Raw genomic sequence first — 56,526 nt, forward strand, 5'->3', positions numbered from 1 at the left:
CAATGCCGTCGTCTTCGGGCTGGGCGGCATCGGCCTCAACGTCATCCAGGGCCTGCGCATGGTCGGGGCCAACATGATCGTCGGCGTCGACCTGAACGACGACAAGGAAGAGTGGGGCCGGCGCTTCGGCATGACCCATTTCGTCAACCCGAAGAAGGTCTCGGGCGATATCGTCGCCCATCTGGTCGAGCTGACCAGGGGCGGGGCCGACTATTCCTTCGACTGCACGGGCAATACCACGGTGATGCGCCAGGCTTTGGAATGCGCGCACAAGGGCTGGGGCGAGAGCATCGTGATCGGCGTCGCCGCGGCGGGCCAGGAAATCTCCACCCGTCCCTTTCAGCTGGTGACCGGGCGGGTGTGGCGCGGTACGGCCTTCGGCGGCGCGCGTGGCCGCACCGATGTGCNCCGAACGGCGTCGCACCGGAGCCTGCCCATGACCATCGAAACCGTCGAGCTGCACAAGGCGTACCAGGGACTGCAGGGCGTCTATCGCCATCAGTCCTGGGCGACGGGCGGCACCATGACCTTTGCCGTCTACCTGCCGCCGCAGGCGAAGTCGGCGAAGGTGCCGGTGCTGACCTATCTTTCGGGCCTGACCTGCACGCACGCCAATGTGATGGACAAGGGCGAGTACCGCCGGGCCGCGGCGGAATATGGCATCGCCATCGTCTGCCCGGACACCAGCCCGCGCGGCACCGGCGTCGCCGACGACGACGCCTATGACCTCGGTCAGGGCGCCGGTTTCTATGTCGACGCGACAGAGGCGCCCTGGGCACCGCATTTCAGCATGTGGACCTATGTGACCGAGGAATTGCTGGCGGTGATCGCCGAGCATTTCCCGATCGACCTCGACCGTCAGGGCATCACCGGCCATTCCATGGGCGGCCACGGTGCCCTGACCGTCGCCCTGCGCAATCCGGGCCGTTTCCGCTCGGTCTCGGCCTTCGCGCCCATCGTCGCGCCGACGCAGGTGCCCTGGGGCCAGAAGGCCCTGCCCGCCTATCTCGGCCCCGACCGGGCGCTGTGGCGCCGGCATGACGCCGTCGCCCTGATCGAGGATGGCGCCCGTCTGCCCGAGCTTCTGGTCGATCAGGGCACGGCGGACAATTTCCTCGACAGCCAGCTGAAGCCCGAGTTGCTGCGCAGTGCCTGCGACCGCGCCGGCATCGACCTGACCCTGCGCCTGCAGGGCGGTTACGACCATTCCTACCATTTCATCTCGACCTTCATGGCCAGCCACGTCGGCTGGCACGCCATGCGGCTGCGCGGCTGACCCCTGCAGACATGGCGTTGGACAGGGCGCCGGGTTGACGGGCAAGGTCGCCCCTTCCCGTCCCCTGTCGCGGCCGTGCCCTGAATGAAGAAAGTCCTGACCGATCCCTTCCTGCTGTCGCTGTTCGGCATGGTCGTGCTCGCGGTGATCCTGCCGGGGCCGGGCCGCACCGGCGGCTTGCTGCACATGGAATGGGTCTCGTCCTACGGCATCGCCGTGGTCTTCTTTCTCTATGGCCTGACCCTCGCGCCCGAGAAGATGCGGGCGGGCCTGATGCACTGGCGGCTGCATCTGGTCGTCGTGCTCGGCACCTTCGTGCTGTTCCCGCTGGTCACGATCGGCGCCGAAAAGGCGGCGAGCCCGCTGTTTCCGCCGGAAATCTGGGCCGGCTTCTTCTATGTCGCCGCCCTGCCCTCGACCGTGTCGTCCTCGGTCGCCATGACCTCGCTCGCCCGGGGCAATGTGCCGGGCGCCCTGTTCAACGCCAGCCTGTCGAGCCTGATCGGCGTCTTCGCGACACCGGCCCTGATGGCCTGGTATCTGAGCCAGAGCGGCGCGCCCGCCCTGCCGCTCGGCACGGTCATCTTCAAGATCGTGCTGCTCGTCCTGCTGCCGACGGTGATCGGCCAGTTGCTGCACCGGCCGCTGATCGGCTGGGCGACGCGCCATGCCGCCCGCATCAAGCTGCTGGACCGGGCGGTCATTCTGGCGATCGTCTATAATTCCTTCTGCGATTCCGTCGAAAGCGGCCTGTGGCAGCAGCACGACCCCGCGCTGCTGGTCGAAATCGCCGTCGCCTCCGTCGTCCTGTTCTTCATCGTTTACGGCGTGCTGACGGTCCCGTGCAAACTGCTCGGCTTCAACCGCGAGGACCGGATCGCCGCCCTGTTCTGCGGCTCGAAGAAATCGCTGGCGACCGGCGTGCCGCTGGCCGGCATCATCTTCGGCGCCAATCCGGCCCTTGGCCTGATCATCGCGCCGATCATGATCTATCACTTCCTGCAGCTGGTGATCGTCTCGGTCATCGCCAACCATTACGGCACGCAGGCCGCCAAAGCGGGCTGAAGCCGCCGACACAGGCTTGAGGCGAAACGAAAGCCCAGCCACAATGCCAGGGTATTCAGGCGGAGCCCCGGTGAACCAGACGACGATTTCCCGCAGCGACCTGATCGACCGGTTGCGCCTGATCCGCACGGAAACCGTGGGGCCGGTCGCCTTCGAGCATCTGCTGTCGCTCTATGGCACCGCCGCGGCGGCGCTGGACGCCCTGCCCGGCCTTGCCCGCAAGGGCGGCGGGCGGGTGCTGCGCGTGCCCGCGAAGGCCGAGGCGGAGCGGGAAATCGCCGCGACCGAAAAGGCCGGTGCCCGCTTCCTCGCCCGGGGTGAAGCCGATTATCCCCGCCTGCTCGCCGCGATCGAGGCGGCGCCGCCCCTGATCACGGTGAAGGGCCATGTCCATCTGGCGCGGCCGCCGGCCGTGGCCATGGTCGGCGCCCGCAACGCCTCGGCCGCCGGACAGCGCCTGGCGCGCGAAATGGCGGGCGATATCGGCCGGGCCGGCATGATCGTCGTCTCGGGCCTGGCCCGGGGGATCGACGGCGTTGCCCATGTCGCCGCGCTCGATACCGGGACCATCGCCGTCGTCGCCGGCGGCATCGACATCGTCTATCCGCCGGAACATGCCGAACTTCAGGCGCGGATCGGCGAGGCCGGCCTGATCGTCGCCGAAATGCCGGTCGGGACCCAGCCGCAGGCGCGCCATTTTCCGCGCCGCAATCGCCTGATCTCGGGTCTTGCGCTTGGCGTCGTCGTCGTCGAGGCGGCGCTGAAGTCGGGCAGCCTGATCACCGCGCGCTTCGCCCTCGAGGCGGGGCGGGAGGTGATGGCCGTGCCGGGCAGCCCGCTCGACCCAAGGGCGCGGGGCGCCAACGACCTGATCCGCCAGGGGGCCCGCCTCGTCGAATCGGGGGCGGAAGTCGTCGATGTCCTGCGCCCCATGGCCGAGGCGCCGCTGGCCGAGCCCGCGCGCGACGGTTTCGCCGCCGGCCCGCCGAAGCCCCCGGACGAACCCGAAATCGCCCGGCACCGGAACAGGATAATCGAATTATTGTCGCCCGTGCCGATTGCCGTCGACGAGCTGTTGCGGCAAGCCGAATTGACACCCCCTGTAGTTTTCACCATTTTGCTCGAACTGGAACTGGCTGGCCGCCTGATGCGCCATGCCGGCGGGCGGGTCTCGCTGATCTGACCGTTTTTTGCTTCTGCGCTGTAGAACCGAGACCCAATGAACGTCGTCATCGTCGAGTCGCCGGCGAAGGCCAAGACCATCAACAAATATCTCGGGCACGATTACACCGTGCTGGCGAGCTTTGGTCATGTCCGCGATCTGCCCGCCAAGGACGGCTCCGTCCGTCCCACCGAAGATTTCGCCATGGACTGGGAAGTCGACGCGGACGCCAAGAAGCGGATCGCCGACATCGCCAAGGCCTGCAAGGGCGCCCACCGGCTCTATCTCGCCACCGACCCGGATCGCGAGGGCGAGGCGATTTCCTGGCACGTCCTGCAGATCCTGAACGAGAAGAAAGCCCTGAAGGGCGTCGAGGTCGGCCGCATCACCTTCAACGAGATCACCAAATCGGCGGTCACCAGCGCGATCAAGGCGCCCCGGATGCTCGATCAGGAACTGATCGACGCCTATCTCGCCCGCCGCGCCCTCGATTATCTGGTCGGCTTCACGCTTTCGCCCGTGCTGTGGCGCAAGCTGCCGGGTGCCCGCTCGGCCGGCCGCGTGCAATCGGTCGCGCTGCGCCTGATCTGCGACCGCGAGCTGGAGATCGAGCGGTTCAAGACCCAGGAATACTGGTCAGTGCTCGGCCATTTCGCGGCCGGCGACGGCAGCGGCTTCGATGCCCGCCTGACCCATCTCGACGGCAAGAAGCTCGACAAGTTCGACATCAATTCGGCCGACAAGGCGGAAAGCGCCAAGGCCGCGATCGAGCGCCGGGACTTCCACGTCGAGGCGGTCGAATCGAAGCCCGGCTTCCGCAACCCGGCGCCGCCCTTCACCACCTCGACCCTGCAGCAGGAAGCGGCGCGCAAGCTGGGCTTTTCCGCCCAGCGCACGATGCAGCTCGCCCAGCGGCTCTATGAAGGTATCGACGTCGACGGCGAGACCGTCGGCCTCATCACCTATATGCGGACCGACGGCGTCTCCATGGCCAATGAGGCGATCCACGCCGCGCGCGGCCTGATCGACAGCCGCTATGGCAAGGCCTATGTGCCGGACGCGCCCCGCATGTACAAGACCAAGGCGAAGAACGCGCAGGAAGCCCATGAGGCGATCCGCCCGACCGATTTCGCCCGCCATCCCGACAAGCTGCGCCGCCTGGACCCCGACCAGCAGCGGCTTTACGAACTGATCTGGAAACGCGCCCTCGCCTCCCAGATGGCGAGCGCAAGGGTCGAGCGGACGACGGTCGACGTCACCTCGCGCGATGCCCAGGTCGTGCTGCGCGCGACCGGCTCCGTCGTGCTGTTCGACGGCTTCCTGACCCTCTATCAGGAGGGCGAGGACGACCGCGCGCGCGACGACGAGGACGGCGGCCGCCTGCCGAAACTGACCAAGGGCGAGGGCCTGCGCCGCGGCCCGGTCACCATTGCCCAGCATTTCACCGAGCCGCCGCCGCGCTATTCCGAAGCCAGCCTGGTCAAGAAGCTGGAAGAGCTGGGCATCGGCCGGCCCTCGACCTATGCCTCGATCCTGACGACGCTGCGCGACCGCGCCTATGTCACGATGGAGAAAAACCGCTTCATCCCCGAGGACAAGGGAAGGCTGGTCACCGCCTTCCTTGAAAGCTTCTTCACGAAATACGTCGAATATGGCTTCACCGCCAATCTCGAGGAACAGCTCGACGACGTCTCGGCCGGCAAGCTCGGCTGGAAAGATGTCTTGCGCGCCTTCTGGACCGATTTCATCGCGGCCATCGACGGCACCAAGGAGCTGAAGATTTCCGATGTGATCGAGGCGCTGGACCAGCTCCTCGGCCCGCATCTCTTCCCCGAGGGCGAGGATGGCAAGGACCCGCGCGTCTGCCCGTCCTGCGGCAACGGCCGCCTGTCGCTGAAGCTCGGCAAATTCGGCGCCTTCATCGGCTGCTCCAACTATCCCGAATGCCGTTTCACGCGGCAGTTCGGCGTCGGCGGCGACGACGCGCAGAAAAACGCCATCGGCGAGGACGGCATCAAGATCCTGGGCGAGGATCCCGCCAGCGGCGAGAAGATCACCCTGCGCTCCGGCCGGTTCGGGCCTTACGTCCAGCAGGGCGAAGGTGAAAAGCCCAAGCGCGCCAGCCTGCCCAAGGACATGACGCCGGACGCCGTCGACCTCGACAAGGCGATTGCCCTCCTGTCGCTGCCGCGCGACATCGGCGCCCATCCCGAGAGCGGCAAGGTGATCCAGGCCGGCATTGGCCGCTATGGCCCCTATATCCTGTGCGACGGTCGCTATGTGAATCTGCCGACCTCGGAGGAAGCCTTCACCATCGGCCTCAACCGCGCCGTCTCCCTGCTGGCGGAGCCGCCCAAGCGCGGCAAGCGCGCGGCGGCGGAACCCCTGAAGGCCTTCGGCGACCATCCCGAGGACGGCAAGCCGGTCAACATCATGGACGGCCGCTTCGGGCCTTACGTCTCGTGGAACGGCATCTATGCCACCCTGCCCAAGGGCAATGATCCGCAGGCGGTGACGCTCGAGGAAGCCCTCGCCCTGCTCGCGGCCAAGGCGGCCAAGGGCGGCGGCAAGAAGAAGGCCGCACCGAAGAAAGCCGCACCGAAGAAAGCTGCCGCGGCCGAGGGCGAGACCGCCCCGGCCAAGAAAGCCCCGGCCAGGAAGCCGGCGGCGAAAAAGCCGGCGGCCAAGAAGCCCGCCGCCAAAGCGAAGAAGGCGGGCTGATCGGCGTGGCGAAGCGTCCGCCCCGGGCCATGACACCGCTTCCGACCAAGGAAGAGATCGCCAAATTCCTGGCCGATCACCCCGGCAAGGTCGGCAAGCGGGAAATCGCCCGCGCCTTCGGCATCACCGGCGACGCCCGGATTGAGCTGAAACGCCTGCTGGCCGAAATGGCCGACCAGGGCATCCTCGGGCGGGAGCGGCGCCGTGGCCTGGTCGCCGCTGGTGCCCTGCCCTCGATCACCGTCATCGAGGTGATCGAGGCGCCGGAGGACGGCGAATTGCTGGCCCGCCCGGTGCAATGGCCCGAAGGGCTGGACGTGCCGGAAATCGACGTCCTGCCCGGCAAGCATCCCGGCCCGGCGCCCACCGTGGGCGACCGCGTGCTGGCCCGGATCGAGCGGGGCGAGGACCATCTGGGCCACGCGCGCTATCGCGCCACCATCATGCGCGCCCTCTCCCGCGAGGCGGAACGGGTGATGGGGGTCATCCGCATCGAGAAATCGGGCGAGGCTCGCCTCGTTTCAGTCGACCGGCGCGCGAAGACCGATTACCGGGTCGACAGCGCCGACCTGAAGGGCGCCCTCGACGGCGAACTGGTCTCGGCCGAAACCATGCCCGGCCGGCCCATGGGCCTGCCCAAGGTCCGCGTGCGCGAGCGCCTCGGCGACATGGGCGAGGCGAAGTCGATCAGCCTGATCGCCATCCACAGCCACGGCATCCCCGTCGCCTTCCCGCCCGAGGCGATCCGGGAGGCGAAGAAGGCCGTTCCGGTTCCCCTCGGCAAGCGCGAGGACTTGCGGCCCCTGCCCCTCATCACCATCGACCCCGTGGATGCCCGCGATCACGACGACGCGGTCTTCGCCGAGCCGGACGATGATCCGAAGAACCCGGGCGGGCATCATGTCGTGGTCGCCATCGCCGATGTCGCCCATTACGTCCGGCCCAATTCCGCCCTCGACCGGGCGGCGAAGGAGCGCGGCAATTCCGCCTATTTCCCCGACCGCGTGGTGCCCATGCTGCCGGAGGAACTGTCGACCGATCTCTGTTCCCTGATCGAGGGGGAGGACCGGGCGGCGCTCGCCCTGCACCTCTGGCTCGATTCCGAGGGCAACAAGATCCGCCACCGCTTCAGCCGCGCCCTCATCCGCATCGCCGCCGGCGTCCATTACGCCCAGGCGCAGGAGGCCATCGACGGCAAGACCGACGAGATGACCGGCCCCCTGCTGGAGCCCGTCCTGAAGCCGCTGTGGGCCGCCTGGAAGGCGGTGATGATCGCCCGCGAGAAGCGGGAGCCTTTGGAGATCGACGCGCCGGAGCGGGTGATCCGCCTCGGCGCCAGCGGCCATGTCCTCTCGATCGAGCCGCGCGCCCGTCTCGATGCGCACCGGGTGATCGAGGAATTCATGATCCTCGCCAATGTCGCGGCGGCGGAAGAACTGGAGACGAAGCGCCAGCCCTGCATGTACCGGGTGCACGACCAGCCGACCGCGACCAAGCTCGACGCCCTGCGCGAATTCCTGCGCACCATCGACATCAAGCTGGCCAAGGGGCAGGTGCTGAAACCCCGGCAGTTCAACGGCATCCTGGCCCGGACCGCCGAGGGGCCGCACGCCCGCGCGGTCGCCGAAATCGTGCTGCGCAGCCAGGCCCAGGCGGTCTACACGCCCGAGAACATCGGCCATTTCGGCCTCGCCCTGCGGCGCTACGCCCATTTCACCTCGCCGATCCGGCGCTATGCCGACATTCTCGTCCACCGGGCGCTGATCCGGGGCTGCAAGCTGGGCGACGGCGGCCTGTCGGACGACGAAGTGCCTTTGTTCGAGGAAACCGCCGAACACATCTCGACCACCGAGCGCCGGGCCATGGCGGCGGAGCGCGAGTCCACGGATCGCTACCTCGCCGCCTATATGGCCGACCGGGTGGGCGCGACCTTCACCGCCCGGGTCTCGGGCGTGACCCGTTTCGGCCTGTTCGTCACCCTGGACGAAACCGGGGCCAATGGCCTCGTGCCCATTTCGTCCCTCGGCAATGATTTCTTCCGCCATGACGAGGCGGCCCATGCCCTGGTCGGGCGCGATCCGTCGAACCGCTTCAGCCTCGGCGATCAGGTGAAGGTGACCTTGCGCGAGGCGACGCCGATCACCGGCGGCCTGGTGTTTTCCATCGCCCGCCCGGGTAAGGACGGCATGGATGGCGACGAACCTGCCCGTCCCGGACCCCGCTTCCGCCGGGGCGCGGGCGCGTCACGGGGTCGCGCACCCTTGAAGAAGTCCAGAAAGCGCACTTAAGTACACGTCGAGATCGGAGAAAACCCATGCCCATCGACGTGAAGACCGGCGCCTCGCACAAGGCGGCCGAGCCGGCCCCCCGGGACTGGAAGCCCGCGGTGCTGAACGGCGCCAGGCTGCGCTGCCCCAACTGCGGCGAGGGGCGCATGTTCCACGCCTATCTGAAGGTGAATCACGCCTGCCCGGCCTGCGGCGAAGTGCTGGACCTGCACAAGGCGGACGATGCACCGCCCTATTTCACCATCACCATCGTCGCCCATATCGTGGTGCCGGCCCTGCTCATCGTCGAACAGAACTGGGCACCGCCCGAATGGCTGCACGCCGTGATCTGGCTACCGCTGTGCCTGATCCTGTCGGTGGTGCTGCTGCCCTCGGTCAAGGGCGCCCTCATCGGCCTGCAATGGGCCTTCCGGATGCACGGCTTCGGCATCGAAGACGACGAACCGGTGCCCGAGCCGAAACCCGACGCGGCTTGAGCGTCGGCCCATCCTCAACGCAACAAAGCCCTCTCCTCCTCGGAGGAGAGGGAGAAGACAGGAAGCCCCCTCTCCGCCCCTTGGGGGGGAGAGGGCCGGGGAGAGGTGGGAAACCCCTCAGATCTTCGGCGGGGTGACGCCTGCCGCGACCAGCGCCTGCGTCAGCGAGGCCTTCAGGCGGCCGAGGGCGGCTTCGTCGCTGCCTTCGGCGCGGGCGACCAGCACCGCCTGGGTGTTGGAGGCGCGCAGCAGCCACCAGCCGTCATTGGTCTTCACGCGGACACCATCGGTCGCGTCGACCGAGGCACCGGCGGCGGCGAGGGCCGCTTTCACCTTGTCGACGATGGCGAATTTCTCTTCCTCGGCGACGGCGAAGCGAAGTTCGGGCGTGTTCACCGTGTCGGGCAGGCGATCGCGAAGGTCCGCCAGCGAGACGCCGGCATGGACGACGGCGGTGATCAGGCGGAGGCCAGCATAGATCGCGTCGTCGAAACCGTAGAAACGGTCGGCGAAGAAGATATGGCCCGACATTTCGCCGGCGAGCGGCGAGCCGGTCTCGGCCATCTTGGTCTTGATCAGCGAATGGCCGGTCTTCCACATCAGCGGCTTGCCGCCCAGCTTGGCGATCTCGTCGAACAGGACCTGGCTCGCCTTCACGTCGGCGATGATGGTCGAGCCCGGACGATCCTTCAAAAGGTCGGCGGCGAGGATGGCGAGCAGCTGGTCGCCCCAGATGATGCGGCCCTTGGCGTCGATCGCACCGATACGGTCGGCGTCGCCATCGAAGGCGATGCCGAGGTCGAGCTTGTTCTCGGCCACGAGATGCTGCAGCTGTTCGAGGTTCTCGGGCTCGGTCGGATCGGGGTGATGGTTCGGGAAGGTGCCGTCCACCGCCTCGTTGATGATGATGTGGCGACCCGACAGGCCGGCGACGATGCGGCCGAGCACGGCACCGGCGGCGCCATTGCCCGGATCCCAGCCAATGGCCAGATTGTTCGGCACCGCTTCCTCGAGCAGGCGGGCGATGTAGCGGTCCTTGATGTCTTCGTGACGGTCGCTGCCCGCGCCCACGTTCAGGTCGCCGGCGGCAGAGATGCGGCCGATCTCCTGGATGCTTTCACCGAAGAAGGACTTCTTGCCCAGCATCATCTTGAAGCCGTTGTGATGCGGCGGGTTATGGCTGCCGGTGACCTGGATGCCGCCGTCGGTGCCCATGGTGGTGGCGGCGAAATAGAGCATCGGCGTCGGGCCGGTGCCGATACGGATCACCTCGGCGCCCGCGGCCTTCAGGCCCTCGACCAGGGCGGCTTCCATGCCGGGGGACGAGACGCGGCCGTCGCGACCGACAACGATCTGCGGCGCCGCCTTGCCCGTCGCGCGGGACACGGCGGTGGCAAAAGCGCGGCCGAGGGCGGTCGCGTCGCTTTCGTGCAGGGTCTCGCCGACGATGCCGCGGATATCGTATTCGCGCAGGATCGACTTGTGGAACTGATAGGCGTTGCTCACGTCGGATATCCTCTGGTCAATGGGCCTGGACCGGCGCGCGGCCGATCGAATGATAGGAGAAGCCGGCCTCGGCCATTTCGTCGGGACGGTAGATGTTGCGCAGGTCGACGACGACCGGCACCTTCATCAGCCGCTTCATGCGCGACAGGTCGAGGGCACGGAACTGGTTCCATTCGGTGATGATGACGAGCACGTCGGCGTCGGCCATGGTGTCATAGGCGCCGGTGACCCAGGTCACGCCCGGGATCAGAGCCGCCGCGGCCTTCATGCCCTCGGGGTCATAGGCGCGGACCGTCGCGCCGGCCGCGATCAGACGCGGCAGGATGTCGAGCGAGGGCGCGTCGCGCATGTCGTCCGTGTTCGGCTTGAAGGTAACGCCCAGCACCCCCACCGTCTTGCCGGCGAGATCGCCCCCGGCGGCGGCGATCACCCGATCCGCCATGGCGATCTTGCGGGCATCGTTCACGGCGACGACGGATTCGACGATGCGGCTGGGCGAGCCGGCATCCCGCGCCGTCCGCACCAGGGCGAGCGTGTCCTTGGGAAAGCAGGAGCCGCCGAAACCCGGCCCGGCGTGCAGGAATTTCTTGCCGATGCGGCCGTCGAGGCCGATGCCGCGGGCAACATCCTGCACGTCGCCGCCCACCTTCTCGCACAGATCGGCCATCTCGTTGATGAAGGTGATCTTGGTCGCGAGGAAGGCGTTGGCCGCGTATTTGATCAACTCCGACGTCTCGCGCGAGGTAAAGACGAAAGGCGTCTCAAGGAGGAACAGCGGGCGGTAGAGCTGGCGCATGACGGCGCGCGCCTTGTCGCTCTCGGTGCCGACGACGACCCGGTCGGGCCGGCGAAAATCCTCGATCGCCGAGCCTTCGCGCAGGAATTCCGGGTTGGAGGCGACGTCGAAGGCCAGGTCGGGCCGCAGGGCGCGGATGCGCCGCTCGACCTCGGCGCCGGTACCGACCGGCACGGTCGACTTGGTGACGACAACGGCATAATTGTCGAGCGCGAGGGCGATTTCCTCGGCCGCGGCATAGACGTAAGTGAGGTCGGCGTGACCGTCGCCGCGCCGGCTGGGCGTGCCGACGGCGATGAAGACCGCATCCGCGCCGCGCACCGAGTCCGCCAGTTCGGTCGAGAACGACAGGCGACCGGCGGCGACATTCTCGGCGACGAGCTTGTCGAGGCCGGGCTCGAAGATCGGAATCTCGCCCCGGCGCAGGGCCTCGATCTTGCTCGCATCCTTGTCGACGCAGATGACGCTGTGACCGAATTCGGAAAAACAGGCACCGGAGACGAGACCGACGTATCCGGTGCCGACCATGGTTACGCGCATGGCAACTCCTCAGGCGGTCAGAGGCCGGCCGCCGTCTTCGCGATATAGGGCGCGAGCTTCGGGCCGATGTCGGGCCGGGCCAGCGCGAAAGCGATATTGGCTTCGAGGAAGCCGACCTTGTCGCCGCAGTCGAACCGGGTGCCTTCGAACGAGAAGCCGTTGAAGGGCACTTCGCCGATCATCTTGGCCAGGCTGTCGGTCAGCTGGATTTCGCCGCCGGCGCCGCGCTCCTGGCTCTCCAGCTTGGCGAAGACCTTGGGCGAGAGGATATAGCGGCCGATCACCGACAGGGTGGAGGGCGCGACCTCCGGCTTCGGCTTCTCGACGAGACCCTTCACCTCGGTCAGGCGGCCGTCGACCTTGCCGGGGGAGAGAATGCCGTAACGCTGGGTGTGTTCGCGCGGCACGTCCATGACCGCGAACATGTTGCCGCCGACGCCGGCATAGGCTTCCGCCATCTGGGCGAGGCAGGGCTTCTGCGCCAGCACGAGATCGTCGGGCAGGATCACGGCGAAGGGCTCGTCACCCACCAGTTCCTTGGCGCAGAGCACGGCATGGCCAAGGCCGAGGGCTTCGGGCTGGCGGACATAGGAAACCTGGCCAAGGCCCGGCTGCCAGGCGCGCAGGGCTTCCAGCTCGGCGGTCTTGCCGCGGCGGGACAGGGTCTCTTCCAGCTCGAAATGGCGGTCGAAATGGTCTTCGAGGGCGGTCTTGCCGCGGCTGGTCACGAAGATGAAATGCTCGCAGCCCGCGGCCTTGGCCTCTTCCATCGCGTAATGGATCAGGGGCTTGTCGACGACGGGCAGCATTTCCTTGGGCATGGCCTTGGTCGCCGGCAGGAAGCGCGTCCCCAGGCCACCGACAGGGAACACGGCTTTGCGGATCTTGATCGTCATTTCACGGAGACTCTGATCTTCGAGACGGGAAATCGCTCGCGACGTTCATGCCACGAGGCAGGCGCCTATAGCAACGCGCCTTTCACCGCAGAGTTCCTTGGGGGGATGCCTATTCCGCCGCGCTGACGAGGGGCGCCGCGTCCCGCGATACCGGCGGCAGGTCGAGGGAGGCGACCAGCGTCCTCACTTCCTGCCGGGCGGCGACTTCCGACATGGTCAGGGTCTGGCCGGTGCGGCCGAGATCGAGCATGGTCAGGCCCTGCAGGAACAGCTCGCGGTAGGTCACGCGCTCCGACAGGCCGGCGACGACGCGAAAGCCGATCCGCTTGGCGAGACGGGCGAGGACTTCCGAGACCCGGCGCTTGTTGCGGGCATCGAGATGGCCGACGCGGTTGCGCATCACCAGCCAGTCGATGGTGCCGCCGGTGCGGGCCCGGCGCTTGCGCATTTCCCACACGAGTTCGGAATAGAGCGAGGGCCCGAGGATCGAATGATCGTTGGGATCGACCCGGGCGATCAGGTCGAGGTCGATGAAACTGTCGTTCATCGGCGTCAGCAGCGTGTCGGCGCAGCCATGGGCGAGGCGCGACATGAAACTGTCGGAGCCGGGACAGTCGATGATCACGACATCGTGATTGTCGACATAGCTTTCGAGCACGCCGAGGAAGCGGCCGCGCTCGTCGGCCTGCGCTTCGTGGAAATCGGGGATCTCGCTGCGGGTGACCACGGCGAAGCTGGGCATCAGCATGTTCGCGCCCTCGGCCACCGCCTTGGCGCGGTTTTCGAGGTAGCGGGTCAGGGTGCGCTGACGACCGTCGAGGTCGATGGTGGCGACCCGCCGGCCCTGTTCCAGCAGGGCGACGACGAGATGCATCGCGCTGGTCGACTTGCCCGAGCCGCCCTTCTCGTTGCCGAGAACGACGATATGTGCGCGCCTGCCGTCGCTCATGGAACACCGCCTGCAGAAAATTCAGCCGCGAGTCGGCCTCTGCTCAATGGTCGGGGGGCCAAGGGGGTTCCGTCAATGATTCTGACTCGGGAATCCCGCGTCGGCACACAGACGAGACACAATATCGGCCAGGGGCGCCGCCCGCGCACCGCTATATCCAGTACCGCACCAGAGGGCGAGCATGTCGGCGTCGCCGGTCTTGCGGCCATGGCCGCGCAGGGCCTGCGTCATCGCGTTCTGCAGCGGAAAGGGCGGGATGGCGATGCCGGCGGCGTCGATCCCCCGGGTAAAGCCATTGGCGAGGCCGCGCGCCGCCCGGCCCGACCAGTGCCGGATCAGCCGGGTCGTCGCCCCGGCCGCGGCGCCCGCCGCCAGCGCATCCTTGTGCGCCTGCGGAATGCCGCATTCATCGGCGCGCAGCAGCGCCGTGCCGATCTGAGCGAGAGCCGCGCCGGCCTCGAGGGCGGCGCGGATGTCGCCCCCGGACATCAGGCCGCCCGCCGCGATCACCGGAATGTCGAGGGCGGACACCATCTGCGGCAGCAATTCGCGTAAAGGCACCAGCCCGTCCTCGAAGCTGCCGATGAAGGTGGCACGATGCGCCCCCGCCTCGCCCCCTTGCGCCACGACGGCGTCGACCCCGCTGGCGGCGACCCGGCGCGCCTCCTCGAGATGGGTGGCCGCGCCGATGACGAGAATGCCCTCGGCCTTCAGCGCGGCGACCATGCCGGCATCGGGGCAGCCGAAGACGAAACTGGCAATCCGGGGTCGCAGTCGGCGCAGCATGGCGAGCTGGGCGGTGAAATCCTGCTCGGGCGGATCGGGCAGATGGGGCGGCGGCAGGCCCGCCGCCTCGTGAAGCGGGGCGAGATGGACCAGCATCCCCTCGACCACGCCCTCGGCCGGCGGCTGGCCGCAAGGCAGGAACAGGTTGATGTTGAGGGGTGCCGCGGTCGCGGCCGCGATCTCCTCCACCTGGGCCTTCATCGCCTCGGGCGAAAGATAGGCGGCGCCGAGGGAGCCGAGCAGGCCGTGCCTCATGCAGGCCACGATGAAAGCGGGCGGCGTCGCCCCGCCGGCCATGGGCGCCTGCACGATAGGTGTCGGCAGCCCCAGCCGGGCCTGAAAATCGGTCATTCTCGCCTCCCTCCCGTTTCGATCAGGAAATCCAAGCGGACGCGGGCGCGCAAGACGCCTCGGGCGCATGGCATGATGCAGGCCCTGCATTGGGGGGAGACGATGACGACGGGCATGATGACGGTGACGATCCATTCCGAGGTGGCCGCGCCGCCGCGACGGGTGTGGGACCATGTCTCGACCTTCGCCGGGGTGAACGACGAACTGGCGCCCCTGCTGCGCATGACGCATCCGCCCGGCCGGGACATACTCGATGACAGCCTGCCGCTGAACCGCCCCCTGTTCCGCAGCTGGCTGCTGCTCTTCGGCGTGGTGCCGGTCGATTACGATCTGATCGGCTTTGCCGCCCTCGTGCCGGAAAAGGGGTTTTCCGAGCGATCGAGCATGGCGAGCCTCAAGCTGTGGCATCACGACCGTGCGCTGACGCCAGTCACCGGTGGCTGCGCGGTGACCGACACGCTGGCCTTCGTGCCCCGGATGCCGGGAACGGGCCGGCTCGCCGCCGCCCTCGTCGCCTTCCTGTTCCGCCACCGCCATCGCCGGCTGGCCCGGCGTTTCGGCGCGCTTGGTCCGATCACGGTCAAATTGGCGCCGGCCTGACACGAAAGCCCGGCTGTCCCGGGCAGGGAAACATTGACTTCGGGTTGGGACTGGCATACTCGCGGGGCGAAATCCGCCGAAAGCGGGTCCCGCGTACCGAGGAAACGCAGACGAATGTCCCAGCCCGCCGCCCTGCCGCTGCCCGTCGCCCGATCCGTCGCCAGCCTGCGCCAGACCGTCGCCGACTGGCGCAAGGCCGGCCTTCGCATCGGCTTCGTGCCGACCATGGGCGCCCTGCACGCCGGTCACCTGTCCCTGGTCGAGCGGGCGAAAGAGCGGGCGGACCGGGTCGTCGTCTCGATCTTCGTCAATCCGACCCAGTTCGGCCCGAGCGAGGATTTCAGCAAATATCCCCGGCAGGAAGCCTCGGACGCCGCGCGGCTGGCCGCCTTCGGCGTCGATCTGCTCTATTCCCCCTCGGTCGCAGAAATGTATCCCGCAGGCGCCGCGACCACGGTTTCCGTCGGCATCGTCACCGAGCGGCTGGAAGGCGTGTTCCGTCCGACCCATTTCGATGGTGTCGCCACCGTCGTCGCCAAGCTGCTGAACCAGGTGCAGCCCCATGTCGCCGTCTTCGGCGAAAAGGATTACCAGCAGCTTCTCGTCGTGAAGCGCCTCGTTTCCGATCTCGACATCGACAGCGAGATCGTGCCCGGCCCGACGGTGCGGGAGGCCGACGGCCTCGCCATGTCGTCGCGCAACGCCTATCTCTCGGACGAGGACCGGGCCATCGCCGCCAGCCTGCCGGCGACGCTGAATTTCGTCGCGACCCAGCTGCGCTCGGGCGTCGACGCCGCGCCGATCCTCGAGGCCGGCCGCATCCGCCTCATGAAGGCGGGTTTTCGCGAGGTGCAATATCTTGACCTCGCCGATGCCTCGACCCTCGCCCCGCTGGAGCGGGCCGACCGCCCGGCCCGGCTGCTGGTCGCCGCCCTCGTCGGCGCCACCCGCCTCATCGACAATATGGCGGTATAAACGCTGCCGCTGGCGAAGCGCCCTCGCTTCGTGATGGTATGACGCCCCACACAGCGATGGACGGTTTCATGTCGACCGACGATTCGGCCCAGGCTTCCCAGGCTCCTCCTTTCGAGATCAGCACCTCGCGCCAGTTTTCGGCCTGGCTGGCGGAGATGGGCGCCTCACTCGCCTTCACCACCTATCAGGCGGGCAAGCTGTTCTTCATCGGCCTGAAGCCGGACGGTCACCTGTGGGTGCACGAGCGCAGCTTCGAGCGCTGCATGGGCCTCGCCGCCGAAGGGAATGGCCTGCTGATGGCCAATCTCTGGCAGATCTGGCGCTTCGAGAACACATTGCCACCCGGCCAGAAATCGGCCAATGGCGCCGACCGGCTCTATGTCCCCAAGGTCGCCTGGGTGACAGGCGACGTCGATGCCCATGACGTCGCCTTCGATGCCGACGGCAGGCCGGTCTTCGTCAACACCCTGTTTTCCTGCATCGCCACGGTCAGCGAGACGTCGAGTTTCGTGCCCCTGTGGCGCCCGCCTTTCGTCAGCCGCTATGCCGCCGAGGACCGCTGCCATCTGAACGGCCTCGCCATGAAGGACGGGCGCCCGGCCTATGCGACGGCGGTCGGCGAGACGGATGCCCCCGATGCCTGGCGCGAGCACCGCGCGGGCGGCGGCGTCGCCATCGACATCGCGGCCAATGAGGTTGTCGCGCGCGGCCTGTCCATGCCGCATTCGCCGCGGGTCCATGACGGCCGGCTGTGGCTGATCAATTCGGCGGCCGGCGAATTCGGTCATGTCGACCTTGCCAGCGGGCGGTTCGAGCCGGTGTCCTTCCTGCCCGGTTACGGTCGGGGGCTGGCCATCCACCAGCGTTTCGCCGTGGTCGGCCTGTCCAAGGCGCGCAAGAACCGGACCTTCTCGGGCCTGCCACTGGACGATGCGCTGGCGAAGCGGAAAGCTGAGGCGCGCTGCGGCCTCTTCGTCATCGACCTGGTGACCGGCGATGTCGTGCACTGGCTGCGCATAGAGGGCATCGTCGACGAGCTTTACGACGTCGCCATCCTGCCGGGCACGCGGATGCCGGCCGCCATCGGCATCAAGTCCGACGAGATTCGCCGGGTCATCTCGGTCGGCTGAGGGGCGCGGCGGCCGCGCCCCCTGCCCTGTTTCACGCCTGCCAGGCGGGACGGCGCTTCTCGAGGAAGGCGGACAGGCCTTCCTTGGCCTCGTCCGTGGCGCGGCGCTTGGCGATGGAAACGGCGGTCAATTCGCCAAGATCGTCGTCGATTTCCAGGAACTCGATTTCCGCGACCAGGCTCTTCGCCCGGGCGACGGCGCCGGGGGCGTTGAGGAAAATGGTCTCGATCAGCTTGTCCGCCCGGTGTTCCAGCGCCGGGGCGTCCGGCAGCAGTTCGGAGACGAGGCCGATGCGCAGGGCTTCGGCGCCGTCGAAACGCTCGCCGGTCTGGAAATAGCGGCGGCAGTTGCGGGCACCGATGGCGCGCAACACATAGGGCGCGATGGTGGCCGGCATCAGGCCGATCTTCACTTCCGACAGGGCGAAGGCCGCGTTCGGCGTCGCCAGCGCGATATCGCAGCAGGCGACGAGGCCGACGCCGCCGCCATAGGCCGGACCATCGACGAGGGCGATGGTCGGCATCGGCAGGCGGTCGAGGCGGGCGAACATCTCGGCGAGGCCGCGCGCGTCTTCCAGATTCTCGTCATAGATCTGGCCGGCCTGGCGCCGCATCCAGTTCAGGTCGCCGCCGGCCGAGAAGCTCTTGCCTTCCGCCCGGATGATGACGGCGCGGACGCTGTCCTGATTGCCGAGGTCGGCGAAGATGGTCGACAGGCGCTCGATCGTCGCCTCGTCGAAGCAATTGTGCTTCTCCGGCTTGGCCAGGGTGACGATGGCGAGGCCCGCCGGGGTCATCTGCAGGCGGACGCCGGCTTCGAGGTCCGGCTGGGCGAGGCCGGGGGCGATATCCGAAGGTTCGGTCGTGGTCATGAAATATCCTCGGCTTGCGGCTGGGTTCAGCCGCCGTGGTGGCTGGCCGGCCATTGCGGCAGGCCGTCCGCGATCTGATAGGAGTCGCCCTTGTCGGCGACGAAGATATGGACCGCCTGGGCAAGGCCGGTCGGCCCGTCGAAAGCGCCAAGGGCAATGGCGGTGTAAGTCTTGTCCGGCATGTCCCAGAACAGGGAGGCGCCGCATTCCCGGCAGAAACCGCGCCGCGCCCGCTCGCTGGAGCGATACCAGGCGAGGCCGCGCTGGTTGTGGAAATTCAGGCGGTCGCGCCGCACCGAGGTATAGGGACCGGGCGCGCCGTGCCAGCGCCGGCACTGCGAGCAGTGGCAGACGCTGACCTCGCCGAATCGGCCGTGCGCCGTGAAGCGCACCGCGCCGCACAAACACCCGCCTTCGAGGCTCCTGTTCCGGTCGTCCATCCTCGACTCTCCCTCGCGCGGCATTGTTCCCGGCGCGCGCCGGAATGCAAATTGAATCTCATTCGATATGGCAGGCGCAAGCCTCGTCCTGACCGCCCCGCGCGAGGTCGTCGAGGATCGGACAGTCCGGCCGGTCGTCGCCATGGCAGGCATCGGCGAGGTGATGCAGGGTGCGGGCCATGGCCTGAAGCTCGGCGATCTTGGCTTCCAGCGTCTCGACATGAGCCAATGCCATCTGCTTCACCTCGGCCGAGGCGCGGCGCCGGTCGCGCCAGAGGTCGAGGAGCCCCGAGATCGCGTCGAGCGAGAAACCGAGATCGCGCGAGCGCCGGATGAAGCGCAGGGTCTCCACATCCCGCCCGGCATAATGGCGATAGCCGGCGGCGGAGCGGGGCGCCGCGGTCAGCAGGCCGATGCTTTCATAGTGCCGGATCATCTTGGCCGAAACGCCCGAGGCGGCGGCGGCTTCGCCGATGTTCATGTTCGGTCTCCTTACCGGCCTGGGCGCCAGCGGCGCAGGAGCAGGGCATTGCCGAGGACGCTGACGCTGCTGGCCGCCATGGCGATGCCGGCGACCACCGGCGACAGCAGGCCCGCCGCCGCCAGCGGAATGCCGACGACATTATAGGCGAAGGCCCAGAACAGGTTCGAGCGGATCTTGGCCGAAACCGCCGCCGCGAGATCGAGGGCGGCGGGCACCAGCCGGGGATCGGGCCGCATCAGGGTGATGCCGGCGGTCGCCAGTGCGACATCGACGCCGCCCGCCATGGCGATGCCGAGATCGGCCGCGGCCAGCGCCGGGGCATCGTTCAGCCCGTCGCCCACCATGGCGACCACGCGGCCCTGCCCCCGGTAATCGGCGATGGCGGCCGCCTTGTCGCCGGGCAGCACTTCGGCGCGCACGTCGCCGATCTTCAGGCGCCGGGCGATGACCTCGGCCGCCGCGCGCCGGTCGCCCGACAGCATGGCGGTGGCGACGCCCCGTGCCGTCAGCTGCGCCACGGCCTCGGCGCTGCCCGGCCGGTCGCCATCCTCGAAGGCGAAGCGGGCGATGGCCCGGTTACCGGCGAGAAGAATGCTCTCGGTCGCGCCTTCGGCGATGGTATCGGTCGGCAGCTCGGCGCCCGCCTCGGCGGCGGCGCGGGGGCTGCCCAGAAGGTAGTCGGTGCCTGAAACCGTGCCCGCGACACCCCGCCCGGCCAGGCTGCGCCCGCCCTCGACCGTCGGCAGGGCGAGATTGCGTGCCTCCGCCGCCCGTCGGAGGGCAAGGCCCAGCGGGTGGTCGCTGCTCGCCTGCAGGGCGGCGGCGATGGCGAGGACCTCCTCCTCCGTCAGATCGGCCAGCGCCTGCAGGCCGACCAGCCGGGGCTTGCCCTCGGTCAGGGTGCCGGTCTTGTCGAAGACGACGAGGTCGATGGTACGGGCGGCTTCCAGCGCTGCGGGGTCGCGGATCAGGATGCCGTTCTTCGCGGCAAGCCCGGTGCCGACCATGATCGCCGCCGGCGTCGCGAGACCAAGGGCGCAAGGACATGCGATCACGAGGACGGCGACGCCATGGATGATCGCCGCCTCCGCCCCCGCCCCGGCGATCAGCCAGCCGAGGATGGTCAGCGTGGCGATACCGACAACGACCGGCACGAAGATCGCCGAGATCCGGTCGACCAGGCGCTGAATGGGCGGTTTCGCGCCTTGCGCGTCGGCGACCATGCGCATGATCGTGCCGAGGAACGCCTTGCCGCCGGTCGCCGTCACCCGGACATGCAGCCGCCCCTCGCCATTGACCGAGCCGCCGACGACCGCATCGCCCGGCCCCTTGGCGACCGGCAGGCTCTCCCCGGTCAGCAGGGCTTCGTCGAGGGCGGATTCGCCCTCGACGATCACACCATCGGCCGGCAGCCGCGCGCCCGAGCGGACGGAGACGACATCGCCCGCCTTCAGACTGTCGGCCGGGACTTCCCGCTCCGCCCCATCGGGGCCGATCAGGATCGCCTTGTCGGGCCGCAGGGCCGCGAGGGCGCGCAGGGCCGCGCCCGTCTCGCGCTTCGCCCGCGCCTCCAGATATTTGCCGAGGAGGACGAGGGTGATCACCGCGGCCGATGCCTCGAAATAGAGGTGATGGCCGCCGTGGACGAACAGCAGATAGAGGCTGAGGCCAAAGGCCGCCGTGGTGCCGAGGGCGACCAGCACATCCATGTTGCCGCTGCCGGCGCGCAAGGCTTTCCAGCCATGCAGATAGAAGCGCCAGCCCAGTTGCCCCTGAACGATCCCCGCCAGCGCCAGCTGCACGATGCCCGGCAGCATCAGCGACGGCACCGCCATGGGCAGCACCAGCGGCAGGGTCAGGCCGACGCCCAGCAGCACTTCCCACAAGCGGGGCGCGCCCTGCCCGACCGGCGCGGCGAATTCGTCGGCGGCGACGGCGGCTTCGTAGCCCGCATCTTCCACCGCCTCAATCAGGGCGGCGGCGGGGGCCGTGCCCTGCACCCGGGCGATTTCGGTCGCGAGGTTGACATTGGCCGCGCTGACGCCGGGCACCGCGTTCAACGCCTTTTCCAGCCGCGTCACGCAGGCGGCGCAGGTCATGCCGTCGATCTTCAGGCTGAGGCTGCTCATGATGCTTCCCATCGCTAATATGGGGACAGCGGACACCTTCCCAACATGGGAAGGTCAAGGATAAAAATCGAGCCTTGACCTTACCATGATGGGAAGCCCCATCTTTCAGGCATCGCGTATTCAGGAGATACGATCATGCAGACATTGACGGTGACCGGAATGACCTGCGGCGGCTGCGCCAAATCGGTCGAAAAGGCGGTGACCAAGGCCGCGCCGGACGCCAGCCCCAGCGTCGACCTTGCCTCGGCGACTCTCACCTTCGCCGACACGGCCGACCGCAAGACCGTCATTCAGGCGGTGGAAAAGGCCGGCTTCGGCGTCGCCGCCGCCTGATCGCGCCTTGCGGGTTGACGGCGCCCCCCGCTTTGGCGCAAAGCCTTTGGTCATGGACGCCGCCCACCCCGATCAGGACACAGACGACCGCGACACGGCGCAGCGCCATGCCGCGCTCGTCGAGCGGGCTTGCCTGCGCCGCGACGGTGATGCCGTTGCCGCCGTCGGCGACATTCTGGCCAACGAGGTGGCCATCGCCCTCGTCTACAACGGTGTCTCCCACGCCGTGATGATGGCGAGCCCCCTCGACCTCGAGGATTTCGCCATCGGCTTTTCGCTGGCGGAAGGCATCGTCGCCACGGCATCGGAACTCCGCGACATCGCCCGCGCCGACCATGACCGGGGCATCAGCCTCGACATCGAGATCCCCGCCGCCCGTTTCGCCCGCCTGAAGGAGCGGCGCCGCGCCCTGACCGGGCGGACCGGCTGCGGCCTGTGCGGGATCGACAGTCTCGACGAGGCGCTGCGCCCGCCGCCCAGGGTGGTGGGTGGACCGAAGATCGCCGCCGGGGCCATCGCCCGCGCCATGGCGGGGCTGGCCGCCGGGCAGGTGCTGAACCGCGAGTCTCACGCCGTCCATGCCGCCGGCTGGGCCGGGCGGGAGGGCGATATCCTGCTGCTGCGGGAAGATGTCGGGCGTCACAATGCGGTCGACAAGCTGACCGGTGCCCTTGCTAGGCAGGGCATCGACCCGGCGGACGGCTTCCTCGCCGTCACCAGCCGCTGCTCGTTCGAGATCGTGCACAAGGCGGCGACGGCGGGCATCGCCGTGATCGCCTCCGTCTCGGCCCCGACCGATTACGCCGTGCGGCTGGCGGAAGAGGCCGGCATCACCCTGATCGCCTTCGCCCGGGGGCAGCGCCATTCGATCTACAGCCGGCCGGAGCGCCTGATCCCATGACCAAACTGATCGGCTTCGCCGGCTGGAGTGGCAGCGGCAAGACCACGCTGGTCACCCGCCTGATCCCCGCGCTGATCGCGACCGGGCGCACGGTTTCGACCATCAAGCACGCGCATCACGATTTCGATGTCGACCAGCCGGGCAAGGACAGCCACAACCACCGTGTCGCCGGGGCGGCGGAAGTCATCGTCGCTTCCAGCCGGCGTTTCGCCCTGATGCACGAGCATCGCGGCGCGTCCGAATGGACGCTGGACCAGCTGCTGGCCAAACTCTCGCCGGTCGATGTCGTCATCGTCGAGGGGTTCAAGCGCGACCCGATCCCCAAGATCGAGGTTTATCGCGCCGATGTCGGCAAGCCGCTGCTGCAGCCGGACGATCCCCATATCGTCGCCGTCGCCGCGCCCCATGCCCCGGCCGGCATCCCTGTGCCCTGGCTGAACCTCGACGATCTCGGCGCCATCGTCGATTTCCTGATCGCGGGGCATTACGTTTGAGCCGGCAGCCCCTGCTGACCGTCGACGCGGCGCTGGCCCTGATCGGCGCACGGATCGCGGTGCCGGCGGGTTGCGAGACCGTGCCCGTCGCAGGCGCCGCCGGCCGCGTGCTGGCCCGGCCGGTGCTGGCGAGCGAGGCCCTGCCCGCCGCCGATAATTCCGCCGTCGACGGCTATGCCCTGCATGGGACGGGCGATAACGCCTGCCGTCTCGTCCCGGGCCGCGCGGCGGCCGGCCATCCCTTCCCCCATGCCCTCGCTGCGGGGGAGGCGGTGCGCATCCTGACCGGCGCCGTGGTGCCGGACGGGACAAGCGCGGTCCTGATGCAGGAACAGGCGCTGATCGAGGGGGACATTTTACGCTGGCAGGGCGATTTGCGCCCCGGTGCCAACATCCGCCGCAAGGGCGAGGTGCTGCGCCCCGGTGAAGCCGCCCTGCCCGCCGAGCTGCGCCTGACCCCGGTGCACCTCGGCCTGCTGGCCGATCTCGGCGTGACCGAGGTCGGGGTTCGGCCGCGCCTCCGGGTCGCGCTGCTGTCGAGCGGCGACGAGTTGCGCCCGGCCGGCGCGCCGAAGGCCGCGCATCAGGTGACCGACAGTAACCGGCCGATGCTGCGCGGCTTCCTCGCCGATCTCGGCTGCGAGGTGAAGGACGGGCCGATCCTGCCGGACGACCGCGCCGCCATCGCCCAGGCCCTGCGCGAGGCCGCGGCCAGCGCCGACCTCGTCATCACTACCGCCGGCATGTCGGTCGGCGAGGAGGATCACATTCCGGCGATCCTTCATGGCGAGGGGGAGATGATTTTCCACCGCCTCGCCCTGAAGCCGGGCCGGCCCATGGGCCTTGGCCTGCTGGGGGGTACGCCGGTGCTGGGCCTGCCGGGCAATCCGGGCGCGGTCGCCGTCACCTTCGCCCTGATCGGCCAGATGCTGGTGCGGCACCTCGCCGGGGAGGCGCCACGCCCCCTGCCCCGTTACACGGTGCCCGCCGGCTTTGCCTACGAGAAACCGGCGGGCGACCGCGCCCTGCTGCCGGCACGGCTGAACGGCGGCAAGCTGGAGCGGGTGGCGCGCAACGCCGCCGGAAACCTCGCCTGGGGCGGCGATGCCGAAGGTTTCGCCGACATCGCCGAGGCGACCACCAGCATCGCCCCCGGCGATCCCGTGGGTTTCATCCCCTTCGCGGGCGCCCTGCGGTGAAGCCGGCCGGCCTCATTCTGTGCGGCGGCCTGTCCCGCCGCTTCGGCCGGGGCCCCAAGATGCTGGCGCCGCTGGCCGGGCGGCCACTGGTCGAGCATGTGATCGAGCGGGTGGCGCCGCAGGTCGGCCGCCTCGCCCTCAATGTGAACGGCGATCCGGCGCCCTATCTCGGCTATGGCCTCGACATCGTGGCCGACACGCTGCCGGGCTATCCCGGGCCGCTGGCGGGCGTGCTTGCCGGGCTTGCCTGGGCGAAGGGGCCGCTGCTGACCGTGACCGGGGACGAGCCTTTCGTGCCCCGCGACCTCGCGGCGCGCCTTGCCGCCGCCGATGCGCCCGTCGCCTTCGCGGCATCCCATGGACGGGACCACTGGCTGAGCGCGCTGTGGTCGCCTGCGCTGGCCGACGACCTGCACCACGCCCTGACGATCGAGAAGCTGGACCGGGTGGGCGGTTTCGTCCGCCGCCATGCCTCGGCGCGGGTCGATTACGGCGACGGGACGCCCGATCCCTTCTTCAACATCAACACGCCCGAAGACCTGGCCACGGCGGAGTCGATGCTGGCGTCATGATCACGCGGCTCGAATTTCTGCTGGCCCTCGCGCGGGAGCAACATTTCGGCCGGGCGGCCGACGCCTGCGGCGTGACCCAGCCCACCCTGTCGGCCGGCCTGAAGCAGCTGGAAGCGGAACTCGGTGTCTTGCTGGTCCAGCGCGGCTCGCGCTTCCAGCGCCTGACCCCCGAGGGGGAAAAGGTGCTGGGCTGGGCCCGGCGCATCGTCGGCGACACGCGGGCGATGCGGCAGGATGTGGAGGCGATGCGCAAGGGCCTGTCGGGTCACCTGACCATCGCCGCGATTCCGACCGCCCTGCCCATGGTGCCGGAGTTGACGACGCCGTTCCGCGCCCGCCATCCCAATGTCAGCTTCACCATCCTGTCGCGCACTTCGGCCGAGGCGCTCGCCCTCGTCGACAATCTCGATGCCGATGCCGCGCTGACCTATCTCGACAACGAGCCGCTGGGCAAGGTGGCCACCGTACCCCTGTACCGCGAGCGTTACCGCCTGCTGACCAACCCGGATGCGCCGCTTGGCGACCGCGAGAGCGTGACCTGGGCCGAGGTCGGCGACGTGCCCCTGTGCCTGCTGACCCCGGACATGCAGAACCGGCGCATCATCAACGCCCTGCTGAAAGCCGCCGGCTGCGTCGCGACGCCGACCCTCGAATCCAATTCGATGATCGTGCTCTTCGCCCATGTCCGCACCGGCCGCTGGTCGAGCGTGATGCCGGCCAAGCTGGCGGCCACCCTTGGCCTGCCGGAAAACATCCGCTCGATCCCGATCCGCGAGCCGGAAGCGGCCCATACCATCGGCCTCGTCGTCGCCGAGCGGGACACCACGACCCCGCTCTGCGCCGCCCTCGTCGCCGAAGCCCGCACCCTCGCCGCCCGCCTCGACGACGAGGATTGAGGCCAACAGGTCAGAGCAGGCTCTTGGTCGCGGGCGGCAGGGCCTCGTAGTCGGGCGCGCGCTTCTGCATCCGCGCCGCCAGGGCTTCCGGCATGTCGTTGCCCATGAGCATCCCGGCGTTCCAGGTCGCGATATAGTTCAGCCCGTCGGCCACCGAATGGTCGCGGGTGAAATTCAGCATTTCCTTGGTGCCGGCGACGGCGAGCGGGCTGTGCCCGGCGATTTCTGCCGCGACCTTGAAGACGCCGGCCAGCAGTGCCGCGTGATCTTCGAACACCTCGTTGACGAGGCCAAGGGCCAGCGCCCGTTCCGCCCCGAGGCGGCGCCCGGTATAGGCCAGTTCGCGCACGACGCCCTCGGGAATGAGGCGCGGCAGGCGCTGCAGGGTGCCGACGTCGGCGGTCATGCCGATGTTGATCTCGGCGATCTGGATGAAGCCATCCCGCGTCATGTAACGGGCGTCGCAGGCGGTGACGAGATCGACGCCGCCGCCGATGCAGCCGCCCTGGATCGCGACGAGGACGGGAAAACGCATCCGCTCGATGATCGAGAAACAGTCCTGCAGCTTCAGGATCTTGCGGCGCAGCTCCTCGCGCTTGCGGGCCTCGTCGGCGATCGTGGGCGCGAGGCTGGCGAAGACCGACAGGTCCATGCCGGCGGTGAAATGCTTGCCCGTCGACGAGAGCACGGCGACGCGGACCTCCGGGTCCTGTTCCAGCGTCTCGAAGATCGCCTTGATCTCGCTCCAGAACGCCGGGGTCATCGTGTTCAGCTCGGCGGGACGCTTCAGCTGCAGGTGGGCGATATGGTCTTTCACCGACAGGTCGAAGGTCTGATAGGCCATGATATTCCTCTCCTCGTTTTGCCTTTGGCCTAGCACGGCTCCGCGCCGATCAGAAGCCCCCCGCGAAGGGGCCTGCCGGACGCGACGTCGCCGCCACCCGGCTTGACAGCGATCAGCGAGCGTTGCACGAAAGCGGACCGGCAGAAGGAGCAAGGCGTCGTGAAGCAGCAGCGGCAGACAGAAACCATCGCGCTTCTCTCGTCGAGCCCGGGCACCTTCCGCACCCTGACCGTGCACCGCTGGGGCACCGCCGGGCGCGGCCCCAAGGCCTATATCCAGACCGGGCTGCATGCCGACGAACTGCCCGGCCTCCTCGTCGTCCAGCACCTGCTGCCGCTGATCGACGCGGCGGGGGAAGCGGGCGCCATCCTCGGCGAAATTCAGCTGGTGCCGACGGCCAATCCCATCGGCCTGTCGCAATATCTGTTCGGCAAGCACGCCGGCCGCTTCGAATTCGACAGCCTGGGCAATTTCAACCGCCATTACCCGGACCTCGCGGAAAGCGTCGGCGATGCCGTCGCCGAGCGCCTGTCGGACGATGCCGCCGGCAATATCGACCTGATCCGCGCCGAATGCCGCCGCCAGCTGGACGCGCGGGTACCGACGACCGAGGTCGATCAGCTGCGCCTCGAATTGATGAAGCGCGCGGTCGACGCGGATATCGCCCTCGACCTGCACTGCGACGATGTCGCGGTGATGCATGTCTATCTCGGCACGCCGCTGTGGCCATCGGCCGCCGATCTCGCCTACGAGCTGGGCGCCAGGGCCGCCCTGACCGCCGAGGTTTCGGGGGGCGATCCCTTCGACGAGGCGGTGGGTGGCATCTGGTGGCAGCTCGCCCATCGCTTCCCCGATTGTCCGATCCCGCCCGCCTGCCTGTCGGCGACGGTCGAGCTGCGTGGCGACCGGGATGTTTCCGACACGCTGGCCGCGCGGGATGCCGCCGCCCTGTTCCGCCTGTTGCAGCGCCGGGGCGTGATCGCGGGCGATCCCGGCCCCCTGCCCGCGGCCAGTTGCGACGGCACGCCCCTGTCGGGCACCGATATCCTGTTGTGCCCGGTGGGCGGCGTCCTTGCCTTCCACCGCGAGGCGGGCGATGTCGTCGCGGCCGGCGAGCTGATCGCCGAGATCGTCGATCCCCTGACCGGCGCGCGCACGCCGCTGATCACGCGGGCCTCGGGCGTTCTCTTCGCCCGCACCGGCCATCCGCTGGCGCGGCCCGGCCTGCCGGCGGCCAAGATCGCGGGGCCGGTGCCCCTCGCCCATCGCACCGGCGCCCTGCTGACCCAATAAGACAAAGCACCAAAAAACGAGGAGAGAGACTGTGGCGATCGACTACGACAAGATCATGAAGCTGACCTCCGGCCCCTGGACCGTCAGCTATACCGACCGGGAAACCATGCTCTATGCCCTTGGCCTTGGCATGGGGATCGACCCGCTGAACGCGAACGAACTGCCCTTCGTCTATGAGAACGGCCTGAAGGTCCTGCCGACGCAGGCGACCGTGGTCGCCTGGGACAACACGCTGCTGGGCGATGCCGGGATCAATTTCATCATGGTCGTCCACGGCGAGGAACGCCTGAAGGTCCATGCCCCGCTGCCGCCCGAAGGCACCATCGAATGCAGCGGCAAGGTCGTCGGCTGCTATGACAAGGGTCCGGGCAAGGGCGCCATCATCCTGGCCGACACGGAAATCCGCGACAAGGCGACGGGCCAGCCGCTGATCACCATCGGCATGACCATTTTCGCGCGCGGCGACGGCGGTTTCGGCGGCCCGGCCGGCGGCGGGCCGGAGCCCCACAAGCTGCCCGAGCGCGCCTTCGACAAGGCCATCGCCTACAGGACGCTGGAATCCCAGGCCCTGATCTACCGCCTGTCGGGTGACCGCAACCCGCTGCACGCCGACCCGAATTTCGCGGCCATGGCCGGTTTCCCGCGCCCGATCCTGCATGGCCTGTGCTCTTACGGCAACGCCTGCCGTGCCGTGGTCGAAGCCTATTGCGACTTCGACCCGACCCGGATCGTCGAGTTCAACGCCCGCTTCTCCGCCCCCGTGTTCCCGGGCGAGACGCTGGAAACCCAGATGTGGCAGGACGGCGACGTGATCTCCTTCCGCACGCGGATCGTCGAGCGCGACGTGATCGCCATCAACAACGGCAAAGCCGTCATCAAGGCCTGAACACCATGACCGATGCCCGCCTGCTTCCCGCCGCCACGGTCCTTCTGCTGCGCGACGGCGCGGGCGGGCTCGAAGTCTTCATGGTCCAGCGCCACCACCAGATCGACTTCGCCGGGGGCGCCCTGGTGTTCCCCGGCGGCAAGCTGGACGCGCGGGACCGTGCGCCCGAGCTGCTGCCCCGGCTTTCCCCCAATCCGCTGATCGGTGGCGACCTGACGCCCTTCGCCATCGCTGCCATCCGCGAATCCTTCGAGGAATGCGGCGTGTTGCTGGCAAGGGCCGCCGGCAGCGACGCGCTGATCGACGCCCCCCGCCTCGCGGCGCTGGAAGCCCGCTGGCGGGCGCCCATGGCCAAGGGCGAGATCGGCATCATGGAGATGGTCGAGGCCGAGGACCTGTCCCTCGCCCTCGACCGGCTGACCCGCTTTTCCCATTGGGTCACGCCGGACTTCATGCCGAAACGCTTCGATACCCATTTCTTCCTGGCGGTGGCGCCGGCCGACCAGCTCGCCCTGCACGATGGCGGCGAGACGGTAGACAGCATCTGGATCAACCCGCAGGCGGCCATCGACGATGCGGTGGCCGGCAAGCGGTCAGTGATCTTCCCGACGCGGATGAACCTGTCCGTCCTTGCCCGCGACATGACGACAGCGGGCGCCCTCGCGAGGGCCGCCGCGAGTTCCATCGTCACGGTAAAGCCCTGGCTGGAAGAGAGGCCGTCGGGTCAGGTCCTCGTCGTGCCCGCCGAAGCCGGCTACGACCGGACCGAGGCACCGATTTCCGAATTGCGCTGAGAGAACAACAACAAAGATAACGAGGGGAGTTGCTTATGTCCGAGGAATTGACGCCCGTGCTGATCGGCGTCGGCCAGATCACGCAGAAAGACGTCGAGCCGCTGGAGGCCAAGGGCCCCATCGAGATGATGGCCGCCGCCGCCCGCCTCGCCGCCGCCGATGCCGGCCTGACCGAGGCGCAACTGGCGAAGATCGACCGGCTCGCAGTCGTCCGCTTCATGTCGGGCAATTACGCCGATCCGGTGAGCAATCTCGCCGATCTGCTGGGCGCCCATCCCGCCGACCGCCAGCATACCGCCGTGGGCGGCAATTCGCCCCAGATGCTGGTGAACGAGACCGCCGAGAAGATCGCCAGGGGCAGCTGCAAGCTCGCGCTGCTCACCGGCGTCGAGGTGCTGTCGACCATCACCAGGGCGCAGAAACTGGGCATCGACCTGCCCTTCGGCCAGATCACCCTGACCGAGGAAGACCGCAACGGCTCCCTCCCGACCGAGCTGGCCCATGGCATGTTCCCGCCGGTCAATGTCTATCCGATGTTCGAGAATGCGCTGCGGGCGAAACGCGGCCGCAGCCTGAAGGCCCATCTCCTGAAGATCGGTGAATTGTTCGCACCCTTCACCAAGGTCGCGGCGCAGAACCCGCTCGCCTGGTTCCCCATCGAGCGCAGCGCCGAGGAACTGGCGACGCCGACCGCGAAGAACCGTTTCGTCGGCTATCCCTACACCAAGCTGGTCAATGCGATCATGGAAGTCGACCAGTCGGCCGCCGTCATCATGACCTCGGTCGCGGAGGCGAAGCGCCTGGGCGTGCCCAGGGAGAAATGGGTCTATCTGCACGGCTGCGCCGATGCCAAGGACCATTGGTTCGTGCTCGAGCGGGTGAATTATCACTCCAGCCCGGCGATTTCCCGCGTCGGCCGCGAAGCCTTCGCCATGGCCGGCAAGAGTGTCGCCGACATGCGCCACTTCGATATCTATTCCTGCTTCCCCTCGGCGGTGCAGATCGCCAAGCAGGAACTGGCCCTGCCGGAAGTCGACGAAATCCCCCTGACGGTGACCGGCGGCCTGCCCTATTTCGGCGGGCCGGGGAATAATTACGTCATGCATTCCATCGCCGAAATGGCGGCGCGCCTGCGCGCCCACCCGGGCGACTACGGCCTCGTCACCGCCAACGGCTGGTATGTGACCAAACATTCCGCCGGCATCTATTCGACCGAGGCGCCCTCGCAACCCTTCACCCGCAAGGACCCCGCGCTCTATCAGGCCGAGATCGACGCGGAAGCAAAGCCCACCATCGCGGTCGAGGCGGAGGGGGACGCGAAGATCGAGACCTATACCGTCGTCCACGGCCGCGACGGCGCGCCCTATATGGCCATCGTCATCGGCCGGCTGGGCGATGGCAGCCGCTTCGTCGCCAACACGCCGTCGGACGCCGACGTCTTCGACCTGCTGCTGGACGGCGAAGCCATCGGCCGCAAGGGCAAGGTCACCACGTCGGGCGGCCAGAACAGCTTCGATCCGCGCTGACGGGAGACTTGCGCAGCCGGCCCCCGATCGGGCACTAAGGGATCGGGGGACAGCGCATGGCGGCAGCGATCTTCATCAGCCACGCTTCGGCGGACGGTGCCGCCGCGACCGAACTGGTCGCGGCGCTGGAAGCGGCGGGCCATCGCTGCTGGATCGCACCGCGCGACATCCGCGCCGGCCTGTCCTATCCGTCGGAAATCCTGCGCGGCATCCAGGGCTGCGCGGCCATGGTCGTGCTGGTCTCGGCCCCGGCCAATGCCTCGCCCCATGTCGCCAAGGAAGTCGAACTCGCCCATCGCGAGGGCAAGCGCCTGCTGCCCCTGCGCATCGAGATCGTGGAGCCCGAGGGGGACTTGCGCTACTGGCTGAGCGCCGCGCAATGGATCGAGGGCTACCGGCTGCCGCCGCCGGATCGGGCGCGGGCGGTGGTGGCGGCCCTCGACGGCGGGGCGCCGGTCGCGGGGACGAGACCGCGCCGCGGCAGGGACTGGAAGAAGCCCGCCTTCATGCTTGCCGGCGGGGCGGCGCTGGGTCTTGGCCTCTACCTCGCCCTCGTCGCCGGCGGTGTCTTCGGGGTCCGGATCGCCGAGGAAGGGACGAGGCGCGCGCAGGTCGCCGCCTCGCCCGAGGCGGCGGAGCGCTGCCACCAGCTCCGACGTCGGCTGGTCGACGATTATTCCAGCACACCGGTACGCTTCGCCGTGCTGGGCCGGCCCGCCATCGACGTGCTGGCCGATTGCGAGCAGGCCGCCGCGACGGCGCCGGACGATGCCGCGCTCGCCGCCGAATACGGCTGGGCGCTGGCCGCCATGGGGCGGTTCGACGAAGCCCTGCCCGCGTTCCGACGCGCGGAAAGCGCGGGCGACGGGCTGGGCGCCTATGGTCTCGCCGTCTTCACCCTGTTCGGCCTTGCCGGGGTCGAGAAAGACGAGACGCAGGCCCGGCTGCTGATGGAGCGGGCGCGGCTGGGCGTTCCCCTCGCCTCCGCCCGGCTGGCCTGGTTCTATGCGCAGGGGCTCGGCGGGGTCGAGAAATCGGATATCGAGGCCCGGCGCCTGTTCCAGGCCGCCGCCGATCAGGGCAATGTGAACGGGCAGGTCAACCTCGGCCTCATGTATCAGAACGGGCTGGCCGGCCTGCCGCGCTCGCCCGCCCGGGCGGCCCGGCTGTTCCGCGCCGCCGCCGAGCAGGATTACGATTTCGCTATCCGTCTGCTGACCGCGCTCTGCACCGGCGCCGAGGCCGCGGCGGCCGGCGACGAGAATTGCGCCGGCTACCGCTGATCCCGATTATTGCAGATTGAGGCCCGGCAAGCCGCCCATGCCCTGCATCATCATCTGCATCGGCATGACCTGGGTGCCCGGCGGCACGCGGAACTGGGACGGGTCCTGCGGGCCGAGGGCGACATGGGTCGCGGTCAGGATATAGGTCTGGCCCTGATCGACCGCCTCGGAATAGAGCAGGACATTGTCCGAGGTCAGGCAGACCTTGGATTCCGCCCGGTCCTTGCCCAGCGTTCCGACCGCGTCGTAATAGGTGCAGCTGTGGCCCGCGATGGTCTTGGTGCCGATCGGGGTCAGGGTGACATCGCCTTCGGTCATCATCTGCTGCGGGCTGATCCCGGCGGCGGGACCGGCCATGCCGGGCATGGGATCGTTCATGTTCATTTCGAACGCCATCTTCATCGGCGCCGACATGAGGACGGTCATCTTGTTGGTGTGCAGGTTCATCAGGCCGGTCATGGCCTGGCCCTGTTCGGTCATGTCGACCCGCATGATGCCGGCATGATGGGCCATGTTCATGACCTGGCCGCCCGGCTGCATATTGTAGGTGATGGCGTAGTCGACCCGGGGCAGCGGCAGCGGATCGGCCAGGGCGGGCACGGCGCCAAAGGCAGCGACGAGGGCGGTGGCGAGAGCAGTGCGACGCATGACATGTCCTCCATCGGGGCCCCACTCGCGGACGCCCTCGTCCTGATCAAGGCCGAAAGGCCCGCGGGGTTCCCGATCACTGGCCGGGCATTGCCCCCATGCCCCCCATCATCCGCGACATGTCCATGACCTGCGCGCCCGGCGGCGCGGCGAACAGCGCGGGGTCCTGCGGCCCGATCTCGACCGCGGTCGCGGTCAGGGTGACCGTCCGGCCCTGATCCTTGGAAACCGATTCCAGCATGACATTGTCGGGCGTCAAGCACACCAGCGAATGCACCGGCTCGCCGGTGCCGGCGCCGCAGATCGCGTCATAGACGGTACAGGTCAGGCCGGCGATCACCTTGGTGCCAAGGGGCTGCGGCTTCACGCTGATATCGGTGGCGAGGCTGGCGCCGCTGTCCTTGAAGGACATGCCGGGCATCCGCTCGCGCATGTCCATCTGCAGGACCATGCCCTGCATCAGCATCAGCATCCTTTGCGCTGCGGGGTCGATGATGATGGTCGCCGCCTCGCCGTCGCTCGACGTGTCGATGCGCATTTTCGAGGCGTGATGGGCCATGCGCATGGTCTCGCCATCGGGCTGCAGGACATAGGTCGCGGCATAGTCGACCCGAGGCGCGAGAAGTTCGCGCGCCTCTGCCCCGGCGACAGGCGAAAACACGGCAACGGCGGCAAGAAGGGCGGAGGGGAAACGACGCATGAATCACCTGGTGCGAATCGACCACGCCACCCTGTCACATCACCTCCTGTCCCGTCGGTGACCGCCGTCACGCCCAAGGCCGCGACGTCATTGCCTTGTCCTTGCGCAGGTCCGCCGTGCGAGGCAGGCTTGGCGACAAAATGACAAATCGTCGGCTCGCCCGGCGAGCGGAGGAGAGAGACGTGACCGACCAGCCCCTGTTCGACACCCTGCTGCGCGAAATCCCCAGCCCCTATTACCGGCCGGAACACCGCGGCTTCCGCGAGACCCTGCGCAAATGGGTCGAGGCGGAAATCGTGCCCCATGTCGACGAATGGGACGAGGCCGGCGGCTTCCCGCGCGAGCTTTATGCCAAGGCCGCCGATATCGGCCTGCTTCGCCTCGGTTTTCCCGAGGCCTACGGCGGGATCGAGGACACCGATCTGTTCCACATGATCATCGCGACCGAGGAGCTGGCGCGGGCGGGCAGCGGCGGCCTGATCGCCAGCCTGATGAGCCACGGCATCGGCGCCCCGCCCATCGTCGCCCTCGGAAGCGACGAGATGAAGGCGCGGGTGCTGCCCGCCATCCTGAACGGCGAGAAAATCTCGGCCCTCGCCATCACCGAACCCTCAGGCGGCTCGGACGTCGCCAACCTGAAGACCACGGCGAGGCGCGAAGGCGACGATTACATCGTCAATGGCGAGAAGGTCTTCATTACCTCGGGCATCCGCGCCGATTACATCACGACGGCGGTCAGGACCGGCGGCAAGGGCTTCGGCGGCATCTCGCTGCTGCTGATCGACACCAGCCTGCCCGGCATCACCCGCACGCCGCTGAAGAAGATGGGCTGGTGGATGTCCGATACCGCCGCCATCCATTTCGACGAGGTGCGCGTGCCCGCCGCCAACCTGATCGGGCCGGAGAATGCCGGCTTCCTCGGCATCGTGCGCAATTTCAACGGCGAGCGCATCGCGCTGGCCGCCGGGGCCAATGCCTTCGCCCGTGTCGCCCTCGAGGAGGCGCTCGGCTGGGCGCGCCAGCGCATGACCTTCGGCAAGCGCCTGGCCGATCATCAGGTCATCCGCCACAAGATCGTCGACATGGCCCAGCGCGTCCATGCCACGCAATCCATGCTGGAAAACCTCGCCTGGCGCATCGAACAGGGCGATGCCCCCATCGCCGAAATCTGCATGTTGAAGAACCAGGCGACCACGACCATGGAATTCTGCGCCCGCGAGGCGATGCAGATCCTGGGCGGCGCCGGTTACATGCGCGGCGTGAAGACCGAGCGCATCTATCGTGAAGTCCGTGTGAACGCCATCGGCGGCGGCTCGGAAGAAATCATGCGCGACCTCGCCGCGCGCCAGCTCGGCCTGTAGACTGGTCCGACACTCGTCGTCCCGGCGCAGGCCGGGACCTCGATACGAGGGGGCGCCCTGGCTTGCGCGAGATCCCGGCCTGCGCCGGGATGACGCCTCGAAGGGTTCATGGTGTCAGGGGAATGTGGTCTTGCGTCCTTCACTGGTGATTTTCGACTGCGACGGCGTCCTCGTCGATTCCGAGGGCATCGCCAACCGGGTGCTGGCCGAGGCGGTCACCCGGCTCGGCCATGACATGGACGAGGCCGGCAGCCGGCATGAATTCGTCGGCCTGTCGATGAAATCGGTCATGGCCAGGATCGAGGCGATGACGGGCAGCGCCCTGCCCCCCGACTGGCTGCCCGAATTGCAGGCGATCACCTATGCCCGTTTCCGCGTTTCGCTTGCCGCCGTGCCCCATGTCGGACCGGCGGTCGAAGCCGTGCAGGCGGCGGGCATCGCGACCTGCGTCGCCTCGTCGGGCACGCCGGACAAGATGGCCCTGACCCTCGGCCTGACCGGCCTTGCCCCCCTCTTCACCGGCCGGCTGTTTTCCGCGGTGGAGGTCGCGCGGGGCAAGCCGGCGCCCGACCTGTTCCTGCACGCCGCCGCCCGCATGGGCCATGACCCGGGTGCTTGCGTCGTCGTCGAGGACAGCGTGCCGGGCGTGACCGGCGCGGTCGCCGCCGGGATGCGCGCCCTCGGCTTCGCGCGGGAGACCGATGCCGCCCTGCTGCGCGCCGCCGGGGCGGAGATTTTCGACGACATGCGGCAGTTGCCCGCCCTGATCGGACTGACATCATGACGAAGAACGAGAATATCAAGGTCACCTGGCGTGGCGGCACCGACGCCTGGGAATGCGACCAGATGGGTCATATGAACGTACAGTTCTATGGCGCCAAATTCGATGACGCGGAGGCCGTGCTGCTCGCCCGCCTCGGCCTTGCCGCCGGCCTCGCGCCCGGCCGGCGCACCGACCACATCATCTTCCGCAAGGAAAGCCGTGTGGGCGCCGCCCTGTGGATCGAAAGCGCGGTGATCGGCGTCGATCACGCGGGCGATGGCCTTCGCTTGCGTCACATCATGTATCATTCGCCCACCGGCGACATCGCCGCCACCGTCGATGCCGAGGTCAGTCATCTGCCCGCCGCCGTCATCGCGGCCGGGGAAGCGGTGTTGGTCACGCCGGCCGAGATGGGCGCCGCCGACCTGCCGGAGCCGGCCGGCAGCCACGACGGCGTCAGCCTCGAGCAGGCCGCCACGCTGAACCTGACCGAGACCCTGGTCGGCATCGTCAAGGCGGCGGAGCTGCGCCCCGGCGGCAGCCTGCCGCGCCGGAGCTTCATCGGCCATCTCTCGGAAGCGGTCAGCCACCTGATCGCCTCGGAAGAGACCGCCGCGGAAGCCCTGCGCGCCCGCCACATCGGCTCCGCCGCGCTCGACTACAAGATCCGCTGGGGCGCCCCGGTCGAGCCGGGGGATGTGATCGTGCTGCGCTCCGGCGCCTCGGGCACCGTCGGGCGGACCTTGCGCTTCTTCCACTGGATGCTGAACGAGCGAACGGGCGAGCCCGTCGCAACGGTCGAGATCGTCGCCGTCTATTTCGACATGCAGGCGCGAAAGGCGATCCCGGTCCCGGACATCATCCTGAAACTGTTCGAGGGCCGCACCGTCGCCTGGCCGGGCTGAGGCCGCGTCACTCCCGCCGCCGCCGGGGGTCGAGCACCCCGGCGAAAGTGCTCAGCGCCGATGTCGCCGCCGTGGTCAGCGGATTGTCGGCGGCCGTCTGCGCGAGAGTGTGGAGTTGCGCCTCGGTCGCCGCCATCGCCTTGTTGGCGGCGGTGAGCACGGGCGCCGGCTTTCGTTCTCGCAGGGCGAGCGCGACGGCAGGCGCGAGGAACAGCGCACCGACGAGCGCCCCGGCGGCGACAGCGCCAAGCAGCGGGCGCAGCGCCTCGAACAGGGCGAAGCCGATGAAGCCGGCGCCGGTGACGCTTGCCCCGGCCAGCAGTATCGCCCGCGCGTAAGTCCTCTCCATGGCTTTATCCCCCTTGCCCCGCTGCCCCATTTCGCCCGAAAGCGGGCGCGGCGCCAAGGGGCTTCAGGGGGGCGCCACCGCTTCCCGGCGACGGCGCAGCGCCACCCGGCCTTTCCGCTTGTAACCCCAGAGGATGATGCCGGTCACCGACAGGGTCGCCACGACAAGGCCCATGACCGCGATGACGATGCGGCCGGGAAGGCCGACGATCTGACCCGAATGCAGCGGGAACTGCAGCTGCAGGAAGATATCGCCCGCCGTGCCCCGACCGGGCAATTCGCTCAGCAGCACGTCCCCCGTCGCGTCGTCGAGATAGATGCGCGCCGCGCCAAGGCCCGGGCCATGCTCCTCCTCGCCGACGACGATCAGCCAGGCGCGGAACTGGCCGAAGTGATAGGCGCCGAGGGCCTGCCCCACCTCACCCTGCGCCTTCGCCGCTTCCACCCCCCGGGCCATGGCTTCGTCGAAGCCGAGCGCGGGGGGCGAGACCTTTTCGGTGAACCGCGGCATCCCGACATCGAACGGCGACGGCGACAGCGGCGCGACCAGCGACAGGAGCGGCCGGAACACTTCGTATTGCAGGTTCATGGCGACGCCACTGAGCGCCAGCATCGCGAGCAGCAGCCAGGGCCAGAGGCCGCCCACCCGGTGCAGGTCGAGATTGCGGCGATAGGCACCGGCGCCCCGCTTGATGCCGAAGGCGGGCCGCCAGTTGGCGAAGAAGGGCCGGCCCTTGGGAAAGGTCAGGATCGCGCCGACGAAACAGTCGAAGAACCAGAAGATCGCGATCAGCCCCATCAGCCACAGGCCCCAGCGCTCCGGCAGCGACAGGGAATAGTGAAAGACATAGAGGAAGGGGATGACATTCTCGGCCGAGAAGCAGCAGGCGCCGAAATTGCGCGCGCCGAGGATATCGCCGCTCGCGGGGTCGACGAAGATCTGGTTGATGGTCTCGTCCCGACCCTCGCGCGGCTCGGCCCAGAGCGAGACGGGTGCCCCCGCCCGATCGGGCAGGCTGGCGCCGTCGATATAGATATCGGGATAGGCCGCCTCGACCCGGGCGACCAGGTCGCGGACAGGCAAGGCCGGCCCTTCGTCGCTGGCCGCGTAGAATTCGGGGTTCAGCCAGCCGTCGATTTCGTGATTGAAGGCGATGACGCTGCCGGTCAGGCCCGACAGCGCCAGGAAGGCGGCGATGCCGAGGCCGACATAGCGGTGCCAGAGAAGCAGAACCTTCCGCATCGCCGTCAGAAGCTGTAGCCGACGGTCAGCCGCGCCTCGGTCGGCGCGCCGGGCAGGACATAGAAGTCGCTGTAGGAGCCGACGTAATACTCCTCGTCGAACAGATTCATCACGTTGAGGCGGACGTTGAGCGGCCCTTCCGTGAAGGAGACGGCGGCATCGACCAGCGTATAGGCCGGCAGCTTGAAGCTGTTGGGCAACGTGCCTTCCTGTTCGCTGTAATGCCGGACGCCCAGGCCGAAGCCGAGGCCTTCGAGCGGCCCGTCCTGAAGCCGGTAATGCGCCCAGCCGCTAAGCATGTGGGGCGGCACGTTGCGCACCGCGTCGCCGACCTTGGTCGCATCCTCGTCGTCGGTCACTTCCGCGTCGGTGTAGGAATAGGAACCGATCAGGTCCAGCCCCGCGACCGGCGACCAGCGCAGATCGAGTTCGACACCCCGGCTGCGCTGCTCGCCGGTGACGGCGTAGAAGCCGAGGCCGGTGTCGGAGGCGACATTCTGCCGGGTGAGGTGGTAGAGCGAGAGCGTACCGCCCAGCGTTCCATCCGCGCTGTCGGCCTTCAGTCCGACCTCGTAGTTGGTGCCGGTCTCCGGTTCGGCATTGGGCCCGCCGACCGACCCGATGGGCTTGCTCGGCTGCGGCCGGAAGGACTCGGCGTAATTGGCATAGACGGCGAAGCCCGGGGTGAATTCCCAGGTCGCGCCGATCCTCGGGCTGAACTTGTCGTCGTCGGATTTCGCGCCGCTCTCGTTCGCCTTCGCCCGGTCGAGGCGCCCGCCGAGGGTGAACGTGACGGCGTTCCAGCTGATCTGGTCCTGCAGATAGACACCGAGGGCATCGAGTTCGGAACTCGACGGCGACGTCAGCGGCTGCGCCGGCAGGGTGCCGTTGTAGACCGGATCGTAAGCGTCGATGAAAGACATCGCCGAGAAGCTGGAGCCGATCGCGTCTTCCTCGTAGCGCGTATAGTCGATGCCGAGGGCGACGAAATGCCTGAGGGGCCCGGTGGCGAAACGCGCCTCGGCGGCCGTATCGGTGTTGAAGATCGTCCATTCGCTGTCGCGGGCATAGACGAAGCGCAGGATGGTCCGATCGTTCGGATAATACATCCAGGGATAGAGAATATTGCGCCACTCGGACTCGAACCAGTTCATGCGCAGGGACTGACGGATGGCGAAAGTGTCGTCGAATTCGTGACGGAACTCATAGCCGATGCGCTTCGTCTCCGTGACCACGGATTCAGGCACGTCAGGCTCGCCGAGGTTACGGTCGAGGGGAATCTGGCCATAGGGGCTGGGCAGCACGGTGCCCACGGCGGGCAGGGTCGGCGCCCCCTCGTCCCACGACTTGCTGTAGGTCCCGAGCAGGGTAAGCGAGGTGCGATCGTTCGGCTTCCAGGTCAGCGACGGCGCGATCAGCACCCGCTCCGACGGATCGACATCCTCGATGAAGCTGGACTCCGAGCCGCCGAGGAACAGGAAGCGGCCATAGAGCGTGCCGTCATCGCTGAGCAGCGCGCCCGCGTCGATGCTGGCCTGATGATCGCCCTGGCTGCCCACCGTCGTCTCGATGGTGGCGAAATTGTCAGGCACCGGCCGCTTGCTGGTGAGGTTCACCATGCCGCCGAGCGAGCTTGCGCCGTAAAGCGTGGATGCCGGGCCGCGCACCACCTCGACCCGGTCGAACAGGAAGAGGTCCAGGGCGCCGCCTACGCCATAGCCGTTGGTCAGGCCGTCGATATAGATCGAATCGTCGGCATCGAAGCCGCGGATGCGGACATATTCCCAGCCGTAGTAATAGCCGCCGGGCATGACACCAGCCGCGTTGCGCAGCACGTCGGTCAGGCTGCGGCTGCCCTGATCGTCCATGAGCTGGCGGGTCAACACCAGGGTCGACTGCGGTGTCTGCAGCGTGCCCGCGGCACTTTTCGTCGCCGTCGCCGCCACCGGCGCGCGATAGCCCTGACCGCCGTCCGTCGCCGCGGGCGTCACGGCCCCGCCGTCCACCGTCACCGTGGGCAGGGCCACGGTTTCGCCCTGCCCTTCGACCGCCGTCTGGCCAAAGGCGGCGCCTGCCGCCGTCAATGCCGAAAACGCCACCATCGGGCCGAACAGGCCCCTTCCCCCAAGCAAAGACATGCAACCCCCAACGGATAAAGTGATCCCGCGCCCAGACGGGTTCTTGCCGGGGAAGCTAGATTATTACGAATGATTCTCATTATCGAAATTTGCGATTGTGGCGGCCGGACCGCCGCCCCCTCGGGCCGCCCCCCTTTTCAGCGCAGTCGTCAGCGCCAATATCTGGGGAAACATCCGCCACCGGCCGCCTTTCGCGGCCGCCGCCGAAAGCCTGAAGAATGCCCGCCCCTGCTTCCGACCTGCTGACCGTTTGCCCTCATTGCGCCGCCGTCAACCGTCTGCCCAGGGACCGGCCCGCGACCGAGGGTCGTTGCGGCCAATGCCACAAGGCCCTGTTCGACGGCCATCCGGCCGAAGTCGATGCCGCCGGCTTCGAGCGTCAGGTCGGGCGCAGCAGTCAGCCCGTGCTGGTCGATGTCTGGGCGCCGTGGTGCGGCCCCTGCCGCATGATGGGGCCGGCCTTCGCCGCCGCCGCCGGCCGGCTGGAGCCCGGGTTCCGCCTGCTGAAGCTGAACAGCGATGCCGAACCCGAGCTGTCCGGCCGCCTCGGCATCCGCTCCATCCCCACGCTCCTGCTGTTCGCGGGTGGGCGGCGCATCGCGCAGGTCTCGGGCGCCATGACGACCGAACAGATCGTCGCCTGGGCCCGCCAGCAACTGGCACAGGCGGCGTGATATCCCCGGGCTCCCTCCGTCACTTGGCGGAGGCCAGCCCCCGCAGGATCCAGCCGCGTGTCTCCGCCGGGTCGATGACCGCGTCGATCTCGCCGAAGGACGCCATGTTGATCGCCTTGCCGTTGGCGTATTGCTGGGCCACCAGTTTGTCGAACAGCGCCTTCTGCGCCGCGGCATCGCCCGCCGCCTCCAGCTCGCGCCGATAGCCGAGGCGGACCGCGCCCTCGAGGCCCATGCCGCCGAATTCGCCCGACGGCCAGGAAATGGTGAACACCGGCCGGTGGAACGAGCCGCAGGCCATGGCCTGGGCGCCGAGGCCATAGCCCTTGCGCAGCACGACGGCGAACACAGGCACGGTCAGGGCGGCACCGGCGATGAAGAGATCGGCGGCCTTGCGCACCATGCCTTCCGCCTCGCAAGGCGGCCCGACCATGAAGCCGGGCGTGTCGATCAGGCTGATCACCGGCAGGCGCCTCGCCTCGCAGAGCTTCATGAAGCGCGCGCCCTTTTCCGCCGCATCGGCATCGACCGCGCCGCCGAGGTGGCCGGGATCGTTGGCGATGAGGCCGAAGGGTTTGCCTTCGATACGCACGAGCGCGGTGATCATGCCCCGGCCGAAGCCGCCGCGCAGTTCGATGACGCTGCCGCTGTCGCACAGGAGCGCGATCGCCTTGCGGATGTCATAGACCCGCAGGCGGTTCTCGGGCACGACATGGCGGAGTTCCCGCTGATCCGCCGCCTGCCAGACCGGGGCGACGCCCTGAAACTGGCCGAGCAGGCGTTTGGTCGCCGCGACCGCCGCCGCCTCGTCGGCGACGCGCAGGTCGATATTGCCGTTGGCCCATTGCATGGCGACCGGCCCCACCTCCTCCGGCCGGAAGCTGCCAAGGCCGCCGCCCTCGATCATCGCGGGGCCGGCCATGCCGAAGGAGGCATTCTCGGTCGCGACGATCAGATCGCAGCAGCCAAGCAGCGCGGCGTTACCGGCAAAGCAGTAACCCGACACGACACCGACCGTCGGCACGATACCCGACAGGCGGGCAAAGGCGGCGAAGGTCGACACGTCGAGGCCGGCGACGCCGACCCAGTCGGTATCGCCCGGCCGACCGCCGCCGCCCTCGGCGAAGAGGACGAGCGGCAGGCGCCATTCCTCGGCCACATGCAGCACCCGGTCGGTCTTCTTGTGGTTCATCATGCCCTGGGTGCCGGCCATCACCGTGTAATCATAGGCGATCACCATGGTGCGGGCGGCCTCCGCGCCCATGTCGGCGGCATTGACCGTGCCGGTGCCGGCGATCAGCCCGTCCGCCGGGCCGTTCTCGATCAGATCGTCGAGGCCGCGGCGCTTGCGCTGGGCGGGCAGCAGCAGGGCGCCATATTCGTTGAAACTGCCGGGATCGCACAGATCCTCGACATTGGCGCGGGCGGTGCGCTGGTTGGTCCTGGCGCGCCGGGCGACCGCCGCCGGGCGGTTAACGTCGAGGCCGGGAGCATGGCGGGCGATCACCTCGGCGAGGTCGGGGCGGATATGATCGGGATCGACCGCCACCACCTCGCCCGCGATGGCGCCTTCGACGGCGGCGGGTTCGATGAAGGCAAGGGCCGCGCCCTCGGCGATGGTCTCGCCCGCCGCGCCGCCGAGGCGGCGGACGATGCCGGCGAAGGGCGCCTTGACCACATGCTCCATCTTCATGGCTTCAAGAATGGCGAGGCTCTGGCCGGCGGCGATACCCGCCCCTTCCGCCGCCTCGAAGGCGACGATACGGCCGGACAGCGGGGCCGCCACCGCCTCCGTCCCCGGCGGGGCGATGATGGCGGCAACGGCGGCGGGTGCGGCAGATTTCGGGAAGAAGCCGGCCTCGCGCACCGCGCCGGCCAGCCGGCTGCCCAGCCGCTCCACCAGCCGGTTGTCGAGACGCCCCATCGCCACCGTCTCCTCGGCCAGCAGGGCTTCGAGGAAGGCGATGTTGCTGGCCACCCCCTCGATCCGGGTCTGCCTCAGGGCGCGGCGCAGGGCGGCGACGGCGCGGGCGAAATCACTCCCGCCCTCGTGCACGATCAGCTTGGCGATCAGCGGATCGAAGCCGGGATTGACCGGATAGCCGGCATAACCCGCGCCATCGACCCGGATGCCCGGCCCGCCCGGCATCTCATAGGTCGCGATGGCCCCCGCCGCCGGCCGTGCCGCGCCGTCTGGACCGATCACTTCGAGATTGATGCGCGCCTCGATCGCGAAGCCCCGGGGCGCGACGCCGTCGAGGTCGAGGCTGGACAGGGCGGCCCCGGCGGCGAGGCGGATCTGCGCGGCGACGAGGTCGACCCCCGTCACCGCCTCGGTCACCGTATGCTCGACCTGAAGCCTCGGGTTCGCTTCCATGAACCAGAAACCGCTTTCATCGGGCGCGACCAGGAATTCGACGGTGCCGACGGTCCGGTAATGCGCGGCGCGGGCGAGGCTCAAGGCCGCCGCGAACAACTTCTCCCGCATTTCGTCGGACAGGCCGGGGGCCGGCGCGATCTCGACCAGTTTCTGGTGGCGGCGCTGCAGGCTGCAATCACGCTCGAACAGATGACCGACATGGCCGAGGGCATCGCCCAGCACCTGCACCTCGACATGGCGGGCGGCGGGGATGAAGCGTTCGATGAAGATGCGATCGTCGCCAAAGGCGGCCTTCGCTTCCGAACGGCAGCGCGCGAAGGCTTCGGCAAGGTCGTCCAGCTTCTCGACGACGCGCATCCCGCGCCCGCCGCCGCCGGCCGCCGCCTTCACCATGACCGGCACGCCCTCGCCCAGCTTGCGCATGAAGGCTTCGGCGCAGCCGAGATCGACCGGCCGCGCCGTGCCTTCCGCGACGGGCACGCCCGCGCCTTCCGCCAGCTTCCGGGCCGCGACCTTGTCGCCGAACAGGGTCAATGTGGCGGGCGACGGGCCGATGAAGGCGATGCCCGCGGCTTCGCAGGCTTCGGCGAAGCTCGCGTTCTCGGCGAGGAAGCCATAGCCGGGGTGGATGGCGTCGCAGCCGTGCGTCTTCGCGAGGGCGACGATCTGCGCCCCGTCGAGATAGGCGGCGACGCCCCTGCCCTTCAGCGCCACGGCCCGGTCCGCCACCGCGACATGGAGCGAGCGGTCGTCATCCTCGGCGAAGACGGCGACGCTCTCGATATCGAGGCTGGCGGCGGCCCGGGCGATGCGGATGGCGATCTCGCCCCGGTTGGCGATCAGGATACAGCGGAACACGGCAACATCTCCTCGGCTTGCCGCTTCTGCCGGCGGCACGGGGAGACGCTGCTTCGTTCACAAAGCGGGTGCAAGCGCGGCGACGACCGCCGCCGTTTTCGCGACGACACCCCAGATGCCATCCTCGACCTGGGTCATGTGAACTGCCGCGTCATGGGCGTAGGAATCGCCCGAGGCGCAGGCATCCTCGATCAGCAGGCACTGGTAATTGCGGTCGCAGGCTTCGCGCTGGGTGGTGTGCACGCAGACATCGGTGGTGCAGCCGGTGAACATCAGATGGCTGATGCCGCGCGCCCGCAGGATGTGGTCGAGGTCGGTATGGGAAAAGGCGCCATTGGCCGTCTTGTCGACGATGATATCGCCGGGCGCGACATCCACTTCCGGCACGATCTCGAAGCCGGGCTGGCCGCGCATCAGGGCACGGGTGCCCGCCATGCCCGCCCGCTCGCGCCGCCACAGCTCGTAAGCCGTCAGGTCGGCGCCGTCGGCGCGGTAGCCCTGCCGCGTGTGGACGATGGTGCAGCCCGCCGCCCGCGCGGTCTTCAGCAAGAGATTGACCGCGGGCAGGATGGCGCGCAGGCGCGACGGATCGTAACCCTTCAGCGCGAAATAGCCCTGCGGCGAGAGGAAATCGACCTGCAGGTCGATGACCAGCAATGCCGTCCGCGCCGGCTTTATTGGACCATCGTAGGGGAAACCGTAGGGACGGGCTTCGATCTGGCGGAAATCGGTCACTTTTGCTACTCCACTGCGCACGGCGAACATGGCCCCGGCCCCCTCCGTCATTGACTGTCGCGGTTGCGGCGATAGGCTGGGCCTTTATCGGGGCAACCCAGAACAGAGTTCAGAGTGATGGCCAAGGACTTCATGAATTATAGCGGCATGGTGCAGGACGCGCTGCGGGGCGTCGTGCGTCAGGCCCTGACCAGGATCGCCACGCAGGGTCTGCCCGGCAACCATCACCTTTATCTTTCGTTCAAGACCGGCGCCCCCGGGGTCGACATCCCCGAGCACCTGCGCGAGCGCTACCCGGAGGAGATGACCATCGTCCTCCAGCACCAGTATTGGGGGCTGAAGGCGTCCGAATCGGAATTCGAGGTGCAGCTGAACTTCAACAAGATGCCCGAGCGTCTGGTGGTGCCCTATACCGCCATGACCGGCTTCTTCGATCCGTCCGTGCAATTCGGCCTGCAGTTCCAGCCGAACGGCGAGGAAGCGCCCGCCGCCCGCCCCGCCGCCCCGGCCGAGACCGCCAGCCTGTCGACCCTGCGCCGCGACGAGGCCGCCGACGACAAGCCCGAGCCCGAGACCCCGCCCGCGGGCGAGAAACGCGGCGAAGTCCTGACCCTGGACGCATTTCGCAAGAAATAAGGCGCGCAAGAAGTAGAGCGCGCGATCCCCGCGCGCCCCTGTTTTCATTTCATTCCAGAAGGTTTCCGGCCATGACGGCGTTCGCCTATCAGGACATGTTCGAGCACGACCCCGCCAACAAGGTGACGACGCCCTGGCGCAAGATCACCTCGGACGGCGTCAAGGAAATCGTGGTCGGCGGCAAGCGCGTGCTCGAAGTCTCGCCCGAGGCGATCGAGGCCCTGACCTTCGCCGCCTACCGCGACGTCTCGCATCTGCTGCGCCCCGGGCACCTCGCCCAGCTTGCCTCGATCCTGAAAGACCCGGAAGCCTCGCCCAACGACAAGTTCGTCGCGCTGGAACTTCTGAAGAACGCCAATGTCGCCGCCGGCATGGTGCTGCCCTCGTGTCAGGACACGGGCACCGCCATCATCATGGGCAAGCGCGGCCAATATGTCTGGACCGACGGCAAGGACGAGGAAGCGATTTCGCGCGGCGTCGCCCGCACCTATACCGAGACCAATCTGCGCTATTCGCAGATGGCGCCGCTCGACATGTATAAGGAAAAGAACACCGGCAACAATCTGCCGGCGCAGATCGACCTCTACGCGACCCCGGGCGATGAATATAAATTCCTCTTCGTCGCCAAGGGCGGCGGTTCGGCCAACAAGACCTATCTCTATCAGGAGACCAAGGCCCTGCTGAACCCGGCCTCGCTGCTCAAATTCGTCGAGGCGAAGATCAAGACCCTCGGCACCTCGGCCTGTCCGCCCTATCACCTCGCCATCGTCATCGGCGGCACCTCGGCGGAACTCACCCTGAAGACGGTGAAGCTCGCCTCCTGCCGCTATCTCGACGACCTGCCGACGACCGGCAACGAGCTGGGCCGCGCCTTCCGCGACCGCGAGCTGGAAGCCGAGATTCACAAGCTGACCCAGTCGACCGGCATCGGCGCCCAGTTCGGCGGCAAATATTTCTGCCACGACGTTCGCGTCATCCGCCTGCCGCGCCACGGCGCCTCCTGCCCGGTCGGCATCGGCGTGTCCTGCTCGGCCGACCGCCAGATCCTCGGCAAGATCACCAAGGACGGCGTCTTCCTCGAGGATCTGGAACACGATCCCGCGAAATACCTGCCCGAGGTCACCCATGACGACCTCGAAGGCGAAGTCGTTCAGATCGACCTGAACAAGCCGATGGCCGAGATCCTGAAGACCCTCAGCCAGTATCCGATCCGCACCCGGCTGTCGCTGACCGGGCCGATGATCGTCGCCCGCGACATCGCCCACGCCAAGCTGAAGGAGCGGCTGGACGCCGGCGAAGGCCTGCCGCAATACGCCAAGGACCACCCGGTCTATTACGCCGGCCCGGCCAAGACGCCGACGGGCTATGCCTCCGGCTCCTTCGGGCCGACCACGGCCGGCCGCATGGACAGTTATGTCGACCAGTTCCAGGCGGCGGGCGGCTCCATGGTCATGCTGGCCAAGGGCAACCGCTCGAAGCAGGTGACCGACGCCTGCAAGAAACACGGCGGCTTCTACCTCGGCTCGATCGGCGGCCCGGCCGCCATCCTTGCCCAGAACTGCATCCGCAAGGTCGAGGTGCTGGAATATCCCGAACTCGGCATGGAAGCCGTCTGGAAGATCGAGGTGGAGAATTTCCCCGCCTTCATCGTCGTCGACGACAAGGGCAACGACTTCTTCGCCAACCTGATGTGATCGGCTTCAGGACAGACGGGGGCGGGCGGCAGCCGCCCCCGACGCGTGATTGCACTCCCGCCCTTCGCGCCCGATAATCTCACGGTCCGTGTGGAGACCGGGACATGGCACCGCAAAGATGCATCGACGAGGATACCGAGGTCGCCGTCCGGCGCTTTCTGACGAGGATCGCCAGCCGGTACGACGTGGTCGGTGCCCTGCTTTACGGCAGTCGAGCCCGAGGCGACCACCAGCCTGACAGCGATGCCGATCTCGCCCTTCTGCTGCGCGGTCGCCATCAGCGTCTGTTGACCACGGCAATCGCGCTCGGCGATGTCGCCTACGACATTCTGCTCGAAACGGGGATCAATATTTCCCCGCTTCCCGTCTGGCTCGATGACTGGGAACAACCGCAGAATGCTCACAATCCCGCTCTTCTCAACGCCATCGCCCGCGACGGAATCCCGTTGTGAAGGCCCGAGTCCTGCTGGCCAAAGCTGAACAGGCCGCGGCTTCCGCGCGCTTGCTGGCGTCCTCCGGCGATGCGGACGGTGCCTGCAACCGCGCCTATTACGCCATGTTCGATGCGGCGCGGGCGGCCCCGGCGGCGGCAGGTCATGATGGCGGCAAGACACACAAGGGTGTCATCAACGCTTTCAGCCACCATCTGATCCAAAACGGCATCTTGGCCAAGGACCTGGGCCGCCTGCTCAAACAGGCGGAGGTCCGGCGGTACATCGCCGATTATGGCGGCGACACGATAGAAAGCGCCGACGCTGCCGAGATGGTCGCGCAGGCAGACCTGTTCATTGCCGCCATACGCGAAACCCTGCCCCCTTCGGATCAAGACACCGATATCGGCCGGCCAGACGTCCCCTCATGAAATACCTCGCCCTCGACGTCGAGACCGCCGCGGCCATGCCGTGGTCGGTGTGCCAGATCGGCGTCGTCGGCTTCGACGCCGTCGGCGAGACCGAGGCTTTCGGCACCCTCGTGCAGCCGGGCTGCGTCTTCGCGCCCTTCAACATCCGCATCCACGGCATCGACGATGACCGTGTGGCCGGCGCCCCCGATTTCGTCACCGCCTTTTCCGCCCTCGCCCCCCGGCTCGACGGCGCCATCGTCGTCAGCCACACCTTCTTCGACCGCGGCGCCCTGACCGCGGCCTGCGAGCGTTTCGGCGCCGACATGCCCGACTGCCTCTGGCTCGACAGCGTCCGCATCGCCCGCCGCGCCTGGCCCGGCCTCGCCGGCGGCTATCGCCTCGCCAACCTCGCCCGCCACCTCGGCATCCGTTTCCGCCACCACGACGCGACCGAAGACGCAAGAACCTGCGGCCTCATCGTCCACCACGCCCTGAGGGAGACGGGGCTGGACCTTCAGGGGATGGTGCGGGCGTTGGGACGGTGAGTGGGGGAGTACTGGTTGCGGCCTTGAAGCTAAATTAGAGCCCCCGAGCGTCCAATCTTGCGGCCTCAGAACTCGCAACATCTCAGTCAGCCCAACCAATAATTTTTTTCAGGAAGCGAACATGCCTATTTACTTTATTTCTAGAGAATAATAACATTCCATAGTTGTGAAAATTGGAATTGATCATGAGAAAATTTAACGAATGCACTCTCTGGGGCAATATGAGCTCTGATCGCGCATCGGAACAATATCCGGTCGAGAAGGTTTTCAAATCCTGCATGGGATAAGGGGACGCTATACATGATTTGAACAAACTTTAGTTCTAGTATAGCGACCTCAGGTTCGCGACGCCTGACTACCTCTGGATCGACTGAGTCCGCGTCGCCCGCACAACCTCGCCCGCCTCGCACAACCTCACCCGCCCCCGCACGGAAGATAAGGGGACGCAAGATAAGGGGACGCCATATAGAATTGATTGCGAGCCGCCACATTGAATGAAGAAACTCGACACCCGGCCCCCCTCTTCATCCTTCCCCCTGAAAGGCGGAGAGGGTTTTTCGTTTCGGAGCATACCACTCGCCCAACTCAACAGCGACACCGCTGGACGCCCGGCCCTCAATGAGAGATGGTTTCCCCAAATTGGGGGCATCTCGACAATGACAACAAAAATCATCCGCCAGTTGGGCCTCGGCCTTACCCTCGCCACCCTGCTGCTTCCCGCCGCCGCGCGGGCGGACGAGGCCCACAAGGCGGTCACTGTGACGCCGGTGTTTTCGGGTAGCGCCACCGTCACGGGGCAGCCGATCACCCTGCCGGAGGGGCCGGCGACGGTCATCGTTTCGCGTTATGTCATTCAGCCGGGGGCGAAGCTGCCGGTGCATCGGCATCCGCATCATCGCTATGCCTATGTCGAGGCCGGCACCCTCGCGGTCTATGCCGCCGACAGCGGCCAGCGTTTCGATTACAAGCCGGGGGATTTCATCGTCGAGTTGCTGGGCGACTGGCATTATGGCGAGAACACGGGCACGGAGCCCGTCCAGCTGCTGGTGATCGACCAGGTGCCCGAGGGCGTGACCGGGAACACGGAAGTCCGCCCCTGAGCACCGCCGGGTGAGCGAGGAGAGACGGGATGGAGCGGTTCACCGGCGGCTGCCTGTGCGGCGGGGTCCGCCTTGAGGCCGAGGGGCGGCCTTACCGCGTCGGGCTGTGCCACTGTCTCGATTGCCGCAAGCACCATGGCGCGCTGTTTCATGCCTCGGCGATCTTCCCGCAAGCGGCGGTCAGCATCGCGGGCGAGACGCGGGAGTATGCCGGGCGGCACTTCTGCCCCAACTGCGGCTCGCCGGTCTTCGCCCGCAGCGGGGATGAGATCGAGGTGAACCTCGGCTCGCTCGACGCGCCGGACCTGCTCCGCCCGACCTATGAACTCTGGACCATCCGCCGCGAAGCCTGGCTGCCGCCGTTTCCCGGGATGAAGGCTTACGCCCGCGACCGCGAGGGCGGCACCCGCTTCGAGGACGGGGCCGACACCCCTTGAGGATGCCGGCCCCCGCGCCTCACTCCCCGGCGGCGCGGGTGGGTTGGGCGTCGGCCCGGCCGAGCACGGCGCCAAGGAATTCGCCGATCTGCACGGTGAAGTCCCGGGCGCGCGGGATGACCCCCGCCATGCTGAAGGCGGCATGGATCAGCCCATCGAGCCGGATCGAGCGCACCTCGACCCCCGCCGCGGCGAGGCGGCGGGCGTAGTCCTCGCCCTCGTCGCGCAGGGGGTCGCATTCGGCGGAGAGGACGAGGCAGGGCGGCAGACCGGCCAGGCTCGCGGCGTGAACAGGCGAGGCGAGCGGCGAATGCTCCGCCCCCGTGCCCGCCAGATAGGCGGCGAACATGCCTTCCGCCGCCTTTGTCGACAGGATCGGCCCCTCGGCATATTCGACGCGGGAGGCGGTCTTCGCCGCGCCGTCGATGGCCGGGGTGATCAGCACCTGCGCGGCGACGCGCGGCCCGCCGCCGTCCCTGGCGCGCAGGGCGGCGACGGCGGCCAGCAACCCGCCCGCGCTTTCACCCGCGACCACCAGCCGGTCGGCATCGCCGCCGAAGCGCGCGGCATGGACGGCCGCCCATTCGAGCGCGGCGAATGTATCGTCGGTCGCCGCCGGGAAGGGATGCTCCGGCGCCAGACGGTAACCCGGCGCGACCACGACGAGGCCGAGATCGTCGGCCAGCGCGCGGCACGGCTTGTCGATCGCGTCGATACTGCCGGCGATGAAACCGCCGCCGTGGCAGAAGACGACGACCGGCAGCAGCCCGGCCCTTCCCTTCGGCCGATAGACGCGCACCGGCCGCTCGCCCGTCTTCGTCGGATAGGCGGTCGCCGTCACCTCGACATCGCGCGCGTCGCCCTGCAGCATCGAGAAACTGTCGACGAGGGCCCGCGTCTCCTCGACCGTGCAGTCGTGCAGCGCCTTGGTGCCCTGGCCCTGCAACACGCCCATGAGGCCGAGCACGGCCGGATCGAGCTTCATCATGGGCGGCAGCGCGGCCCGCCGCGTACCGACGACGAAGCCGCCATAACCGAGCTGCTGCATCTCCGCCGTCATCTGGCGATAGAGCTGGGCGCTGCCGGTGAAGATATAGGTGCCGGTGCGCTTGCCGTCGATATTGGCGCCCATGTACCAGGACTTGGCCTTGGGGAACAGGGTCAGGCCGAGCAGGCCGTTGACGATACGCGACCAGTGTTCCTCCGCCTCCGCCGTCGCCTCGATCATGTCGGCGCCGCGGTCGAGGGTGTAACGGACGGCGTCCGTCGCGAGGTCGACGTGATCCTCGATCGCCAGCGGGTTGTTGTAGAGCGCGACGGCGCTGGTCGGCCCGGTGATGGTGAAGAGATTGGGGAAATCATGCATGGCGATGCCGAGGTAATTGCGCGGCCCGTCCTGCCACCGCTCCGCCAGCGTCGCGCCGTTCCGCCCGACGAGACCGAGATGGACGAGCGGCCCGGTCACCGAGTCGAAGCCGATGGCGAAGATCAGCACGTCGAGCGGATATTCGACCCCGCCCGCGACGATGCCCCGCTCGGTCAGGTGCTCGACCGGCTTCGTCCGCACGTCGATCAGGTCGACATTGTCCTGATTGAAGATGTCGAAATAATCGGTCTCGAAGGCGAGGCGCTTGGTGGCGAAGGGATGGTCGGTCGGGCACAGCAGCTCGGCGACGCCGGGCTTGGTCACCCGCGCCCTGATCTTGTCGCGGACGTAATCGGCGACGTCATCATTGACGGCCTGGCTGGACAGCACGTCGGCATAAGACGAGACCAGCAGCGGCCAGCCGCCCTTGCTCCACAGCCGGTCGTATTTCGCCTTGCGCGCCTCGGCGGGGACGAGGGTGCCGGAAATTTCCGGCCGCTCGAAAGGAATGCCCATGAAGGTCTCGCGGGCGCCGGCGCGGATTTCCGCGTGATGATCGGCGACCCAGCGGCGCTTCTCCTCGGACAGGCTCTCGTTGCCGAGGGGCAGGGCGAAATTGGGCGTGCGCTGGAACACGGTCAGGTGCGCCGCCTGTTTCGCCACCTCCTGAATGACCTGAATGCCGGTCGAGCCGGTGCCGATGATGCCGACCCGCTTGCCGGTGAAATCCACCGGGTGATGCGGCCACTGGCTCGTCGTGTAGACCTCGCCCTTGAAGCGGTCCAGCCCCGCGAAATCGGGCGGCTTGGGAATCGAGAGATTACCGCTGGCCGCGATCAGGAAGCGCGTCGTGCAGACGCCGCCGTCGCTGGTCGAGACGGTCCAGACGTGATCCTCGTCGTCCCAGACGGCGCTGGTGATGCGCGTCCCGAAAGTGAAGGCGCGGCGCAGGTCGAGGGTGTCGGCGACGAATTCGAGGTAGGACAGGATTTCCGGCTGGGCGGCGAAACGCTCGCTCCAGGTCCAGCGCTTCTGAATCTCTTCCGAGAAGGAATAGGCGTAATGGACCGATTCGATGTCGCAGCGCGCCCCGGGATAACGGTTCCACCACCAGGTGCCACCCACCCCGCCGGCCGCGTCGAAGCCCTTGACCGAAAGGCCCAGTTCGTCGCGGAATTTGTGCACTGCGTACAAACCGGAAAAGCCGGCGCCGATGACGACGATGTCGTGATGCTGGGGCATTCTGCCCTCCTCCCATGAATTATTGTTCTTGGTGGAAGAAATCTGGCAAAAATCGCCCCGGTCGTCTTCGGGCGAATGGATAGAAGCCCGCAACAGTTTTGACCATTTGGCGCAAATGCCGCATCCTGTCGCCATGACCCTTTCCACCGATCCCGCTGCCTGGGTGCGCCGCGTGGCGGCTGCGCTGCTGCCGGACACCCACGCCATCGGCGGCGAGGTCGCGCGCCAGATCGGCGCGCGAATGCCCGAAATCGCGGCCTTCGGCGCCAGCGAAACCGTGCTGACCACCTGCCGGGCCAATACGTCGGGCATCTTCGATTATCTGAGCCGGGGCGTGCCGCTCGAGACCTTCACCCCGACGGAGGAAGTGATCACCCTGACCCGTCTGCTGGTGAAACAGGGGCTGACGGGCAATTTCGTGTTCCGCGCCTATCCCATCGGCATCCAGTATCTGATCGAAATCTGGGCCGACGCGGTGCGCGACCATGGCCCGCCCGGTCCCATCGCGGTCGACGTGGTGAAGACCGGCGCGTCCTACATGATGGCCTGGCTCGACCTCATCACCGCCCGCCTGTCGGAGGAACATCGCCGGGAGCTGGAGCGCCTCGCCCGGGAACGCTCGCTGAGCCTCGTCGAAGCGGTGCGCCGGGTGATCGACGACCCTCCTACGGAGGCGGAAGCGGCGTCCCACCGCCTCGGCTACCCGCTGAAGGGCCGGCATGTCGCCATGATCCTGCGCGAGCCGCCGCAAGGGGCCGGCCCCCCGACCCCGGTCGAGGCCATCGTGCAGGACTGGGGCGAGGCGCTGCGGGCCGAACACAGCCTGATCGTCCGGGTCGATGCCCGAACCAGCTGGTGCTGGCTGTCGCTGCGCCCCGGACCGCCGCGCCCGTGGCGGCCAAGGCAGAGCGGCATCGTCGCCGGCATCGGGCGCCCGGCCACCGGCATCGCCGGTTTCGCCAGTAGTCACCGCGACGCGGCGGATGCGCTGCGGGTCGCTGAGCGCATCCTGCCCCCGGGCGACACCGTTGTGTCCTTCGAGACGGCGTCGATGGCCGCGCTGTGCGCGGCGGAGCCGGCGCGCCTATCCGCCTTCATCGGCGATGAACTCGGGCCGCTGGCCGGCACCGGTGCCGCCGCGCGGCGCGGGCGCGAGACCCTGGCGGCCTTCTATGCCGCCAATTGCAATTTCCGCTCGGCCGCGGCGGCGCTTGGCCTGCATCACAACACGATCCGCTACCGGCTGGAACAGATCGAGGCCCAGCTCGGCCATCCGGTCGGCGAGCGGCGCCTGCAGACCGAGCTGGCGCTGCATCTCTTCGCCCTGTTCGGCGCCAGCCTCAGCGCGTGACCCCGGGCCCCAGCGGCTCGAGGAAGAAGGCGGTCAGGCCCTTGAGGTCGATGGCGGCGGACATGCGGGTGCGGCCATCGCGGGCACGTTGGCGCACCTCTTCGGCAAGGGCATCGAGATCGGCGCTGTCGACATCATAAAGCGCGAGATAGCCCTGCCCCTCGCCCAGAGGATCGAGGAACGGCATGGCGAGGCGATAACGCCGCGCCCCGAAGATGCCGGGGATCGCGCAGACCTCGGGCACATGGGTCGTGTCGTACCAGGTGTTGAAAGCCGCCTCCTGCCCCTCGGTGGGGCGCGACAGGGCGACGAAGAGCTGGCGGCGATGCCCCGCCTCACCGTGGAAGGGCCCCTGCGGACTGAAGACGAGGGCGGTCAGCGTCGCGCCGTCGAGCGCATCGCTGACGGCGATCCGTCCATCGGCATGGGCATCGACCAGTTCAGCCAGCAGCGCCCCGAGGTCGTCACCCTCGAGGTCGTAGACCACGGCGTGGCTCCACGGCACTTCGCCCCGGAACGGCAGCGCGACGCGGAAACGCTGTGCCCCGACAAAGCCGGGCAGCCGCATCAGGTCCGGGATATGCTGTGTCTCGTACCAGTCATGGAATTCTGCCGTCCGATCGGCGCTGGCCGGATTGGACAATACGATCTGCACATGTCGGGCCATCGTCCCCACCTTGTCGCTGGTCGCCGCCTTGTCTTCGGCGGGCTGACACGGAACAGTCGCCGAATACCGTTACCATGAGACCGTCCATATGGAGGAGCAGATGGGCAATACCCGGATCGAGCGCGACAGCTTCGGCCCCATCGAGGTGCCGGCCGATCGCCTCTGGGGTGCCAATACCCAGCGCAGCCTGGAGAATTTTCCCATCGGCGGCCCCGCCGAGCGGATGCCGGCGGCCATCATCCGCGGCCTCGCGCTGGTCAAGCTGGCGGCGGCGCGGGTCAATGGCGCCCTCGGCGTGCTGCCCCCCGAACTCGCGGCCGCCATCGCCGAAGCCGCGACCGAAGTCGCCGACGGCCGCCACGCCGACGAATTCCCGCTGGTGATCTGGCAGACCGGCTCGGGCACCCAGTCCAACATGAATGTGAACGAGGTGATCGCCAACCGCGCCAACGACATGCTGGGCGGCGCGCGCGGCTCGAAATCGCCGGTTCATCCGAACGACCATGTGAATTTCGGCCAGTCGTCAAACGACAGTTTCCCGACCGCGATCCATGTCGCGGCCGCCGAGGAAACCGCCCGCCGGCTGCTGCCTTCGCTGCGCCATCTGCACGAGGCGCTGAAGGCCAAGGCGGCGGAATGGGCCGATGTGATCAAGATGGGCCGCACCCATCTGCAGGATGCGGTCCCCCTCACCCTCGGCCAGGAATTCGGCGGCTATGCCGCCCAGCTCGGCTTCGCCATCGCCGGCATCGACCATGCGCTGCAGGGCGTGCTCGACCTCGCCCAGGGCGGCACCGCCGTCGGCACCGGCCTCAACGCCATCGAAGGCTTCGATGCAAGGGTGGCCGAGGAATTGTCGCGCCTGACCGGAATTGCCTTCCGCAGCGCGCCCGACAAATTCGCCGCCCTCGCCGGGCATGAGCCGGCGGCGGCCCTGTCGGCGGCGGTCGAGGTCGCGGCCATCGCCTGTTTCAAGATCGCCAGCGACATCCGCCTGATGGGCTCCGGCCCCCGCTCCGGCCTTGGCGAATTGTCCCTGCCCGAGAACGAGCCCGGCTCGTCGATCATGCCGGGCAAGGTGAACCCGACCCAGGCGGAAGCCCTGACCATGGTCGCGACCCGCGTGCACGGCAATCACACCACCATCGCCTTTGCCGCCAGCCAGGGCCATTTCGAGCTGAATGTGTTCAAGCCGGTGATCGGCGCGACGCTGTTGCAGTCGATCGGCCTTCTTGGCGATGCCGCCCGCTCCTTCGCCGACCGCTGCGTCGCGGGCGCGCGTGCCAACACGGCGAAGCTGGACGAATCCTTGCGCCGCTCGCTGATGCTGGTGACCGCCCTCGCCCCCGAGATCGGCTACGACAATGCGGCGAAGATCGCCAAACACGCCCATCACCACGACCAGACCCTGCGCGAGGCCGCGCTCGAA

At 68.1% G+C, this 56,526-nt stretch carries 52 protein-coding genes and 1 pseudogene (1 of these 53 only partly in view); 34 read left to right on the forward strand and 19 right to left on the reverse strand.

The window, feature by feature from the left end; genetic code table 11:
- The 7 genes and pseudogenes from DKG74_RS21855 to DKG74_RS18685 form a co-directional block, all read left to right on the forward strand.
- A pseudogene (locus DKG74_RS21855) lies at positions 1-406 on the forward strand (zinc-binding dehydrogenase); the annotation flags it as partial.
- A gap of 30 nt (positions 407-436) precedes the next feature.
- Positions 437-1,276, forward strand: a complete 840-nt coding sequence (gene fghA / locus DKG74_RS18660) for an S-formylglutathione hydrolase (protein ID WP_165837765.1) — start codon at positions 437-439, stop codon at positions 1,274-1,276.
- Positions 1,277-1,360: 84 nt separating this feature from the next.
- Positions 1,361-2,341, forward strand: a complete 981-nt coding sequence (locus DKG74_RS18665) for a bile acid:sodium symporter family protein (protein WP_109907701.1) — start codon at positions 1,361-1,363, stop codon at positions 2,339-2,341.
- Between the two features lie 70 nt (positions 2,342-2,411).
- Positions 2,412-3,524 (forward strand): DNA-processing protein DprA, encoded by a 1,113-nt coding sequence (dprA, locus tag DKG74_RS18670; RefSeq protein WP_243404168.1) that lies wholly within the window; start codon positions 2,412-2,414, stop codon positions 3,522-3,524.
- A 36-nt stretch (positions 3,525-3,560) separates the two neighbouring features.
- Positions 3,561-6,224 (forward strand): type I DNA topoisomerase, encoded by a 2,664-nt coding sequence (gene topA / locus DKG74_RS18675; RefSeq protein ID WP_109907703.1) that lies wholly within the window; start codon positions 3,561-3,563, stop codon positions 6,222-6,224.
- 29 nt (positions 6,225-6,253) lie between these two features.
- On the forward strand, positions 6,254-8,512 hold the full coding sequence (rnr, locus tag DKG74_RS18680; protein ID WP_109907704.1) for a ribonuclease R: 2,259 nt from the start codon (positions 6,254-6,256) through the stop codon (positions 8,510-8,512).
- 26 nt (positions 8,513-8,538) lie between these two features.
- Positions 8,539-8,988 (forward strand): DUF983 domain-containing protein, encoded by a 450-nt coding sequence (locus tag DKG74_RS18685; RefSeq protein ID WP_109907705.1) that lies wholly within the window; start codon positions 8,539-8,541, stop codon positions 8,986-8,988.
- A 117-nt stretch (positions 8,989-9,105) separates the two neighbouring features.
- Here DKG74_RS18685 and pgmG read toward each other — a convergent pair whose 3' ends face one another.
- From pgmG to DKG74_RS18710, 5 genes are all read right to left on the reverse strand, one after another.
- Positions 9,106-10,494 carry a phosphoglucomutase/phosphomannomutase PgmG gene (gene pgmG / locus DKG74_RS18690; protein ID WP_109907706.1) on the reverse strand — a complete coding sequence of 463 codons (1,389 nt, stop codon included), beginning with the start codon at positions 10,492-10,494 and terminating at the stop codon, positions 9,106-9,108.
- 16 nt (positions 10,495-10,510) lie between these two features.
- Positions 10,511-11,830 carry a UDP-glucose dehydrogenase family protein gene (locus DKG74_RS18695; RefSeq protein ID WP_109907707.1) on the reverse strand — a complete coding sequence of 440 codons (1,320 nt, stop codon included), beginning with the start codon at positions 11,828-11,830 and terminating at the stop codon, positions 10,511-10,513.
- 17 nt (positions 11,831-11,847) lie between these two features.
- Positions 11,848-12,726 (reverse strand): UTP--glucose-1-phosphate uridylyltransferase GalU, encoded by an 879-nt coding sequence (gene galU, locus DKG74_RS18700; protein ID WP_109907708.1) that lies wholly within the window; start codon positions 12,724-12,726, stop codon positions 11,848-11,850.
- A gap of 109 nt (positions 12,727-12,835) precedes the next feature.
- Entirely contained in the window at positions 12,836-13,675 is an 840-nt protein-coding gene (locus tag DKG74_RS18705) for a division plane positioning ATPase MipZ (protein ID WP_109907709.1), read from the reverse strand.
- A 72-nt stretch (positions 13,676-13,747) separates the two neighbouring features.
- A complete protein-coding gene (locus tag DKG74_RS18710) occupies positions 13,748-14,812 on the reverse strand; it encodes an NAD(P)H-dependent flavin oxidoreductase (RefSeq protein WP_207779416.1) in 1,065 nt (354 codons plus the stop codon).
- A gap of 72 nt (positions 14,813-14,884) precedes the next feature.
- On the opposite strand from DKG74_RS18710, the gene DKG74_RS18715 reads away from it, so the two are divergent.
- The 3 genes from DKG74_RS18715 to DKG74_RS18725 all read left to right on the forward strand — a co-directional run bounded on the left by DKG74_RS18715 (position 14,885) and on the right by DKG74_RS18725 (position 17,517).
- Entirely contained in the window at positions 14,885-15,412 is a 528-nt protein-coding gene (locus DKG74_RS18715) for a hypothetical protein (protein WP_207779417.1), read from the forward strand.
- A gap of 114 nt (positions 15,413-15,526) precedes the next feature.
- Complete coding sequence (gene panC / locus DKG74_RS18720) at positions 15,527-16,387, forward strand: pantoate--beta-alanine ligase (protein ID WP_109907710.1); 861 nt, start codon at positions 15,527-15,529, stop codon at positions 16,385-16,387.
- Positions 16,388-16,455: 68 nt separating this feature from the next.
- Positions 16,456-17,517: a TIGR03032 family protein gene (locus DKG74_RS18725; protein ID WP_109907781.1), complete on the forward strand. Its 1,062-nt coding sequence runs from the start codon at positions 16,456-16,458 to the stop codon at positions 17,515-17,517.
- Between the two features lie 31 nt (positions 17,518-17,548).
- Here the strand turns inward: DKG74_RS18725 and DKG74_RS18730 are convergent, their stop codons facing one another.
- From DKG74_RS18730 to DKG74_RS18745, 4 genes are read right to left on the reverse strand one after another with little or no spacing between them, the layout of a single operon-like run.
- Positions 17,549-18,388 (reverse strand): enoyl-CoA hydratase-related protein, encoded by an 840-nt coding sequence (locus tag DKG74_RS18730; RefSeq protein WP_165837757.1) that lies wholly within the window; start codon positions 18,386-18,388, stop codon positions 17,549-17,551.
- Positions 18,389-18,414: 26 nt separating this feature from the next.
- Positions 18,415-18,828, reverse strand: a complete 414-nt coding sequence (locus tag DKG74_RS18735) for a GFA family protein (RefSeq protein ID WP_109907711.1) — start codon at positions 18,826-18,828, stop codon at positions 18,415-18,417.
- A 58-nt stretch (positions 18,829-18,886) separates the two neighbouring features.
- A complete protein-coding gene (gene cueR / locus DKG74_RS18740) occupies positions 18,887-19,309 on the reverse strand; it encodes a Cu(I)-responsive transcriptional regulator (RefSeq protein ID WP_109907712.1) in 423 nt (140 codons plus the stop codon).
- Positions 19,310-19,320: 11 nt separating this feature from the next.
- Positions 19,321-21,441 (reverse strand): heavy metal translocating P-type ATPase, encoded by a 2,121-nt coding sequence (locus DKG74_RS18745; RefSeq protein WP_243404169.1) that lies wholly within the window; start codon positions 21,439-21,441, stop codon positions 19,321-19,323.
- A gap of 135 nt (positions 21,442-21,576) precedes the next feature.
- Between DKG74_RS18745 and DKG74_RS18750 the strand changes: the two genes are divergently transcribed.
- Genes DKG74_RS18750 through DKG74_RS18775 form a run of 6 tightly spaced genes read left to right on the forward strand, consistent with a single transcriptional unit; the run spans position 21,577 to position 25,836 of the window.
- Positions 21,577-21,774 carry a heavy-metal-associated domain-containing protein gene (locus DKG74_RS18750; protein WP_109907714.1) on the forward strand — a complete coding sequence of 66 codons (198 nt, stop codon included), beginning with the start codon at positions 21,577-21,579 and terminating at the stop codon, positions 21,772-21,774.
- Between the two features lie 52 nt (positions 21,775-21,826).
- Entirely contained in the window at positions 21,827-22,675 is an 849-nt protein-coding gene (gene fdhD, locus DKG74_RS18755) for a formate dehydrogenase accessory sulfurtransferase FdhD (protein WP_109907715.1), read from the forward strand.
- Positions 22,672-23,169 (forward strand): molybdopterin-guanine dinucleotide biosynthesis protein B, encoded by a 498-nt coding sequence (gene mobB, locus DKG74_RS18760; protein WP_109907716.1) that lies wholly within the window; start codon positions 22,672-22,674, stop codon positions 23,167-23,169. Before fdhD ends, mobB begins: the two co-directional genes overlap by 4 nt.
- The gene (locus DKG74_RS18765; protein WP_165837758.1) at positions 23,166-24,368 is read left to right on the forward strand and encodes a molybdopterin molybdotransferase MoeA; all 1,203 of its coding nucleotides are present in this window, start codon (positions 23,166-23,168) and stop codon (positions 24,366-24,368) included. The genes mobB and DKG74_RS18765 overlap by 4 nt, the downstream gene beginning before the upstream one ends.
- Positions 24,365-24,940 carry a molybdenum cofactor guanylyltransferase MobA gene (gene mobA / locus DKG74_RS18770; protein WP_109907718.1) on the forward strand — a complete coding sequence of 192 codons (576 nt, stop codon included), beginning with the start codon at positions 24,365-24,367 and terminating at the stop codon, positions 24,938-24,940. Before DKG74_RS18765 ends, mobA begins: the two co-directional genes overlap by 4 nt.
- The gene (locus DKG74_RS18775) at positions 24,937-25,836 is read left to right on the forward strand and encodes a LysR family transcriptional regulator (protein ID WP_109907719.1); all 900 of its coding nucleotides are present in this window, start codon (positions 24,937-24,939) and stop codon (positions 25,834-25,836) included. The genes mobA and DKG74_RS18775 overlap by 4 nt, the downstream gene beginning before the upstream one ends.
- A gap of 10 nt (positions 25,837-25,846) precedes the next feature.
- On the opposite strand, the gene DKG74_RS18780 is transcribed toward DKG74_RS18775, so the two are convergent.
- On the reverse strand, positions 25,847-26,680 hold the full coding sequence (locus DKG74_RS18780) for a crotonase/enoyl-CoA hydratase family protein (RefSeq protein ID WP_109907720.1): 834 nt from the start codon (positions 26,678-26,680) through the stop codon (positions 25,847-25,849).
- A 159-nt stretch (positions 26,681-26,839) separates the two neighbouring features.
- Between DKG74_RS18780 and DKG74_RS18785 the strand changes: the two genes are divergently transcribed.
- Genes DKG74_RS18785 through DKG74_RS18805 form a run of 5 tightly spaced genes read left to right on the forward strand, consistent with a single transcriptional unit; the run spans position 26,840 to position 32,462 of the window.
- Positions 26,840-27,973 carry a succinylglutamate desuccinylase/aspartoacylase family protein gene (locus tag DKG74_RS18785; RefSeq protein WP_243404170.1) on the forward strand — a complete coding sequence of 378 codons (1,134 nt, stop codon included), beginning with the start codon at positions 26,840-26,842 and terminating at the stop codon, positions 27,971-27,973.
- A 31-nt stretch (positions 27,974-28,004) separates the two neighbouring features.
- Entirely contained in the window at positions 28,005-28,859 is an 855-nt protein-coding gene (locus tag DKG74_RS18790) for a MaoC family dehydratase (RefSeq protein ID WP_207779418.1), read from the forward strand.
- Positions 28,860-28,864: 5 nt separating this feature from the next.
- Positions 28,865-29,653, forward strand: a complete 789-nt coding sequence (locus DKG74_RS18795; RefSeq protein ID WP_109907721.1) for an NUDIX hydrolase — start codon at positions 28,865-28,867, stop codon at positions 29,651-29,653.
- Positions 29,654-29,688: 35 nt separating this feature from the next.
- Entirely contained in the window at positions 29,689-31,179 is a 1,491-nt protein-coding gene (locus tag DKG74_RS18800; protein WP_109907722.1) for an acetyl-CoA acetyltransferase, read from the forward strand.
- Positions 31,180-31,235: 56 nt separating this feature from the next.
- Positions 31,236-32,462 carry a toll/interleukin-1 receptor domain-containing protein gene (locus tag DKG74_RS18805; protein ID WP_109907723.1) on the forward strand — a complete coding sequence of 409 codons (1,227 nt, stop codon included), beginning with the start codon at positions 31,236-31,238 and terminating at the stop codon, positions 32,460-32,462.
- A 6-nt stretch (positions 32,463-32,468) separates the two neighbouring features.
- Here DKG74_RS18805 and DKG74_RS18810 read toward each other — a convergent pair whose 3' ends face one another.
- Together DKG74_RS18810 and DKG74_RS18815 are read right to left on the reverse strand one after the other, a co-directional pair.
- On the reverse strand, positions 32,469-33,110 hold the full coding sequence (locus DKG74_RS18810; RefSeq protein WP_109907724.1) for a hypothetical protein: 642 nt from the start codon (positions 33,108-33,110) through the stop codon (positions 32,469-32,471).
- Positions 33,111-33,186: 76 nt separating this feature from the next.
- A complete protein-coding gene (locus DKG74_RS18815) occupies positions 33,187-33,810 on the reverse strand; it encodes a hypothetical protein (RefSeq protein ID WP_109907725.1) in 624 nt (207 codons plus the stop codon).
- A 182-nt stretch (positions 33,811-33,992) separates the two neighbouring features.
- On the opposite strand from DKG74_RS18815, the gene DKG74_RS18820 reads away from it, so the two are divergent.
- From DKG74_RS18820 to DKG74_RS18830, 3 genes are all read left to right on the forward strand, one after another.
- Positions 33,993-35,171 (forward strand): acyl-CoA dehydrogenase family protein, encoded by a 1,179-nt coding sequence (locus DKG74_RS18820; RefSeq protein WP_243404171.1) that lies wholly within the window; start codon positions 33,993-33,995, stop codon positions 35,169-35,171.
- Between the two features lie 130 nt (positions 35,172-35,301).
- Entirely contained in the window at positions 35,302-35,955 is a 654-nt protein-coding gene (locus DKG74_RS18825) for an HAD family hydrolase (protein ID WP_109907727.1), read from the forward strand.
- Positions 35,952-36,839 carry an acyl-CoA thioesterase gene (locus DKG74_RS18830; protein WP_109907728.1) on the forward strand — a complete coding sequence of 296 codons (888 nt, stop codon included), beginning with the start codon at positions 35,952-35,954 and terminating at the stop codon, positions 36,837-36,839. The genes DKG74_RS18825 and DKG74_RS18830 overlap by 4 nt, the downstream gene beginning before the upstream one ends.
- Positions 36,840-36,846: 7 nt before the next feature.
- Here DKG74_RS18830 and DKG74_RS18835 read toward each other — a convergent pair whose 3' ends face one another.
- The 3 genes from DKG74_RS18835 to DKG74_RS18845 form a co-directional block, all read right to left on the reverse strand.
- Positions 36,847-37,188, reverse strand: a complete 342-nt coding sequence (locus DKG74_RS18835; RefSeq protein ID WP_109907729.1) for a hypothetical protein — start codon at positions 37,186-37,188, stop codon at positions 36,847-36,849.
- A gap of 63 nt (positions 37,189-37,251) precedes the next feature.
- Positions 37,252-38,430: a PepSY-associated TM helix domain-containing protein gene (locus DKG74_RS18840; protein ID WP_109907730.1), complete on the reverse strand. Its 1,179-nt coding sequence runs from the start codon at positions 38,428-38,430 to the stop codon at positions 37,252-37,254.
- 5 nt (positions 38,431-38,435) lie between these two features.
- Positions 38,436-40,568 (reverse strand): TonB-dependent siderophore receptor, encoded by a 2,133-nt coding sequence (locus DKG74_RS18845; protein ID WP_109907731.1) that lies wholly within the window; start codon positions 40,566-40,568, stop codon positions 38,436-38,438.
- Positions 40,569-40,786: 218 nt separating this feature from the next.
- Between DKG74_RS18845 and trxC the strand changes: the two genes are divergently transcribed.
- Positions 40,787-41,242, forward strand: a complete 456-nt coding sequence (gene trxC / locus DKG74_RS18850; protein WP_109907732.1) for a thioredoxin TrxC — start codon at positions 40,787-40,789, stop codon at positions 41,240-41,242.
- A gap of 19 nt (positions 41,243-41,261) precedes the next feature.
- Here trxC and DKG74_RS18855 read toward each other — a convergent pair whose 3' ends face one another.
- Both DKG74_RS18855 and DKG74_RS18860 read right to left on the reverse strand, forming a co-directional pair.
- A complete protein-coding gene (locus tag DKG74_RS18855; RefSeq protein WP_109907733.1) occupies positions 41,262-44,480 on the reverse strand; it encodes an acetyl-CoA carboxylase family protein in 3,219 nt (1,072 codons plus the stop codon).
- A gap of 57 nt (positions 44,481-44,537) precedes the next feature.
- Positions 44,538-45,245 carry a cysteine hydrolase family protein gene (locus tag DKG74_RS18860; protein WP_109907785.1) on the reverse strand — a complete coding sequence of 236 codons (708 nt, stop codon included), beginning with the start codon at positions 45,243-45,245 and terminating at the stop codon, positions 44,538-44,540.
- An 87-nt stretch (positions 45,246-45,332) separates the two neighbouring features.
- Between DKG74_RS18860 and DKG74_RS18865 the strand changes: the two genes are divergently transcribed.
- The 7 genes from DKG74_RS18865 (at position 45,333) to DKG74_RS18895 (ending at position 50,471) form a co-directional block, all read left to right on the forward strand.
- Positions 45,333-45,851: an SspB family protein gene (locus tag DKG74_RS18865; RefSeq protein ID WP_109907734.1), complete on the forward strand. Its 519-nt coding sequence runs from the start codon at positions 45,333-45,335 to the stop codon at positions 45,849-45,851.
- A gap of 71 nt (positions 45,852-45,922) precedes the next feature.
- On the forward strand, positions 45,923-47,545 hold the full coding sequence (locus DKG74_RS18870) for a fumarate hydratase (RefSeq protein WP_109907735.1): 1,623 nt from the start codon (positions 45,923-45,925) through the stop codon (positions 47,543-47,545).
- Between the two features lie 104 nt (positions 47,546-47,649).
- Entirely contained in the window at positions 47,650-47,997 is a 348-nt protein-coding gene (locus tag DKG74_RS18875) for a nucleotidyltransferase domain-containing protein (RefSeq protein WP_109907736.1), read from the forward strand.
- Positions 47,994-48,407: a HEPN domain-containing protein gene (locus DKG74_RS18880; protein ID WP_109907737.1), complete on the forward strand. Its 414-nt coding sequence runs from the start codon at positions 47,994-47,996 to the stop codon at positions 48,405-48,407. The genes DKG74_RS18875 and DKG74_RS18880 overlap by 4 nt, the downstream gene beginning before the upstream one ends.
- On the forward strand, positions 48,404-48,934 hold the full coding sequence (locus tag DKG74_RS18885) for an exonuclease domain-containing protein (protein WP_109907738.1): 531 nt from the start codon (positions 48,404-48,406) through the stop codon (positions 48,932-48,934). The genes DKG74_RS18880 and DKG74_RS18885 overlap by 4 nt, the downstream gene beginning before the upstream one ends.
- A 656-nt stretch (positions 48,935-49,590) precedes the next feature.
- Entirely contained in the window at positions 49,591-50,034 is a 444-nt protein-coding gene (locus DKG74_RS18890; protein ID WP_109907739.1) for a cupin domain-containing protein, read from the forward strand.
- Positions 50,035-50,063: 29 nt separating this feature from the next.
- Complete coding sequence (locus tag DKG74_RS18895) at positions 50,064-50,471, forward strand: GFA family protein (RefSeq protein ID WP_109907740.1); 408 nt, start codon at positions 50,064-50,066, stop codon at positions 50,469-50,471.
- Positions 50,472-50,490: 19 nt separating this feature from the next.
- On the opposite strand, the gene DKG74_RS18900 is transcribed toward DKG74_RS18895, so the two are convergent.
- Positions 50,491-53,079, reverse strand: a complete 2,589-nt coding sequence (locus DKG74_RS18900; protein WP_165837759.1) for a flavin-containing monooxygenase — start codon at positions 53,077-53,079, stop codon at positions 50,491-50,493.
- Positions 53,080-53,212: 133 nt separating this feature from the next.
- Here DKG74_RS18900 and DKG74_RS18905 point away from each other — a divergent pair, with 133 nt between their 5' ends.
- Positions 53,213-54,430, forward strand: a complete 1,218-nt coding sequence (locus DKG74_RS18905) for a PucR family transcriptional regulator (RefSeq protein WP_165837760.1) — start codon at positions 53,213-53,215, stop codon at positions 54,428-54,430.
- On the opposite strand, the gene DKG74_RS18910 is transcribed toward DKG74_RS18905, so the two are convergent.
- Complete coding sequence (locus DKG74_RS18910; protein ID WP_109907742.1) at positions 54,420-55,097, reverse strand: DUF4286 family protein; 678 nt, start codon at positions 55,095-55,097, stop codon at positions 54,420-54,422. The genes DKG74_RS18905 and DKG74_RS18910 overlap by 11 nt on opposite strands.
- Positions 55,098-55,197: 100 nt before the next feature.
- Between DKG74_RS18910 and fumC the strand changes: the two genes are divergently transcribed.
- Positions 55,198-56,526, forward strand: the 5' portion of a protein-coding gene (gene fumC / locus DKG74_RS18915; protein WP_109907787.1) for a class II fumarate hydratase. Its footprint extends 75 nt past the window's final position; only the first 1,329 of its 1,404 coding nucleotides appear in the window; the start codon lies at positions 55,198-55,200; its stop codon lies off the right edge, out of view.

Origin of the sequence: Zavarzinia aquatilis, from assembly GCF_003173035.1 — a bacterium.
Classification (GTDB): Bacteria; Pseudomonadota; Alphaproteobacteria; order Zavarziniales; family Zavarziniaceae; genus Zavarzinia; species Zavarzinia aquatilis.

Excerpts from the sequence above, each read along its gene's own strand:
- fghA (WP_165837765.1), top strand. The coding sequence starts at position 437 with ATGACCATCGAAACCGTCGAGCTGCACAAGGCGTACCAGGGACTGCAG.
- DKG74_RS18665 (WP_109907701.1), top strand. The coding sequence starts at position 1,361 with ATGAAGAAAGTCCTGACCGATCCCTTCCTGCTGTCGCTGTTCGGCATG.
- topA (WP_109907703.1), top strand. The coding sequence starts at position 3,561 with ATGAACGTCGTCATCGTCGAGTCGCCGGCGAAGGCCAAGACCATCAAC.
- rnr (WP_109907704.1), top strand. The coding sequence starts at position 6,254 with ATGACACCGCTTCCGACCAAGGAAGAGATCGCCAAATTCCTGGCCGAT.
- DKG74_RS18685 (WP_109907705.1), top strand. The coding sequence starts at position 8,539 with ATGCCCATCGACGTGAAGACCGGCGCCTCGCACAAGGCGGCCGAGCCG.
- DKG74_RS18695 (WP_109907707.1), bottom strand. The coding sequence starts at position 11,830 with ATGCGCGTAACCATGGTCGGCACCGGATACGTCGGTCTCGTCTCCGGT.
- galU (WP_109907708.1), bottom strand. The coding sequence starts at position 12,726 with ATGACGATCAAGATCCGCAAAGCCGTGTTCCCTGTCGGTGGCCTGGGG.
- DKG74_RS18705 (WP_109907709.1), bottom strand. The coding sequence starts at position 13,675 with ATGAGCGACGGCAGGCGCGCACATATCGTCGTTCTCGGCAACGAGAAG.
- DKG74_RS18710 (WP_207779416.1), bottom strand. The coding sequence starts at position 14,812 with ATGACCGATTTTCAGGCCCGGCTGGGGCTGCCGACACCTATCGTGCAG.
- DKG74_RS18715 (WP_207779417.1), top strand. The coding sequence starts at position 14,885 with ATGATGCAGGCCCTGCATTGGGGGGAGACGATGACGACGGGCATGATG.
- panC (WP_109907710.1), top strand. The coding sequence starts at position 15,527 with ATGTCCCAGCCCGCCGCCCTGCCGCTGCCCGTCGCCCGATCCGTCGCC.
- DKG74_RS18725 (WP_109907781.1), top strand. The coding sequence starts at position 16,456 with ATGTCGACCGACGATTCGGCCCAGGCTTCCCAGGCTCCTCCTTTCGAG.
- DKG74_RS18730 (WP_165837757.1), bottom strand. The coding sequence starts at position 18,388 with ATGACCACGACCGAACCTTCGGATATCGCCCCCGGCCTCGCCCAGCCG.
- DKG74_RS18735 (WP_109907711.1), bottom strand. The coding sequence starts at position 18,828 with ATGGACGACCGGAACAGGAGCCTCGAAGGCGGGTGTTTGTGCGGCGCG.
- cueR (WP_109907712.1), bottom strand. The coding sequence starts at position 19,309 with ATGAACATCGGCGAAGCCGCCGCCGCCTCGGGCGTTTCGGCCAAGATG.
- DKG74_RS18745 (WP_243404169.1), bottom strand. The coding sequence starts at position 21,441 with ATGAGCAGCCTCAGCCTGAAGATCGACGGCATGACCTGCGCCGCCTGC.
- DKG74_RS18750 (WP_109907714.1), top strand. The coding sequence starts at position 21,577 with ATGCAGACATTGACGGTGACCGGAATGACCTGCGGCGGCTGCGCCAAA.
- fdhD (WP_109907715.1), top strand. The coding sequence starts at position 21,827 with ATGGACGCCGCCCACCCCGATCAGGACACAGACGACCGCGACACGGCG.
- mobB (WP_109907716.1), top strand. The coding sequence starts at position 22,672 with ATGACCAAACTGATCGGCTTCGCCGGCTGGAGTGGCAGCGGCAAGACC.
- DKG74_RS18775 (WP_109907719.1), top strand. The coding sequence starts at position 24,937 with ATGATCACGCGGCTCGAATTTCTGCTGGCCCTCGCGCGGGAGCAACAT.
- DKG74_RS18780 (WP_109907720.1), bottom strand. The coding sequence starts at position 26,680 with ATGGCCTATCAGACCTTCGACCTGTCGGTGAAAGACCATATCGCCCAC.
- DKG74_RS18795 (WP_109907721.1), top strand. The coding sequence starts at position 28,865 with ATGACCGATGCCCGCCTGCTTCCCGCCGCCACGGTCCTTCTGCTGCGC.
- DKG74_RS18800 (WP_109907722.1), top strand. The coding sequence starts at position 29,689 with ATGTCCGAGGAATTGACGCCCGTGCTGATCGGCGTCGGCCAGATCACG.
- DKG74_RS18805 (WP_109907723.1), top strand. The coding sequence starts at position 31,236 with ATGGCGGCAGCGATCTTCATCAGCCACGCTTCGGCGGACGGTGCCGCC.
- DKG74_RS18810 (WP_109907724.1), bottom strand. The coding sequence starts at position 33,110 with ATGCGTCGCACTGCTCTCGCCACCGCCCTCGTCGCTGCCTTTGGCGCC.
- DKG74_RS18815 (WP_109907725.1), bottom strand. The coding sequence starts at position 33,810 with ATGCGTCGTTTCCCCTCCGCCCTTCTTGCCGCCGTTGCCGTGTTTTCG.
- DKG74_RS18830 (WP_109907728.1), top strand. The coding sequence starts at position 35,952 with ATGACGAAGAACGAGAATATCAAGGTCACCTGGCGTGGCGGCACCGAC.
- DKG74_RS18835 (WP_109907729.1), bottom strand. The coding sequence starts at position 37,188 with ATGGAGAGGACTTACGCGCGGGCGATACTGCTGGCCGGGGCAAGCGTC.
- DKG74_RS18840 (WP_109907730.1), bottom strand. The coding sequence starts at position 38,430 with ATGCGGAAGGTTCTGCTTCTCTGGCACCGCTATGTCGGCCTCGGCATC.
- DKG74_RS18845 (WP_109907731.1), bottom strand. The coding sequence starts at position 40,568 with ATGTCTTTGCTTGGGGGAAGGGGCCTGTTCGGCCCGATGGTGGCGTTT.
- trxC (WP_109907732.1), top strand. The coding sequence starts at position 40,787 with ATGCCCGCCCCTGCTTCCGACCTGCTGACCGTTTGCCCTCATTGCGCC.
- DKG74_RS18860 (WP_109907785.1), bottom strand. The coding sequence starts at position 45,245 with ATGTTCGCCGTGCGCAGTGGAGTAGCAAAAGTGACCGATTTCCGCCAG.
- DKG74_RS18865 (WP_109907734.1), top strand. The coding sequence starts at position 45,333 with ATGGCCAAGGACTTCATGAATTATAGCGGCATGGTGCAGGACGCGCTG.
- DKG74_RS18870 (WP_109907735.1), top strand. The coding sequence starts at position 45,923 with ATGACGGCGTTCGCCTATCAGGACATGTTCGAGCACGACCCCGCCAAC.
- DKG74_RS18875 (WP_109907736.1), top strand. The coding sequence starts at position 47,650 with ATGGCACCGCAAAGATGCATCGACGAGGATACCGAGGTCGCCGTCCGG.
- DKG74_RS18885 (WP_109907738.1), top strand. The coding sequence starts at position 48,404 with ATGAAATACCTCGCCCTCGACGTCGAGACCGCCGCGGCCATGCCGTGG.
- DKG74_RS18890 (WP_109907739.1), top strand. The coding sequence starts at position 49,591 with ATGACAACAAAAATCATCCGCCAGTTGGGCCTCGGCCTTACCCTCGCC.
- DKG74_RS18895 (WP_109907740.1), top strand. The coding sequence starts at position 50,064 with ATGGAGCGGTTCACCGGCGGCTGCCTGTGCGGCGGGGTCCGCCTTGAG.
- DKG74_RS18900 (WP_165837759.1), bottom strand. The coding sequence starts at position 53,079 with ATGCCCCAGCATCACGACATCGTCGTCATCGGCGCCGGCTTTTCCGGT.
- DKG74_RS18905 (WP_165837760.1), top strand. The coding sequence starts at position 53,213 with ATGACCCTTTCCACCGATCCCGCTGCCTGGGTGCGCCGCGTGGCGGCT.
- DKG74_RS18910 (WP_109907742.1), bottom strand. The coding sequence starts at position 55,097 with ATGGCCCGACATGTGCAGATCGTATTGTCCAATCCGGCCAGCGCCGAT.